Source organism: Streptomyces sp. NPDC058045 (assembly GCF_042885635.1).
Lineage (GTDB): Bacteria > Actinomycetota > Actinomycetes > Streptomycetales > Streptomycetaceae > Streptomyces.
The window spans coordinates 73,366-130,666 of the sequence record NZ_JBHVRR010000008.1 but is presented as its reverse complement, the minus strand read 5'-3'; the positions used below and the strand labels follow the sequence as shown (position 1 = coordinate 130,666).

Below are 57,301 nucleotides of genomic sequence, written 5' to 3'. Positions count from 1 at the left end.
GGTGGCCGCCCACACCGGGAAGGCGCCGGTGCCGGTGACATCGGTACCACCGCCGGATCACGCCCCGGCCACCGACTTCCTCAGCGTCACGATCGACCCGTCCCGATTCCGGTCCACGACCGGCTGGGCACCCAAGATTCCCCTGCGCCAGGCGGTGGACCGCACCGTCGGCGCTCTGACGGAGGCAACAAGCTGATGACGACACGCGTTTGGGACTACCTGCTGGAGTACGAGAAGGAGCGCGCCGACATCCTGGAGGCCGTAGAGAAGGTCTTCCAGTCGGGGCAGCTCGTCCTCGGGGAGAGCGTCCGCGGTTTCGAGGAAGAGTTCGCCGCGTACCACGGGGTGAGCCACTGCGTCGGCGTCGACAACGGCACCAACGCGATCAAGCTCGGCCTCCAGGCCCTGGGTGTGGGTCCCGGCGACGAGGTGATCACGGTGTCGAACACCGCGGCGCCCACCGTCGTCGCCATCGACGCCATCGGGGCCACCCCGGTCTTCGTCGACGTCCGCGATGAGGACTTCCTCATGGACACCACCAAGGTCGAGGCGGCGATCACCGACCGCACCAAGTGCCTGCTGCCGGTCCACCTGTACGGGCAGTGCGTGGAGATGGCGCCGCTGGAGGAGATCGCCGCCCGCCACGGCCTGAAGATCTTCGAGGACTGCGCGCAGGCGCACGGCGCGCGCCACCACGGACGGCTCGCCGGCACCATGGGGAACGCGGCGGCCTTCTCCTTCTACCCGACGAAGGTCCTCGGAGCCTACGGAGACGGCGGCGCCACCGTCACCTCCGAGGAGGCCGTCGACCGCAAGCTGCGGCGGCTGCGCTTCTACGGCATGGACGACGTCTACTACACGCTGGAGACGCCGGCGCACAACAGCCGCCTGGACGAGGTGCACGCGGAGATCCTGCGCCGCAAGCTCACCCGCCTGGACACCTATGTCGCCGACCGGCGGGCGGTCGCCGAGCGCTACGCCGACGGTCTGGGCGACACCGACCTGGTCCTCCCCCGGCTCGCCGAGGGCAACGACCACGTCTACTACGTGTACGTGGTGCGCCACCCCGAGCGGGACCGGATCCTGGAGGCCCTCAAGGCCCATGACATCCACCTGAACATCAGCTACCCCTGGCCGGTGCACACCATGACCGGCTTCTCCCACCTCGGCTACGAGACCGGCTCGCTGCCGGTGACCGAGTCGCTGGCCAAGGAGATCTTCTCCCTGCCGATGTACCCCTCGCTGCCCGTCGGCCTCCAGGACAAGGTGATCAGCGCGGTACGCGACGTGCTGTCCTCGCTCTGAGATCCGCCTACCAGGAAAGGAAGTTGGCCATGGAAGCTCGCAAACTCGCGGTGGACGGCGCGCTGGAGTTCACCCCGAAGGTCTTCCCCGACGACCGGGGCCTGTTCGTCTCCCCGTTCCAGGGGGCGGCGTTCACCGCTGCGCACGGCAAGCCGCTGTTCCCGGTGCGGCAGACCAACCACAGCAATTCCAGGAAGGGCGTGGTGCGCGGGGTCCACTTCACCGCGACCCCGCCCGGCACCGCCAAGTACGTGTACTGCGCGCGGGGTTCGGCCCTGGACATCGTGGTGGACCTGAGAGTCGGCTCGCCGACCTACGGTGCCACCGACGCGGTCCTGCTCGACCAGCTCGACTTCCGGAGCATGTACTTCCCCGTCGGGGTCGGCCATGCCTTCGTCGCCCTCGAAGAGGACACCGTGGTGTCCTACATGCTCTCCGAGCCGTATGTGGCGGAGAACGAACTCGCCCTGTCGGCGCTGGACCCGGCTCTCGACCTGCCGCTGCCCGAGGGCATCGAGCCGATCATGTCCGAGCGCGACGGCGTGGCGATGACCCTCGCCGAGGCGGAGACCGCCGGGATCCTTCCCGAGTACGAGGTCTGCCGGCAGATCGAGAACTCGTGGTGGGGATGAGACGCCGATGAAGGGGATACTCCTGGCCGGGGGGTCGGGAACCCGCCTCTACCCCGCCACCAGCGTGATCACCAAGCATCTGCTGCCGGTGGCGGCCAAGCCGATGATCTTCTACCCGCTCACGGTCCTCATGCTGGCCGGGATCCGGGACATCCTGATCATCAGCAGCCCGCACGATCTCCCCCGCTTCCGAGCCCTCTTCAAGGACGGCTCCCACCTCGGCCTGAACATCAGCTACGCCGAGCAGCGGGAGCCGAAGGGCATCGCGGAGGCGCTGCTGATCGGGGCCGACCACATCCGCGGCGAGTCCTCGGTGCTGGCCCTCGGCGACAACATCTTCCACGGCCACCACTTCTCCGACACCCTCCAGGGCGCGGCCCGCGAGGTGGAGGGCTGCGTGCTCTTCGGCTACCCGGTGCACGACCCGGAGCGGTACGGCGTGGGAGAGACCGACGGGGACGGCCGGCTGGTCTCCATCGAGGAGAAGCCGGAGAAGCCCCGCTCCAACCGGGCGATCACCGGCCTCTACATGTACGACCACCAGGTGCTGGACATCGCCAAGAACATCCGCCCGTCGGCCCGCGGCGAGCTGGAGATCACCGACGTCAACCGCGAGTATCTGGCGCGCGGCCAGGCCCGTCTGATCAACCTGGGGCGCGGCTTCGCCTGGCTGGACACCGGCACCCCGGAGGCGCTCATGCAGGCCGGCCTGTATGTACAGACGATGGAGGAGCGCCAGGGCGTGCGGATCGCATGCCCGGAGGAGGTCGCGCTGCGCATGGGGTTCATCGACCTGGAGCAGTGTCATCGCCTGGGCCGGCAGAACGCCGGTTCGGCGTACGGGCAGTACCTCCTCAGTCTGGTGCCGGCCTGAGCCATGACGATCACTGAACCGGCGCTGGTCGCCGACAGTCAGGAAGCGCTCGGCGGCCGGTTCGCCCTCTCGGCTCTGTCCGCGGGGCGCGAACCGGCCGCCCCGGAGACGATCGGGCGGTGGCTGGCCGATTTCGCGCAGCGTGCCTACACCACCGTCGAACGCGTGCCGCTGGACCGGTTGGAGGGGTGGGAACGCGCCCCGGACACGAGCTATCTGCGGCACCACAGCGGTAAGTTCTTCAGCATCGAGGGCCTGGAGGTCGAGGCTCCGGGGGCGGTGGTGCCCCGCTGGTGCCAGCCGATCATCAACCAGCCCGAGGTGGGGATTCTCGGCATCCTGGTCAAGGAGTTCGACGGGGTCCCGCATCTGCTGATGCAGGCCAAGGTCGAGCCCGGCAACCGGAACGGCCTCCAGCTCGCCCCCACCGTCCAGGCCACCCGCAGCAACTATCTGCGGGTGCACGGCGGGCGACCGGTTCCCTACCTGGAGTACTTCCGAGACCTGACCGGGCGCCAGGTCATCGCCGACGTACGGCAGTCCGAGCAGGGCTCGTGGTTCCTCGGCAAGCGCAACCGCAACATGGTCGTGGAGGCCGAGGGCGAGGTCGAGGTCCTGGACGGCTTCCGCTGGCTCTCCCTGGGCCAGGTCCACCGCCTGCTCGCGGAGGACGACGTGATCAACATGGATGCGCGCACGGTGCTCTCCTGCCTGCCGTACACCGGGGCGCAGTTGGGGGCCGCGCTGGGCTGCGACGGGGACGACTTCCGTTCCGCCCTGGTCCGCTCCTGCGTCACCGACCGGGCCCGGCAGACGCTCGGCGACCATCTCAGCTGGATCACCGACACCCGGACCATGACCGAGGTGCGGCGCCGGCCGGTCCCGCTGGACGGGCTCACCGGCTGGCGGCTGCACGACGGGGAGATCACGCACGAGGACGGCAGCTACTTCAGGGTCATCGGCGTGCGGGTCACGGCGGGCGGCCGCGAGGTGGCCCGCTGGTCGCAGCCGATGATCGAGCCCTGCGGGCCGGGTGTCATCGCCTTCGTGGTCCGGCAGTTCGCGGGCGTCCTGCATGTGCTGGTGCGGCTGGGGGCGGAGGCCGGGTCGGTGGACACGGCCGAGTTGGCGCCCACGGTCCAGTGCAATCCGGAGAACTACGCGCGGCTGCCGCGGCCGGAGTTGCTGGATGTGGTGCTGGGGGCCTCAGAGGAGCAGATCAGGTTCGACACGATGCTGTCCGAGGAGGGCGGGCGCTTCCACCACGCCCTCAACCGGTATCTCGTCGTCGAGGCCGAAGTGGAGGCGCCGTCACCGGCGTTCCGCTGGATGACGCTGCGTCAGCTCAGCGGTCTGCTGCGGCACAGCCACTATCTGAACGTGGAGGCACGCACGTTGGTAGCCTGCCTGCACAGCCTCGCCGGGCGGCAGGAGAGCTGAACCGGCATTCCCCTTCCTCAGAGCCGAGGGTCTACATGCATCTCGACACAGTGCTGCCCGACTGGCACTACCACGAGCGGCACCAGATCGCGGTGGCGGCGCCGACCGCCACCGTGATGAGCGCGGTGGACGAGCTGACCTGGCGTGAAGTGCCGGTCTTCCGCGGGCTGCTGGCGCTGCGGGGCCTGGCGGGCGGCACCCGGACCGACTCGCGTGTCATGGACCAGTTCACCGACATGGGGTACACCGAACTCGCCCGCAGCGAGGACGAGTTGGTCAGCGGACTGATCTGCAGCCCGTGGATGGGACCGCCGCTCGCGTTAGGTGAGACACCCACCGAGAAGTTCCGGTCCTTCGAGACTGCCAAGCACATCAAGATCGCGGTCAACTTCCGCTGTGCGGACGGTCTGCTGACCAGCGAGACCCGGGTGTACGCCACCGACGCGCCCAGCAGGAAGCGCTTCGGCCTCTACTGGTTCGCCATCCGCGTCGGCAGCGAGATCATCCGCCGCGTCTGGCTCGGCGCGGTACGCCGCCGCGCCGAGGCCGTGGTCAAGGCGCAGGCCGAGACCGAGGCCGAGGCCGCGAAGGGCTGACTGGGCGTAGGCGCCTCCGGTCCCTCACCGGGCCGCGTTCCACCGGAAGGGAAAGCCGCAACCTCCCCCGCATCAGGGGAGGTTGCGGCTTTCAGCTGTGCCGGACCGTACCGGCTGCGGGTCACCGCTCCACGGGGACGGCGGCGGGGGCGTCGTCCTCGGTGGTGAGTTCGGCGACCAGGGGGACGCGGCGCAGCAGCACCAGGGCGAGGAGCGCGGTGACGGCCACCAGGCCGGCTCCGGTGAGTGCGCTGGCCTGCATACCGGAGACGAAGGCCTCCTGCGCAGCGGTGGCGACCTGGGCGCCGAGGCGGGCCGGGAGTTCCTCGCTGACCGCCATCGCGGACGCCAGGGTGTCGCGGATGCCCTCGGCGGCTCCCGCGGGTGTGCTGTCGGGCAGGGACTCCAGCTCGCTCCGGTACACGGCGGTGCAGACGCTGCCGAGGGTGGCGAGGCCCAGGGCGACACCGAACTCGGAACCGGTCTCGGAGAGGGCGGAGGCGCTGCCGGCCTTCTGCGGCGGCGCGATGCCCACGATCATGTCCACCCCGAGGATCATGATCGGGGTGAGGCCCACCATCAGGACCAGGAACCCGGCGATCAGCAGCCAGCGGGAGGAGTCGGCGTCGACCTGGGCCAGGATGACCAGGCCGACGCTGGAGACGAGCAGCCCGCTGCCGATCAGGACGCCGGGGCGGATCTTCTGCGCGAGCTGCGGCACGGCTCCGGCACCCAGCATCATCACGGCGGCCGCGGGCAGCAGCCACAGGCCGGTGCGTAGCGCGGACAGCCCCTGCACCAGCTGCAGGTACTGGGTGAAGAGGTAGAAGGTGCTGCCCATCACGCACATGCTGAAGGTGAGCACGCACAGCGAGCTGCCGAAGGCCGGGTTGGTGAACAGCGCCAGGTCGATCAGCGGCTCGTCGGTCCTGCGCTGCCGGCGCAGGAAGAGGACACCGGAGACCAGTCCGGCCAGCAGGCACACCAGCGGCAGCCAGCCGAAGCCGTCGTTGACGATCTTCTTGAGGGCGTAGATGACGGGCAGGGTGGCCGCGAGCGAGAAGGCGACACTGGTCAGATCCAGGCGCCCGGCCTCGGGGTTGCGGTACTCGGGGAGCAGCAGCAGGCCGGCGGCCAGGAGCAGCACCATCACCGGTACGGCGATGATGAAGACCGAGCCCCACCAGTAGGACTCCAGGAGCACCCCGCCCAGCAGGGGGCCGAGCACGATCCCCAGGATGAAGCAGCCCATCCATACCGTGATGGCGGTGGTGCGCTCCTTGGCGTCGGTGAACATGTTGCGGATCAGGGAGAGGGTGGAGGGCATCAGTGCCGCTCCGGCCACACCCATCAACGCGCGGGTGACGATGAGCATCTCGGCGCTGGTGGAGTAGGCCGCCAGCGCCGAGACGGCGCCGAAGACGACCGTGCCGGCCAGCAGCAGCCGACGGCGTCCGATGCGGTCGCCCAGCGACCCCATGGGGATCAGGAAGCCGGCCAGCAGGAAGCTGTAGACGTCCATGATCCAGAGCATCTGGGTGCTGCTGGGGTCCAGGTCCACGGTGAGGTGGGGCAGTGCCAGGAACAGCACCGTGTTGTCCATTGCCAGGAGCAGAGTCGGCAGGGCGAGAACGGCGAGGCCCGCCCACTCCCGCAGCCCTGCCTTGCCCGAAGATGCCGTGCTCATCTGTTCACCCAATCTCTGCGTGTCTCGGCGTACGGGGCTTCCCGACGGTGGTGCACGCGGGGTCAGCGGGTCTCGCGCCGGGCGACCAGCCGCTCCAGGGCGGGGACGACCTCGTTCGGTGTGGGCATGGCCAGCAGATCACGGTGGGCCCGCTCGACGCCTTGCGTGAACCGCCCTTCCCGCAGGGCCTGTTGGAGCACCTGGGCGAAGCGCTCCGGGGTGGCCTCCTCGGGCTCCAGGGCCACTCCGGCGCCCAGCCGGTGCAGGTACCGGGCCACCTCGCTCTCGTCCCAGACTGCGGCCGGCACGATGATCTGCGGGACCTTGTGCGGCAGCGCGGCGAAGGCGGTGAGGATGCCGCCGTGGTGGATGACGGCGGCGCAGGTGGGCAGCAACTGGTCCAGCGGTACGAAGTCGACCAGGCGCACATTGCCGGGGACGGTGACGTCCGGCGGGAGCTGGGCGGCGGTGAGCGTCGCCACCACCTCGATGTCCAGACTCCCGGCGGCGGCAAGGAAGTTGAGGGCGGCGGAGTTCTCGCCGTAGGCCTCGCGTCCGGACAGTCCGAGGGTGAGGCAGACGCGGGGGCGCAGCGCCGGCTCCAGCAGCCACGCCGGGGGGACGTCGGGCCGGTTGACGGGGATCTGGCGCACCGGCACGGCGGGCAACCCGTCGGGCAGGCGCAGCGCCTGGGGCATGGGGTCCAGGGCCCACTCGCCGGTGAGGACCTCCTCGGTGTAGGTGCAGCCGAACTTCTGGAGGGTCTCCTCGACCATGCGGCGCAGGTCGTCCCCGGCACCGGCCGGCTGCTGCCGGAGGAACTCGGTGCGCATCCGCCCGATGTGGTCCAGGCCGGTGAGCATCCGGAAGTGCGCGGCGCCGCTCGCCCGGGCGACGACCCCACCGTGGAAGAAGCCGGAGATCACCAGGTCGGCCCGCCAGGAGCGGGCGAAGGCGACCAGGTCGTCGATCGAACCGCGCAGGCTGGCACCGGCGAGCCCGCTGCCGAAGTACAGCGCGGACAGCCAGGTGGTGCGGAAGCGGATCGTCTCGGCCCGTGGGGTTCCGTCGCTGTGCAGACCGGTGAGGGCGGCGATCTCGGCGGGGTCGGAGGTCCCCGCCGCCGCCATCAGATCGATGCTCTCGCCGACCGGGAGCGGGGTGAGGCCGAAGTCGGTGACCTGCCCGGTGAAGTTCGGCGGCACCGCCACCCGGACCTCGTGTCCCGCGGTCTGCAGGGCCCACGCGAGCGGTGCGACGAGTGTGATGTGGGCACTGATCGGCGCGGGGGTGAACAGAACGCGCATGACACTTCCCTCTGTTACGGGGAGAAGACGGCCTGAAGCCGCAGGCTACGGGCGGCCCCGTTGGTGGACCACGCGACTATGGGGGTTCACTTCTGACGACCCGTCGGTTTCCCGGCAGGGCCCCCGCTCCCCGCTTCAGCCGGCCTGCTCCGCCCCGGCCGCGGGGTCCACGGGCTGCGTCTGCGGGGCCCACCACCACTGGTTGTCGCGGTACCAGTCGATGACCTCGGCCAAGCCCTCGTCGAAGGACTTCTGCGGCTGGTAGCCCAGCTCTTCGGTGATCCTGGAGTAGTCCACCGAGTAGCGCAGGTCGTGGCCCTTGCGGTCGGTGACGTACTGGATGCGGCGCTCGTCGGCCCCGCACAGTTCCAGGATCCGCATGGTGAGGTCGAGGTTGCTCAGCTCCGGTCCGCCGGCGATGTTGTAGATCTCGCCGGGAGTGCCCTTCTCCAGGGCGAGTTCGATGGCCCGGCAGTGGTCGTCCACGTGCAGCCAGTGGCGGACGTTGCGCCCGTCCCCGTACACGGGCACCTGCTTGCCCGTCAGCAGGTTGGTGATGAACAGCGGGATGACCTTCTCCGGGTACTGGTACGGCCCGTAGTTGTTCGAGCAGCGCGTGATGACCACCGGCAGCCGGTGGGACTGGAAGTAGGAGCGGGCCAGCAGGTCGCCGCCGGCCTTGGAGGCCGCGTAGGGGGAGTTGGGCAGCAGGGGGTCGCCCTCCAGCGAGGAGCCCTCGGGCACCGAGCCGTAGACCTCGTCGGTGGAGACATGGACGACCCGCTCGACACGAGCTTTCAGGCAGGCGTCGAAGAGCACCTGGCTGCCCAGCACATTGGTCAGGACGAAGTCCGAGGCGCCGCTCAGCGACCGGTCCACGTGCGACTCGGCGGCGAAGTGGACCACCGCGTCGTGTCCGGGGAGCAACTCGGCCAGCAGGGCCCCGTCGTTGATGTCGCCCCGCACGAAGCGGAGTTGGGGGTCCTCCTTCGGAAGGTTGGCCCGGTTGCCCGCGTACGTCAGCTTGTCCAGGACGGTCACCTCGCTGCCGCCGGCCGCCAGCAGGCGCCGTACGAAATGAGAGCCGATGAACCCGGCACCACCAGTGACGAAGATTTTCATGGGAGCCCCCGCCGTTCTGCGCAATGGACGTGATGCGCCACTCCGCCGGTCTCAGCTCAGGGCTGACCGCGGTGCGGCGACGGGACGGAGTGGATCGCCGATGGATGTGTTCTGTGGAATTCCGTGAAACATGGTGCGATACCTCAGCGGCTGGGCCGAACTCGCCCTGGCCGCACGGCACTTGGAGTCGGCCGTGGTGGGACCGCCCCGGGGCCGGTCACGGCCGGAGGACCGCCGCCGTACCGCCGCGCGAGGATGGATGCCGAGTGCGGACCATTTCTCATACCCCCTTGAATTGCGTGGCACGTGGCCACACGTCGAAAGCGGCACGCCACCGGCGTGGACGCGCGGCGGCGGGCCTGGACGACAGGCGGAAAACGGATGACAGGCCGTAGGGTGTGAACTCGCCCCGGCTCGGTCCGTGCTGGATTCAACCTCACCCCTCAACGGGGCGCAACCCGTGCACCAACGGGGTGGATTCCAGGGGAAGTTGGGGTCAGCGCAGCGGGCAGGTGTTGGTTTCGTCGGTGTGGGGGGCGCGGGGGATGGTGTGGCCGGCGGGGGGTGGGGGGCCGGGGGTGGTCCAGGTGGTGAGGGCGTCGAAGGCGCTGCGGTAGCAGGGCAGTATCGGGCGCAGGCGGTCGGGGAAGGTGTCGTGGAGGCCGTCCACGTGGGTGCCGTCGGCGACGGCGTAGTAGCGGTGCAGGGCGCTGCGGCCGGCGTCTTCGATCATGCGCCGGTAGACGTCGGAGTCGGTGCGCTGGGGGAGGAGGGTGTCCAGGGTGCCGTGGAGGGTGATGAGGGGGCGGGTGAGCCTGCCGGTCAGGGCGATGCGGGAGACCGCGCGGTGGACGGCGGCGGGGCGGTCCCGGTAGTCGTAGCGGGCGTCGGACCGGCAGGGGGCGAGGATCTCCCCGGGGGTCGAACCGGCGCTGTTGCCGGGGCAGTCGGGGTCGTAGCCGGGGTCGACCGAGGCGCGGTAGGCCTTCTGCGTCAGGCCCCAGTAGGTGCTGCTGTGGTACGGCCAGAGGAACTCGGAGCCGGGGGCGAAGCCGGCGCGGTACATGTCGGCGGCGGTGGCGCGGCCCAGGGTCCAGGCGACGGCGGTGGGCAGCGGGGTCAGCAGGTTGGGGCCGTGGGCGGTCCACAGGGTGCCCTCCCAGTCGACGCCGCCGTCGTACAGCTCCGGGTGGTTCTCCAACTGCCAGCGGGTGAGGTAGCCGCCGTTGGAGATGCCGGTCATGACGGTGCGGTGGGCGGGGCGGCCGTAGTAGCGGTGGACGGTGGTGCGGGCGGCGCGGGCGAGTTGGGTGGTGCGCCGGTTCCATTCGGCGACGGCGTCGGCGGGGCGGCGGCCGTCGCGGTAGAAGTCGGGGCCGGTGTTGCCCTTGTCGGTGGCGGCGTAGGCGTACCCGGCGGCGAGGACGTAGTCGGAGATGAGGCCGTCGGTGCTGTACTGGCCGCGGTTGCCGGGGGCGCCGGTGATGACGAGGCCGCCGTTCCAGTGCTCGGGGAGGCGGATGACGAACTGCGCGTCGTGCTGCCAGCCGTGCCGGGCGTTGGTGTGCGAGCTGTCGGGGAAGTAGCCGTCGAGTTGGAGGCCGGGGACGCCGCTGGGGTTGCGGGTGCCGGCGGCGGCGAGGCCGGCCTGGTCGGCGGTGTCGGTGTAGCGGGTGCCGGCGAGGGCGGCGGTCGTCAGATCGGGCAGGCAGGCCCGCTCCTGGTGGGCGGCGCCCGGTACGGCGGCGCGGGCCGCGTGGGAGCAGGCGGACGCGGCGGCGGCCGGTGGTGCGGTGCCCAGGGTACCGCAGACGGTCAGCGCGGCGCCGAGCAGGGCGAGGCGGCGCAGGGGGAGGCGCATGGTGGCTCCGTAGGTCGTCGGTCGGCCCGTGTCGCGGCCCTCGGAAGGTCCCCCAGTAATAGGGGGCGAACGCCGGTGGCTCCTATGGGAGGTGGCGCCATCTCGCCGTCGCGGCTTGTGGTTTCCGGCGCTATAGGGCGGCGTTGCGGGCACTTCTAACGTGCCGCCCATGGATGAAGCGAACGACGCGGTACGGGCCGCGGGCGGCGGACCCGGTGTGCTGGCGGGCAGGACGGCGCTGGTCACCGGGGCCGGCAGCGGCATCGGCCGGGCCTGCGCCGAGGCGCTGGCACGCAGCGGGGCGCGGGTCGAGGTGGTGGACATCGACACCGCGGCCGCCCGGCGCACCGCGGCGGACGTCGGCGGCCGCGCCCATGTGGTGGACCTGGCGGACCCGGCCGCGGTGGCCACCCTGCCCGCCGAGGCGGACATCGTGGTCAACAACGCGGGCCTCCAACACGTCGCGCCCGTCACGGAGTTCGACCCCGAGGTGTTCGCCCGGATGCAGCGGATCATGGTCGAGGCACCGTTCCGGATCCTGCACCGCACCCTGCCGGGCATGTACGCCAGGGGCTGGGGCCGGGTGGTCAACATCTCCTCGGTGCACGGTCTGCGCGCCAGCCCGTTCAAGAGCGCGTATGTGACGGCGAAGCACGCGCTGGAGGGGCTCAGCAAGACCGTCGCCCTGGAGGCCGCGCCGCACGGGGTGACCAGCAACTGCGTCAATCCCGGCTATGTGCGCACGCCCCTGGTGCAGCGGCAGCTCGGGCAGCAGGCCGCGGCGCACGGCATCCCGGAGGAGGAGGTCCTGCACCGGGTCCTCCTCGAACGCAGCGCGGTCAAGCGGCTGATCGAACCGGAGGAGGTCGCGGCGGCCGTGGTGTGGCTGTGCGGTCCCGGCAGCGACTCGGTGACCGGCACCGACCTGGTCCTGGACGGAGGCTGGACCGCCCACTGACACGCACCGCACCCGTCGCGCACCGCACCCGTCGCGCACCTCCGCGCCACGCCCGCAAGACCAGAAGTCCACAACCCACACATCCGGAACATCCCGGAAAGGGGAGCGCCCGTGAACGGCACGTCCTCCCGGCCAGCCCGTCTCGGACGGGTCGTGGCCGCCAGCCTCGTCGGCACCACCGTCGAGTGGTACGACTACTTCCTCTACGGCTCCGCCGCGGCCCTCGTCTTCGGCAAGGTGTTCTTCCCCGGCACGGACCCGCTGACCGGCACCCTGCTGTCGTTCCTCACCTACGCCATCGGCTTCGCCGCGCGCCCCATCGGCGCCATGGTGTTCGGGCACTTCGGCGACCGCATCGGCCGCAAGAAACTCCTGGTGACCAGCCTGCTCATGATGGGCGGCGCCACCTTCCTGATCGGCTGCATCCCCGACTACGACACCATCGGCGTGGCCGCGCCGATCCTGCTGACGCTGCTGCGGCTGGTGCAGGGCTTCGCGCTGGGCGGTGAGTGGGGCGGCGCGGTGCTGCTGGTGTCCGAGCACGGCAGCGCCCGCCACCGCGGTTTCTGGGCGTCCTGGCCGCAGGGCGGCGCACCGGCCGGGAACCTCCTCGCCGTCGGCGTGCTGGACCTGCTGACCAGTACCACCAGCTCGCACGCCTTCGAGACCTGGGGCTGGCGGGTGGCGTTCCTCGCCTCCGGGGTGCTGGTCCTGGTCGGGCTGTGGGTGCGGCTGGCGGTGGACGAATCGCCGCTGTTCCAGGAGGCGTTGGCGAAGGCGGAGGCGCGCCGCGACAAGTCCGCGGAGAAGCCGCCGCTGGTGGAGGTGGTGCGCCGGCACTGGCGGGACATCCTGGCCGCGATGGGCGCCCGGATCGCGGAGAACGTCTCGTACTACATCCTCACGGCGTTCATCCTCGCCTACTGCGTCACCCATCTGAAGCTGTCCGGGCAGACCGCGCTGAACGCCGTACTGATCGGCTCGGCCGTGCAGTTCTGCCTGATCCCGCTGTTCGGCGCGCTGTCCGACCGGGTCGGGCGGCGGCCCGTGTACCTGGCCGGTGCCATCGGTATCGGGGTGTGGATCTGGCCGTTCTTCGCGCTCGCCGACACCAGGTCGTTCTGGGCGCTGACCCTCGCGGTGGTCGTCGGGCTCGTCTTCCACAGCGCCATGTACGCACCGCAGGCGGCGTTCTTCTCCGAGATGTTCGCGACCCGGCTGCGCTACTCCGGCGCCTCCATCGGCGCCCAGGTCTCCTCGGTCGTCGCGGGCGCCCCCGCCCCGCTGATCGCCACCGCCCTGCTCGGCGCCTACCACGCCCCGGGCCCGATCGCCCTGTACGTCACCGGGGCCGCCGTCATCACCGTGATCGCGGTGTTCCTGGCGGCCGAGACCCGTGGCCGGGACCTGGCCACCGTCGGGGAGGACGGGGACGCTGCCGACGGGTCCGCGGACGGGGTGCGGGACGCGGCCGGCACCGAGGCGCCGAGCCGCTGACCGCCGGGAGGGGTCCGGAGCGGGCCGGGCGCGTCTACAGTGGCCCGGCCCGCTCCGCCGCTCCCCCGCCCCCCGACCGGACCGCGAACGCAGGTGACCACGTGCCCGAGCCCTCCGCCGCCCCCTACCTCGGGGACCTGCTCGATCTGCTGGAACGGGGCGCCCCGCCGGAGGAGTTGAGCGCGCTGCTCGCCTCGGCCCGCGCCGCCGGGCTGCCCGCCGCGCACCTGCGGGAGGTGGAGCGGGCCACCGGGCGGACGCTGCGGATCAGCAGCGCCCTGCGCCAGCACCGCCGGCGCGAACTGGAACTCTCCGGCCTCTTCGACACGGCGGGCGACCTGGCCGCCGCCACCGACCTGGACACCGTGCTGCGGGCGATCGTGCGCCGGGCCCGCGGTCTGCTCGGCACCGACACCGCGTATCTGACGCTGCCGGACGAGGAGGCCGGCGACACCTATATGCGGATCACCGAGGGGTCCGTCTCGCCCGCCTTCCAGCGGCTGCGCCTCGGCCTCGGCGACGGGCTCGGCGGCCTGGTCGCCCAGACGGCCAGCCCCTACGCCTCGGCCGACTACCCCGCCGACACCCGCTTCCACCACACCGGCAGCATCGACTCCGCGGTACTGGACGAGGGTCTGGTCGCCATCCTGGGGGTGCCGCTGCTGCTCGGTTCGCGCGCCGACTCCTCGCGCAAGGTGATCGGGGTGCTGTTCGCCGCCGACCGGGCGCCGCGCTCCTACACCCCGGACGAGATCGCGCTGCTGCTGTCCCTGGCGACCCATGCGGCGGTGGCCATCGACACGGCCAGCAGCATCGCCGAGACCCGGCAGGCGCTGAAGGACCTGGCCGCCGCCAACGAGATCGTCCGCCGCCAGACCGAGGCCCTGCACCGGGCGGAGGAGGCCCACGACCGGCTCACCGACCTGGTGCTGCGCGGCGGCGACGTGCCCCAGATCGCCACGGCCCTGGCCCGCCTGCTGCACGCCCCGATCTCCCTGCACGACCAGAGCGGCGCCCCGATCGCCGCCACCGACGAGCACGGGGCGCACTTCCCGCCGGACGTCACGGAGGACACGGACGGCACAGAGGACACGGACGGCGGGGGTGACGGGGACAACTCGCCTGGTGGGGACGGTGGTTGGTTCGCGGAGGCGACGGAGGCCTCGCGGGCCGCGGGGCGGGCCGTGCACCGGGCGGGGCGCTGGGTGTGCGCCGTACTCGCCGGGCCCGAACTCCTCGCCTCCCTGGTACTGCACGACAGCCGGACGCTGGAGGACGCCGACCGCCGCCTGTTCGAGCGTGCCGCCGTCGTCACCGGACTGCTCCTGCTGCTGCGGCGCCGGGCCGCGGAGACGGAGAACCGGCTGCGCGGCAACCTCGTCGCGGACCTGCTCGACGCCGCGGGCCGCAGTACCGAACTCCCCTCGCCGCAGCGGGAGTTCGGGGGGCGGGGGACCTCCGCCGCCGGGCGGACACCGCCGGACGCCGCACTGGTCGAGCGGGGGCTGCGGCTCGGTGTCGATCTGCGCTGCCGCCATCTGGTGCTGGTGGCGCAGACCACCGAGGCGGCCCGGGAGCGGCTCAACCTCGTGGTGCCGTCCCGGCTCACCCGGTTCCCCGGTGTGGTCAGCGCCGAACACCATGGCACGCTCGTCCTGTTGCAGCCGCTGGACGGGCCGCGGCCGTCCCCGGGCGCACAGCGGCAGGCGGCGCCGGGGCGGCTCGCCCGTGACCTGGCCGGGGAGTTGGGCCGGGCCGTCGGCAGCCCGGTGACCGTGGCCGCCGCGGGCCCCGCGTCCGGCCCGGCCGCGCTGGTGGACGCGCACGGTGAGGCGGTGCGCTGCCTGCGGGCCCTGCACGCGCTCGGCCGCACCGGCGACGGCGCGTCCGTCGCCGAACTCGGCTTCCTGGGCGTCGTGTTGGGCGACCAGCGCGATGTGCACGGCTTCGTCACGGGCACCCTCGGCCCGCTGCTGGAGTACGACGCCCGGCGGGGCACCGCCCTGGTCCGCACCCTGGACGCCTACTTCACCAGCGGGCGGGCGCTGAACCGCACCCGGGAGCTGCTGCATGTGCATGTGAACACCGTGGTGCAGCGGCTGGACCGGATCGAGAGCCTGCTCGGCCCCGGCTGGAAGACCCCGGAGCACTCCCTCGAACTCCAGGTCGCGCTCCGCCTGCACACGGTGATGGGCGACCCGCCCGGCGTCACCGGCTGAGGCGGGCGCCTCAGCCGGTGGTGATGCCCCAGAAGGCGGCGGTGTAGTACGAGGAGCAGACGGCGTCGAGGAAGTAGGCGCCGGTGCTCCCGCAGGCGGTGTCGCCGGAGCCGGGGCCGACGGCCAGCCCGTGGCCCATGCCCTGGACGGAGAAGAGCGCCACCTCGGGGGCGGCGGGGTCGGGGCCGTAGGTCGTCTCGGTGGTGTTGCCGGGGAGCTGGGTGGTGGCCGCCGGTTCGTTGCTCACGCCGTGCACATCGGTCCACTGGTCGCGCAGTTCGGTGCCGTTGACGGGGCGCACGGTGTAGTCCGCGGTGCCCTGCCAGATGGCGACCCGCGGCCAGGGACCCTGGTAGCCGGGGTAGGAGGCGCGGACCTTGTCGCCCCACTGGGCCGGGGTCAGCCGCTGGTCGTTCATCTGGCACTGGGTGGCGGCGAGGAGGCTGGTGGCGCACTGGGCGGGCGGGCCGGCGTTGACGGCGCCGCCCGCGAAGACGTCCGGGTAGTCCGCCAGCAGATCGGCCGTCATACCGCCCCCGGCGGACAGCCCGGTGACGAACACCCGCCCGCTGCCGGTGCCGTAGGCCGCGGTGGCGGTGTCCACCATCTGCTTCACGGAGGCCGCCTCGCCCTGGTCCCGCCCGTCCTTCGCGGGGTCGAACCACTGGAAGCAGGACTGGATGTTGTTGCCGCTGTCGGTCTGTGGGAAGACGACCGCGAAGTGGTACCGGTCGGCCAGCTCGGCCCAGCCGGAGTGCGCGTAGTAGTCCTGGGCGCTCTGGGTGCAGCCGTGCAGGGCGACCACCAGGGGCGCGCCCACGGGCAGCGAGTCCGGGACGTAGGCGAACATCCGGAGGTGGCCGGGGTTGGACCCGAAGCCGGTGACCTCTTGCAGTGCGGCGGCGGGGTGCGCGGTGGGGCGGGCGGGGGCGGAGTGGGCGGTGGTGGTCAGGGCCAGCAGGGCGGTGGCGGTCAGCGCGGCGCCGGTGGCGAGACGCCGGGTGCGTGCGGCGAACATGTGGGGGCTCCCTCGTGTGCGACGTTTCTCGTGGCACGTTCCTCACCCGGGCGGGAACCGGCCAGGCCGGTCGGCGGCGTGACCGGGACGCGGACCCGGAGACTGCCGAATGTAGGAAGCCGGCGCCGCCCGTTCCATGGGGCGGCGGCCCACAGCGCGGCCCCGCCCTGTGGGCCGCGCGCCCGTTGCCGGAAACCGGACCCGGCCGGGATCAGGCCGTGTCCCCCGGGTCCGCCTCCCCGCGCGGCAGGCGGACGGTGAAGGTGGTGGCGCCCGGTTCCGAGGTGACCGCGGTGGTGCCGCCGTGGGCGGTGGTGACCGCGGTGACGATGGAGAGGCCGAGGCCGGAGCCGCCGCCGGGGGTGCGGGGGGTGTCGCCGTGGACGAAGCGTTCGAAGAGCTGGTCGCGGAGGGCGGGCGGGATGCCTGGGCCGTCGTCGGTGACGGTGAGGCGGGCCGTGCCGTCGTCCTCCGTCGCCACGCCCACGGTGACGGAGGTGCCGGGGGGTGTGTGCAGACGGGCGTTGGCGAGGAGGTTGGCGAGGAGCTGGTGGAGTCGGTGGGCGTCGCCGGTGACGGTGACGGGTTCGGCGGGGAGCCGTAGGGCCCACCGGTGGTCGGGGCCCGCGGCACGTGCGTCGGTGACCGCGTCGAGGACGAGCCGGGTGAGGTCGACCGGCTCGCGGGCCAGGGGGCGGCCCGCGTCGAGCCGGGCCAGCAGCAGCAGGTCGTCGACCATGGCGCCCATCCGGCCCGACTCGGCGGCGATCCGCTCCAGTGCCCGGGTCACCGCCGCGGGTACGGGCCCGGGGTGCAGCAGGGCGAGTTCGGCGTGGCCGCGGACCGAGGCGACGGGGGTGCGGAGTTCATGGCTGGCGTCGGCGGAGAAGGTGCGGAGGCGTTCCTCGCTGCGCTGGCGGTGGGTGAGGGCGTCCTCGACATGGCCGAGCATCCGGTTGAAGGCGAGGGTGACCTGGTCGACCTCGGCGCTGCGGGGGCGGGTGGCGGGGACCCGGGCCGGCAGCGCCACCTCCCCGCTGGCGAGGGGGAGTTCACTGACCCGGGTCGCGGTGCCGGCGATACGGCTGAGGGGACGCAGCGACCAGCGCACCCAGAGCGCGCCCGCGATCCCCGCCCCGGTCAGTGCCAGGCCGAAGACGCTGCCGGCGACGAGTTCCAGCCGGTGCACGGCGGACTGGACGGGCTCCAGCGGCAGGCCGGTGATCAGGGTGTCGCCGTCGTGGCCGCGCCAGGCCATCACCCGGTAGTCGTCCAGGTTCCTCGGGGAGAGTTCGACGCTGTGGCCGTGCCCGTCGGTGGGGACGGCGGCGAGGGTCCGGGCGTCGCCGGGGCCGAGGTGGACGGCGACCAGGTCGCTGGGGTCGTCGGTGTGCCGTACCAGGGCGGCGTTGGTGACCCGGCCGTCGACCAGGCGGACGCCCAGGGTGCCGGCGGACTGGCGGCGGGTGTCGCCGTGCTCGTCGCCGTCGTGGTCGTTGTGGCCGGTGCCCGGGTGTTCCAGGCTGGCCGCGAACACGCTGCCGGTGGCGGAGAGTTGCTGGTCCAGGCGGTCGGTGAGGAAGCCTTCGAGTTGCAGGATCGCGGCGCCGCCCACCGCGGCGCAGGCCACGGCGAGCAGTACCAGCAGTCCCGCGGTGAGCCGGGCGCGCAGGGTGCCCGGCCGCGGCCACCGCAGCGGGGGCCGCGGCCACCTCACCGGACCACCGGCCGCAGTACGTATCCGGCGCCCCGCACCGTGTGGATCATGGGTTCGCGGCCGGCGTCGATCTTCTTGCGGAGGTAGGACACATACAGCTCCACCACATGGGCCTGGCCGCCGAAGTCGTAGGACCAGACGAGGTCCAGGAGCTGGGTCTTGCTGAGGACGCGGCGGGCGTTGCGCATCAGGCAGCGCAGGAGCTGGAACTCGGTGGGCGAGAGGTCGATCGGGGTGCCGCCGCGGGTGACCTCGTGGGCGTCCTCGTCCAGCTCCAGATCGCCCACCACGAGGAGGGAGCCCGCGGTGCGCTCGCGGGTCATCCCGGCGCGGCGGAGCAGTCCGCGGACCCGGGCGACCAGCTCGCCCAGGCTGAACGGCTTGGTCACATAGTCGTCACCGCCCGCGGTGATCCCGGCGATCCGGTCCTCGACGGTGTCCCGGGCGGTGAGGAAGAGCACACACACATGGGGCTGCCCGGTGCGCAGCTCACGCAGCACGGCCAGGCCGTCGCGGTCCGGGAGCATGATGTCCAGGACGACGGCGTCCGGCCGGAAGGCGCGGGCCTCGTCCACGGCGGCCTGGGCCGTGCCCGCACAGCGCACCTCCCACCCCTCGTAGCGCAGGGCCCCGGTGACGACCTCGGCGAGATCGGGTTCGTCGTCGACGACGAGGACGCGCACGGGGGTGCCGTCGGGGCGGGTCAGGGCTGCGGAGCGTGCGTTCATGGCCCCACCAGCATCCATCGGATTCCTCTGAGTTTCCTCTGAGGATGCCTCCGTACGGCCCCCGGAACCCCCGGTGGGGGCGGGGCGGGGCGGCCGTTCAGAGCGGGTTCAGAAGTTGCGGCACCACAGTGGGCAGCCCGCCCCCTTGTGAGGAGACCGCCATGGCCACCGCGATCCAAGCCCCGCCGGCCCGGCACCGTGCGCCCGGCCCGCCGCGGCACCGGTGGCTGGCGGCGGGGCTGCTCGGCGGCGCCTGGGCGGGCGGCTTCGCGGTGCTCGCGCTGTGGTGGCAGGACACCGGGCCGGTGGTCGGCGCCGCGGGGTGGCTGACCGGGGCCGGGCGGATCACGGGGCTGCTGTGCGGGTACATGTGCGCGCTGCTGGTCGCGCTGATGGCGCGGGTGCCGTGGCTGGAGACGGGGGTGGGCAGCGACCGGGCCGCCCGCTGGCACGCCTCCGCGGGACGCTGGACCATCGGCCTGCTGCTCTGCCACATCGTCCTGATCACCCTCGGCTACGCCGCGCAGGCGCACACCGGTGTGCTGCGTCAGCTCGGCACCATCGTGTTCGACCTGCCCGACATGCTGATGGCCACCGCGGGCGCCCTGATCCTGCTCGCCGTCGGCTACACCTCGGCCCGCGCGGTACGCCGCCGGATGCGCTACGAGACCTGGTACCACCTGCATCTGCTCACCTACGCCGCGGTGTTCCTGGCGTTCTGGCACCAACTGGCCCTCGGCGCCGACTTCGTGGGCGGTACGGGCGCCCGCGCCGCCTGGTACGCCCTGTACCTCGGGGTGGCGGTGCTGGTGGTGTGGTTCCGGGTGCTCACCCCGCTGCGGCTCAATCTGCGGCACCGGATCCGGGTGCACTCCGTGGTCCGCGAGGCACCGGACGTGTACTCGGTGTGGCTCCAGGGGCACCGCCTCGACCAACTCGGCGCCCGGCCGGGGCAGTTCCTGCGCTGGCGGTTCCTGACCCGCGGCCGGTGGCTGGCCAGCCACCCGTACTCGCTGTCGGCGGTGCCGCGGGGGGATCTGATGCGGATCACCGTGAAGGCGCTCGGCGACCACAGCGCGGGCGTCGCCGGGCTGGCCCGCGGGACCCGGGTGTGGGCCGAGGGGCCGTACGGGGCGCTGACCGCGGGGCGGCGGCGCGGCGGGAAGGTGCTGCTGATCGCGGGCGGCACCGGCATCACCCCGCTGCGCACCCTCTTCGAGACGCTGCCCGCCCGGCCCGGCGCGCTGACTCTGCTCTACCGGGCGCGCACCGCCGAGGAGTTGGCGCTGCGCGGCGAGCTGGAGGCCATCGCCGCCGCCCGTGGCGCCCACCTGGTCTATGTCCTCAACGAACCCGACGGCAGCCGGGCCGAGGTCACCGCGGAGCGGCTGCGGGCGCTGCTGCCGGACGTCGACCGGCACGATGTGTTCCTCTGCGGGCCGCCCGGTCTGTCCCTGGCCGCCTATGACGCCCTGCGGGACGCCGGGGTGCCCGCGTCCCGTATCCACCACGAGTCCTTCGAACTGTGAGCCCCGCCATGCGCGCCCACTCCGTCCGACGCACCGTACTGACCTGTGTGGCGACCGCCACCGTGACCGTCCTGGCGCTGTCCCTCAAGCCGCACCACCTCCCGGTCGCCGCCGCCCCGCCCACCACCCCGCCCCCGGCGGCCGGCAGCGCGAGCCCCGGCACGGGCACCGGCAGCACCACGACCCGTACGGTCACCGGGCCGACCGTCCAGACCCGCTACGGCCCGGTGCAGGTCCAACTCACCGTCCACGGCTCGGAGATCACGGCGGCGCGGGCCCTGCGGCAACCGAACGGCGACGCCCGCAGTGTGCAGATCAACCGGACCGCGATACCCGCCCTGGTGGGCGAGACCCTGCACACGCAGAGCGCCCATGTCGACGCCGTCTCCGGTGCGACGTACACCAGCGAGGGCTATCTCAGCTCCCTGCAGAGCGCACTGGACCAGGCCCATGTCTGAGAGGCCCATCTCCGACCGGCCCATCTCCGAGCCGGACGCGCGACCGGAGTTGCACCGGGTGGTGCGCACCATGGGCACCGTCTTCTCCTGCACGGTACGGGCGGCCCCGACTCCCCTGCTCCACAAGGCACTTGACGAGGCGGAGGCCCTGCTGCACCACCTGGACCGGGTGTTCTCCCCCTACCGCGAGGACAGCGCCGTCAGCCTGGTCAATCGGGGTGAGCCGGTGCCCGCGCGGTGGCAGTCGGAGCTGTACCAGGTCACCCATCTGTGTGCCGAGGCGCATCAGCGCACCGGTGGCTGGTTCGCGGCCTGGCGCGGCGGCCGCTTCGACCCCAGCGGCCTGGTGAAGGGCTGGGCGGTGGAACGCGCCGCCGATCTGCTGCTCGACGCCGGGGCGGAACACATCTGCCTGAACGGCGGCGGCGACATCCAACTCCACGGCGGCCCCTGGCAGGTGGGCGTCAGCCACCCGCTGCGGCCGGGTGAACTCGCCGCCCTCGTCAGCCACACCGAGGGACCGCTCGCCCTCGCCACCTCCGGCCCCGCCGAACGCGGCTGCCATATCGTCGACCCGCACACCGGCGCCGCCCCCTCCCCCGCCCTGGCCTCGCTGACCGTGACCGCCGCCTCCCTCACCGAGGCCGACACGGTGGCCACCGCGGCCTACGCCATGGGCGAGCGGGCCAGGCCCTGGCTCACCGGGCACGCCGGACTCAGGGGGCTGGCCGCGTTCGCGGTGGCGGCGGACGGGTCGACCTGGACCACACCGCAGTCGGGGTGAGCCCGCGCCCCGGTCAGGTGGTGGCCTCCGAGGGTTCGGTACGGGCGGCGGCCTCCTCGCGGGCCGCGGCCTCCGCCTCGGTCAGCCCGAAGAAGGTGTTCAACCGGCCGGTGGCCATGGGTACTTCGGCGTACGGCAGGATGCGGCGCAGCAGCCCGTGCGGGTGCTTGTGGCGGCGCCACTCGCGGGGGTAGCCCACCGACACCTCCTCGAAACGGACCCCGTCGTACCAGGTCCTGCGGGGGATGTGCAGATGGCCGTAGACGACGGCGGCCACATTGAAGCGGGTGTGCCAGTCGGCGGTGAGTTCGGTGCCGCACCACTGGGCGAACTCGGGGTAGTGCAGGATCTCGGTGGGCCGGCGCACCAGCGGCCAGTGGTTGACGAGGACCAGGGGCACATCCGGGTCGGCGGCGGCGAGCCGCTCCTCGGTGGCGGCGACCCGGGCCCGGCACCAGTCGTCGGCCCCGTCGTAGGGCTCGGTGTGCAGCAGGAACTCGTCGGTGCAGACCACACCGGTGCCGCGGGCGTAGGCCAGGGACTCGGCCTTGGTGGTGGTGCCGGGGGCGCGGAACGTGTAGTCGTACAGCAGGAAGAGGGGGGCGACGGTGACCGGGCCTTCGGGGCCCTGCCACTGGGGGTAGGGGTCCTCAGGGGTGTCGATGCCGAGGCTGCGGCAGAGTTCGACCAGGTGCAGATAGCGTTCCTCGCCGCGGAGGGTGAGGGAGTCGGCGCGCGGGGTCCACAGCTCGTGGTTGCCGGGGGCCCACAGCACCCGGGCGAAGCGGTCGGCGAGCAGGCGCAGCGCCGACTCGATGTCCTCGCTGCGCTCGGCGACGTCACCGGCGACGATCAGCCAGTCGTCGGGATGCCCGGGGTGCAGGGACTCCAGCAGCGGCCGGTTGTCGGACATCGCTATGTGCAGATCGCTCACCGCGAGCAGCGACCCCCGCCCGGTGGCGGAGTCGGTAGGCCCGGGAGCGGTGGTGGTGTGCTCGTTGTACGTCCTCATCGGTCGGACGATACCTATCGGACGAGCCCGGCGAGGTCCGCGGTACCCGGCTGGTGCCGTTCCGCCACCGGACGGCAACACCCGTTCACCCAGAGTGAGTTGGGCGCCCGGCGCGGCGGACCCGGCGGCGGGGCGGAAGCGGCCGCGGCGCCGGTGCGGCATCGGGTCCAACCAGCGCACCCGTCCGGAGCCGCGACAAAATACGCATGACACCTTCACCCCGCGAACGCGCCCGGAGCTGCGATAGATTGCGCCCACGTGTTTGCGGAGCGTCACACCTCCGAGGCGGTACCTGTCGAGGACCGAGCCAACGACCGCCGGTCTTCACGTACTTGCCCGGCAGCGCTCCTCAACTAGGGGGCGACATATGGCACTTGCAGACCGTATGACCGAACTGGCGTGGATACGGGACTTGTTCGAGCGATCCGCACAGCACAAGGCGCAGACCGTGCTCGTCGAGGGTGCCGTCGCCACCGGGAAGACCGCACTGCTGCACACCTTCGGGGAGGAGGCGGCGGCCGACGGCGCGCTGGTCCTCACCGCGACCGGATCGCGGGCCGAACGCGGCCATCCGCTGGGCATCCTGGGGCAGTTGTGCCACCCCTTCCACACCGCCGAACTCCAGAGCTGGACCGAGCAGCAGCCCGGCCCTCAGCCGCCCCCCGCCGAGGCCCCGGACGCGGAGCCGGCCGCCATGGCGGAGACCACCGCCCGTATCGCCCGCGGACTGTGCACCGCGCTCCTGGAGTACGCGGCGGGGCGGCCCGTCGTCCTCTGCGTGGACGATGTGCAGTACGCCGACCGGCCGTCCCTGGAGATACTGCTCTATCTGCTGCGGCGGCTGAAGTCGGAGCGGCTGCTGACCGTACTGAGCGAGTGGACGGTGTCCCCGCTCGCCCACCCCGCCTTCCGCGCCGAACTGCTGCGCCACCCCGACTGCCGCCGGATCAGCCTGACTTCGCTCTCCGAGGAGCAGGTGGGCGAGGTCATCGCGGAGCACACCGACCCGGCCACCGCGGCCCGCCTCGCGCCGGGCTACCACCAGGTCTCCGGCGGCAACCCGCTGCTGCTGCGCGGCCTCCTGGAGGACGCCCCGCCCACCGGGGGCGGGGCACCGCCCGCGGTGCCACCCACCGAGGAGTCGTTCCGGCAGGCGGTGCTGGACTGCCTCTACCGGTGGGACCAGTCCACCGTGGACGTCGCCCGTGGGCTCGCCGTCCTTGAGGAGAGCGGAGGCCGCGGCGATCCGGCCCTCGTCGGCGCTCTCACCTGCACCAACGGCCCCCGGGTCGAAGCGGACGTCAGGGCTCTGACCGGGGCCCGGCTGGTGCACGACGGCCGGTTGCGCCACCCCGCCATCCGCGCCGCCGTCCTCGACACCCTCACCCCGGACGCCCGCCTCCGGCTGCATCTGCGGGCCGCCGGGCTCCTCTACGACCAGGGCCGCGAAGCCCTGGAGGTCGCCCGGCACCTGGTCGCCGCGGACAGCACTCCCGGCGGCTGGGCGGTACCCACGCTGCACGAGGCCGCCAGCCGGGCGCTCGCCGAGGACCGGGCGGAGGCCGCCCTGGACTGCCTCTCGCTCGCCTGCCGCAGCACCGAGGACCCGGCCCAACGCGCCGCCCTCACCATGGAGTTGGCCCGGATCTCCTGGCGCCGCGACCCGTCCGCCGTCCTCCGCCACCTCACCCCTCTGAAGGAGGCGGTGACGGCGGGCCTGCTGGAGCCGCCGAACGCGATCCCCATCGCCCTCCACCTCTTCTGGCACGGCCGCGGGCAGGAGGCGCAGGAACTCCTCGACTGGTTCACGGCCACGGCGGACACCGGCGACCCGCGGACCGCGTCCGGGCTGTCCTGCCTGGGGAACGTCCGGAAATGGCTCCACCTGAGCCCCCAACTCCCGTACGCCACCGGCATATCCGGCGACCTCCCCGCCCCCACCGGGCTCGCCGCACTCCACGACGGCACCACCACCGCAGGACCGGCCGAAGCCGCCGGCCCCGTCCTGCTGACCGCCTCCGACGCACTCGGCTCCGCCCTCGCCGAGGGACTGCACGCCCGCGCCGCCGACTGGGCCGAGCAGACCCTCGCCAGTACCGGCCTGTCCAGCGCCGGGATCGGGGACGCGCAGTTCGCCCTGTCCGCGCTGATCCACACCGGCCGCACCGAGCGGGCCGCCGCCCACTGCGACACCCTCCTCGCCGAGGCCCGTGCCCGCCGCGCCCCCACCTGGGAAGCCCTCTTCACCTCCTACCAAGCCGAAGTCGCCCTGCACCAGGGCGCGTTGGAGCGGGCCGCGGAACTGGCGCAGGACGCGCTGCGGCTGATCTCCGCCCGGGGCTGGGGTGTGGTCGTCGGCCACCCGCTGTCCGTGCGGATCCTCGCCCTCACCTCCCTCGGCCGCCCCGCGGAAGCGGCCGGACTGCTGCGGCAGGCGGTGCCCGACGGGATGTTCCACAGCCCCTTCGGACTGTGCTATCTGCGCGCCCGCGGGCACCACCACCTCGCCGCCGGGCGGCCCCGGGACGCCTTCATCGACTTCCACCGCTGCGGTGAACTGATGCGGTCCTGGTCGCTCGACCTGCCCGAACTGGTGCCCTGGCGCAGCGACTTGGCGCAGGCCCACCTCAGCCTCGGCCGGCCCGAAGCCGCCCGGGACCTCGTCACCGCACAGCTCGCCATGCCCGGCGCCCACGCGCCCCGCACCCGCGGCCTCTCCCTGCGCGTACTGGCCGCCACCGAGGCGGGGAATCGGCGCACCGCCCGGCTCCGGGAGGCGGCCGACCTGCTGCTCGGCGCCGGGGACCAGTGCGAACTCGCCGGTGTGCTCGCCGACTTGAGCCGCGCCCACCACGAGCTGGGCGAGCTGAGCCGGGCCCGGGCGGTGGCCCACCAGGCCCTCCAGGCGGCCGCCGAGGCAGGCATCGAGGACCTCTGCCGGCAGTCCCTGTCGCTGCGGGACGCCGCCGAGGGGCTGACGGAGGACACCGCGGACGGGGTCGCCTCGCTCAGCGAAGCGGAACGCCGGGTGACCGCCCTCGCCGCGATCGGGCACACCAACCGGGAGATCGCCCGCGAGCTGTTCATCACCATCAGCACCGTCGAGCAGCATCTGACCCGGGTCTACCGGAAGTTGAACGTGAAGCAGCGGGCCGACCTCCCGCTGCGGCTCACGGGCAGCGGCCGCTATCCGCCCCGACTGGTACCGGCCGCGGGCAAGAGCTGCACGGGCTGACCGCACCCCCGCCCGGCGACCCCACACACCCCGACCCCACCTACGGCAGGAACACCGCATGACGACTCCGGCGACAGGCCGAAGCAACTGGCTGCGCAGTTTCCACCCCGCCCCGCAGGCACCGGTGCGCCTGGTGTGCTTCCCGCACGCGGGAGGCTCGGCCAGTTACTACTTCCCCTTCTCCGCGGCGCTCTCCCCCCGCGTCGACACCGTGTCCGTGCAGTACCCGGGCCGGCAGGACCGGCGGAACGAGCCGCTGGTGGGCGACCTCGGGCAGCTCGCCGACCTGATCGAGGCCGAGCTGCGCGCCTCGGGCGACTCCCGCCCGGTCGCCTTCTTCGGGCACAGCATGGGGGCGACGGTCGCCTTCGAGGTGGCCCGGCGGATGGCGGAGCGCGGCACCCCGGGGCCGGTGCACCTCTTCGCCTCCGGCCGCCGCGCACCGAGCAGGATCCGCGCGGACGACGTCCACCTGCGCGGCGACACCGGGCTGAAGGAGGAGCTGCACCTCCTCGGCGGCACGGCGGGCGGCTGGCTGGAGGACGAGGACCTGCTGGCGATGGTGCTGCCCGTCATCCGCAACGACTACCGGGCCGCTGAGCTGTACCGGGCCGAGGCCGGTGCCACCGTGAGCGCCCCGCTCACCGTCCTCACCGGCGACAGCGACCCGCGGACCACCGCGCAGGAGGCGGCGGCCTGGCGGGAGCACACCACCGGCGCCTTCGCCCTGCACACCTTCCCCGGCGGGCACTTCTTCCTGGAGCGGCACCAGGCCGAGATCACCGCCCTCGTCGCCGGGACCCTGGCCGAGGACGGGTGACAACCGCGGACCGGCGGGCGGCCGCGCAGCCGGTCCTCCAGTACGGCGGGTGAGACGCGCTTTCGAGGGCCTCGCCGCCGTCCGCGATCCGTACCGCCGTGCCGGGCACCGGTGGGCGGCTTTCGTCGCCGGAACGCGCACTCCGAAGTCGGCTCACCGACAGCGCCCCACTCCGGTGGCCGTACGCCAGACGCCGCACTGAGCTGGTCGATGTCCGGTTCGTGGGTTCAAGTGGCTGCTGACGGTCCCGCCGAGGGGCCGCACCGACGAGGTGACGCAGTACGTACCGGAGGAACCTGGCATGAGCAAGAAAATCGCACGGCCCGCCGCGGCGGCAGCGCTGCTCGCCCTGGTCGCCGCCACGGCGGGCGGATGTGCGGGCAACGACACGGAGAAGACCACCTCCCACGCACGCGCGGCGGACGAGGCCGTCAAGAGCTCCCCGAGCCCGACCGGGGCATCCCCGACCTCCACCGCCGGCGGCATGATGATGCCGGAGAAGATCATGACGGCCCAGGCGGACGGCCTGGGCAAGATCCTGGTCGACGGCAACGGCCGCACGCTGTACCTGTTCCAGAAGGACACCAGCGACAAGTCGACCTGCGAGGGCACCTGTGCCGCGCAGTGGCCGCCGGCCATCATCGGCAAGGGCGGCGCCACCGGCTCCCCCACGGGATCTCCCACCGGCTCCCCGACGGACACGGCGACCAAGTCCGCCTCGCCGAAGACGTCCCCGACCGGCTCCCCCTCCAAGGGCGCCTCCCCGTCCGCGGGCACCGGGGTCGACCAGTCCAAGCTGGGCACCACCACCCGCCCCGACGGGACCAAGCAGGTCACGTACAACAAGCACCCGCTGTACTTCTTCTTCAAGGACGCCGCGCCCGGCGACGTCAACGGGCAGGGCCTGACCGCCTTCGGCGCCAAGTGGTACGTGCTGGACGCCAAGGGCAACGCCGTCACCAAGTCGGCGAGCGGCAGCCCCAGCGGCAGCCCGAGCAAGACCGGCGGCGGTGGCTACTAGAGCCCGCCCCCCGTCCCGTCCCGCCGCCGGCCACCGCCTCTCCCCGGAGAGTGCGGTGGCCGGCGGCGTGGGCGCTCAGTGGTTGCGCGGGAAGCCCAGGTCGACTCCGGCGGGGGCGTCCGCCGGGTCGGGCCAGCGGGTCGTGACGACCTTGCCCCGGGTGTAGAAGTGGGTGCCGTCGTTGCCGTAGATGTGGTGGTCGCCGAAGAGGGAGTCCTTCCAGCCGCCGAAGGAGTGGTAGCCCACGGGCACCGGGATCGGCACGTTCACGCCCACCATCCCGGCCTGCACCTCCAGTTGGAAGCGGCGGGCGGCGCCGCCGTCCCGGGTGAAGATCGCGGTGCCGTTGCCGAACGGCGAGGCGTTCATCAGCGCCACGCCCTCCTCGTAGGTGTCGACCCGCAGCACGCACAGCACCGGGCCGAAGATCTCGTCCCGGTAGGCCTTCGCCGTGGTCGGCACCCGGTCCAGCAGGGACAGGCCGATCCAGTGGCCGTTCTCATGGCCCTCGACGGTGTACCCGGTACCGTCCAGGACGACCTCGCAGCCGTCCTCCGCCGCGCCCCGCACATACGAGGCCACCTTGTCCCGGTGGGCGGCGGTGATCAGCGGGCCCATCTCCGACTCCGGGTCGGTGCCGGGGCCGATCCTGACCTTCCCGGCCCGCTCCTTGATCCTGGCGACCAGATCGTCGCCGACCGACCCCACCGCGACCACCGCGGAGATCGCCATGCACCGCTCGCCCGCCGAACCGTAGGCCGCGGACACCGCGGCGTCCGCGGCCGCGTCCAGATCGGCGTCCGGCAGCACCAGCATGTGGTTCTTGGCGCCGCCGAGGGCCTGCACCCGCTTGCCGTGGGCGGAGGCCGTGGTGTGGATATGGCGGGCGATGGGGGTGGAGCCCACGAAGGACACCGCGGCCACATCCGGGTGCTCCAGCAGCCGGTCCACCGCGGTCCGGTCACCGTTGACGACGTTGAACACCCCGTCCGGCAGGCCCGCTTCGGAGAGCAGCTCCGCGACCCGCATCGCGGCCGAGGGGTCCTTCTCGCTGGGCTTGAGCACGAAGGTGTTGCCGCAGGCGATGGCGATGGGGAACATCCACATCGGCACCATCGCCGGGAAGTTGAACGGGGTGATGCCCGCGACGACGCCCAGCGGCTGCCGGATGGAGGCCACGTCCACCCGGGTGGAGACCTCGGTGGACAGCTCGCCCTTCAACTGGCCCGGGATCGAGCACGCCAGCTCCACCACCTCAAGGCCGCGGGCCACCTCGCCCAGCGCGTCCGAGTGGACCTTGCCGTGCTCGGCGGTGATCAGCGCCGCGATCTCGTCCCGGTGCGCGTCCAGCAGGGTGCGGAAGCGGAACAGGACCGCGGTGCGCTGCGCGAGGGAGGTGGTGCCCCAGGTCGCGGACGCCTCCCGGGCGGCGGCGACCGCCGCGTCCACCTCGTCCCGGTCCGCGAACGCGACCTGTGTGGTGACCTCCCCGGTCGCCGGATCGGTGACCGGGCCGAACGTGCCCGAGGCCCCCTCGGCGGGCTTCCCGCCGATCCAGTGGTTGACGGTCCTGGTCATAACAGCGACTCCCGAATCTCGACAGGTCCCTACAGATGGCGGCGGATCCTCGCAGCGTGCCGGTCGTACTCCTCGCGTGCCCTGACCGCGGCAGGACGGGTCGCCGCGGCGGCCACCGGCACATCCCACCACGCCCCCGCGGTGGGCGCTCCCGACACTGTGTCACCCGTTTCGGTCTCCGTGTAGACACAAGTGGGACGCCGCTCCGCTCTCGCCTCCGCCAGTGCTTCCCGCAGGTCACGCACGGTACGGGCGCGCAGTACCCGCATCCCGAGGCTGGCCGCGTTGGCCGCCAGGTCCACCGGCAGCGGCGCCCCCGTGTAGGTGCCGTCGGCCGCCGGGAAGCGGTAGCCGGTGCCGAAGCCCTCGGCGCCCACCGTGCGGGACAGGCCGCCGATGGAGGCGTAGCCGTGGTTCTGCACGATCAACACCTTGAGCGGCAGGCCGAGTTGGACGGCGGTGACGATCTCGGTGGGCATCATCAGATAGGTGCCGTCGCCGACCAGCGCCCACACCGGCCGCTCCGGCGCCGCCAGCAGCACCCCGATCGCGGCCGGGATCTCGTAGCCCATACAGGAGTAGCCGTACTCGACGTGGTACTGGTCGCGGGAGCGGGGGCGCCAGAGGCGGTGCAGGTCGCCGGGGAGGGAGCCGGCCGCGTTGACCACGATGTCGGTGCCGTCGACGACGGAGTCCAGCGCGCCCAGGACCAGCGGCTGGGTGGGGCGCGCCGAGTCGTCGGCGGCGGTGAACGCGGCGTCCACCCGGCGCTCCCAGTCGGCCATGGCGCCGCGGTACTCGGCGGTGTAGGCGGCCGGGACGCGGTGGCCGCGCAGGCCCTCGGTGAGCGCTTCGAGACCGGCGCGGGCATCGGCGACCAGGGGCAGCCCGCCCATCCGGTGGCTCTCGGCGGGCGCCAGATTCAGATTGACGAAGCGGACCGAGGGCTCCTGGAAGAGGGTGCCGGAGGCGGTGGTGAAGTCGGTCCAGCGGGTGCCGGCGCCGATCACCAGGTCGGCGGTGCGGGCGAGTTGCGCGGCGGCGGCGGTGCCGGTGTGGCCGACGGCGCCCACCTGGGACGGGTGGTCGTGGCGCAGGGTGCCCTTGCCGGCCTGGGTGGCGGCGACCGGGATGCCGGTGGCGTCGGCGAACCGCTCCAGCGCGTCCTCGGCTGCGCTGTGCCGCACCCCGCCGCCGGCCACGATCAGCGGGCGGCGCGATTCCCTCACCGCCCTTACGGCGGCGTCCAGTTCGAGCGGGTCCGGTCCCGGCCGGCGCACCGTCCACACCCGCTCCGCGAAGAACTCCGCCGGCCAGTCGTACGCCTCGGCCTGCACATCCTGCGGCAGGGCGAGGGTGACGGCGCCGGTCGCCGCCGGGTCGGCCAGGACCCGCATCGCGGCCAGTGCGGCGGGGATCAGCGCCTCGGGCCGGGTGACGCGGTCGAAGTAGCGGGAGACGGGGCGCAGGCAGTCGTTGACGGAGAGGTCGCCCGCGGCCTCCAAGTCCAGTTGCTGGAGCACCGGTTCGGCGGGGCGGGTGGCGAAGGTGTCACCGGGCAGCAGCAGGACCGGCAGCCGGTTGACGGTGGCGAGGGCGGCGCCGGTGACGAGGTTGGTGGCGCCGGGTCCGATGGAGGTGGTGACGGCCTGCGCCGAGAGCCGGCCGCACTGCCGGGCGTAGCCCACCGCGGCGTGCACCATGGCCTGCTCGTTGCGGCCCTGCCGGAACGGCATCTGGTCCGCGTACTCGACCAGGGCCTGCCCGATCCCGGCGACATTGCCGTGGCCGAAGATGCCCCAGGTGGCGGCGACCAGGCGGTGCCGCTCGCCGTCGCGTTCGGTGAACTGCCGGGCCAGGAAGGCGATCAGGGCCTGGGCGGTGGTGAGCCTGCGGCTGGTCATGGGCGCCCTCCCGGGGGTCATCGGTAGCCGTCCGCGGTGTGGTCGGGGTGGAAGGTGATCCGCCACTCGCGCTCGGGGCCCGGCCCGGCCATCACATTCAGGTAGTACAGGTCGTGGCCGGGCGCCGCGATCGACGGGCCGTGCCAGCCGTCCGGCACCAACACCACGTCCCCGTCCCGGACTTCGGCCAGCAGATCCGCGCCGCCCGGCCGGGACGGGAAGACCCGCTGGTAGCCGAAGCCCCGCGGCCCGTCCGTCTCGTAGTAGTAGATCTCCTCCAACTCGCTCTCCTCGCCCGGCCGTTGGGTGTCGTGCTTGTGCGGCGGATACGAGGACCAGTGCCCGCCGGGGGTGACCACCTCGACGGCGATCAGGGAGTCGCACTCGAAGGCGCCGGCGGCGGCGAAGTTGCGTACCCGGCGGGCGCATTGGCCGCTGCCGCGCTCCTCCACCGGTACCTCCGGCGCGGGGCCGTAGCGGGCGGGGAGTCGACGCTCGCACTTCGCTCCTGCCAGGGCGAAGCGGCCTCCCGCACCGGAGGCGATCTGTGCGTGGGCGTCGCGCGGCAGATAGGCGAAGTCGGTGACTCCGCCGAACACCCCGTCCCTGCCCTGCAGTTCGATGATGCGGCCTTCGGCGTGCACCGTACAACCGCCGTCGAGCGGGAGCACGATCCACTCCTCGTGGCCGGTGCCGAAGGAGTGCAGGCCGCCCGGCGCCAGCTCCAGCACGCGGAGCCGGGGGTGGCGCACGGCGGACTGCCGGGTGTCCACCGCGTAGGGGCCGTCGGAGGCGCTGCCCCGCGGAAGGTGAAGCCTGGGTGCGCTCATACCGGTACTCCTACCCCGTGTGCCGCTTCTGTCACAAACGCCACCTTCTCGTCACACTTGTCCGGGCTCCGCGGGTTCCGTGTCACATGGCGTCGACAGGAGGCAACGGAGATCGTCCGGCCTCGTTTCCCGGGCACAGGCCACATGATCGTCAGCGCCGTGCCCCGGCCCCCGACGGCTCCTGCCGGCCGGCGCCGCGGCACGTCACGGAGAGGTGCCACGTATGAGCGACCGCAGCCTCTGGTCGTACCAGGACATCGCCGCGCACATCAAGGTCCGCCCGGACACGGTGCGTTCGTACCGCAAACACGGTCTGCTGCCACCGCCCGACCATGTGGAGAGCGGCAAGCCGTACTGGTACGCGGACACGGTACGGGCCTGGGTGGCGTCCCGTCCCGGCAACCGCCGCGGCAGATAAGGCAGTTACCCGACACCGAGGGAGCACCACAGGCCGGGCGGCGGAAATCGCGTTGCCCGGCCTGTGGTGCCCCGGCAGGATGCGGGGATGACCGCCGAGCCCCAACCCGCCCCGGGCCGCGCCGACTTCGCCCTGAAGCCCACCTTGACCGGCGAGCGCGCGGTACTGCGGCCGTTCACCGCCGAGGACGCCCCCACCATGGCGCGCATCCTCGCCTACCCGGAGGTCACCCACTTCACCGGCGCCCCCACTCGCCCCCTCACCACCGAGGTCCTGCACTCCTGGTACGCCTCCCGCAGCGAGCAGACCGACCGGCTCGACCTGGCGGTGACGGACCGCACCACCGGCCAACTCCTCGGCGAGAGCGTCCTGTTCGACTGGGACGAGCCCAACCGCTCCTGCACCTTCCGCATCCTCCTCGGCCCGGCCGGACGCGGCCGGGGCGTGGGCACCGAAACCGTCCGCCTCACCCTCGCCCACGCCTTCGGCCACCTCCGGCTCCACCGCGTCCGGCTGGGCGCCTTCGCCTTCAACGAGCGCGCACTGCACGTCTACCGCACAGCCGGTTTCGTCACCGAGCGCGTCCACCGCGAGGCCACCCTGCGCGACGGCACCCCCCACGACGAGGTGACCATGGCCGTGCTGGCCCGGGACTGGGCCGGGCACCAGGGCTACCCCGCCGGGTTCAGCGCCAGGGCTCGATGACGGTGGCCCCGGCTGCGGTCGTCCCGGTGCCCATGCCGGCGAGCGCGGCCGGGGCGGCATCCAGTGCCACCGTGGCGGTGACCAGCCGGTCGGGCCTGAGCACTCCGGAGGCCACCAGTTCCAGCAGTTCCGGGTAGGCGTGGGCGGGCATTCCGTGGCTGCCGAGGAGTTCCAGCTCGTAGGCGACGGCGCGGCCGAGCGGGACCGCCGGGTCCTCGGGCAGCAGGCCGACCTGGATGTGCCGGCCGCGACGGCGCAGGGAGCGGACCGAGGCGGCGCAGGTGGCCGCCGAGCCGAGGGCGTCTAGTGACACATGGGCGCCGCCCCCGGTCGCCTCGGTCACCGCCGCCGCGGTGTCGTGCACGGCGGAGGCGTCGACGCAGACCGCGGCGCCGAACTCGCGGGCCAGGGCGAGCGCCCCCGGTGCGATGTCGACCGCGACCACCCGGGCCCCGGCCGCCGCCGCGATCATCACCGCGGAGAGGCCGACCCCGCCGCACCCGTGCACCGCCACCCACTGCCCCGGCTCCGGCCTGCCCTGCGCGACGACGGCACGGAACGCGGTGGCGAAGCGGCAGCCGAGACCGGCGGCCGTGGTGTACGCCAACTCCTCTGGTACGGCTACCAAGTTGGTGTCGGCGTGGTCCAGCGCCACGTACTGGGCGTAGGAGCCCCAGTGGGTGAAGCCGGGCTGGGTCTGGCGCTCGCAGACCTGCTGCTGTCCGGCGGCGCAGGCCGGGCAGGTGCCGCAGGCGCAGACGAACGGCACGGTGACCCGGGCGCCGGGCCGCCAGCGGGTGACCCGCTCGCCCACCGCCTCGACCACTCCGGCCAGTTCATGCCCGGGGACGTGCGGGAGGGTCACGTCGGGATCGTGGCCCATCCAGGCGTGCCAGTCGCTGCGGCAGAGACCGGTGGCCTCCACGCGGACCACCACGCCGTGCGGTGCGGGCGCCGGGTCGGGCACCTCCCGTACCTCGGCCGGCTCCCCGTACCGCTCGAAGACCACTGCGCGCATCTGTCCCGCCTCTCTCGTTCCGGGTGCCACCCGGCCATCCTTTGATTTATACCCCCTAGGGGTATAGGCTCGATTCTGTCGGAGGCCCCGACTCCGCCATCCCGAGCCGCCTACAACTTACGGAGCAGCCATGACCGCACAGCGCGCCGCCGAGAGCGAACTCCCCCAGGCCCAGTCCACCACCGGCTCCTGCTGCGGTGGCTCCTGCCACTCCGAGGATGCCGCGGCCACGCCGGCCGGGGACGCGGTCACCACGGTGTACCGGGTGTCGGGCATGACCTGCGGGCACTGCGAAGGCGCGGTCCGCAGCGAGCTGTCCGATCTGCCGGGCGTCCAGTCCGTCGAGGCCACCGCCGCCACCGGCGAGGTCACCGTGGTCTCCAAGGCCCCCCTCGACGAGGAGGCGGTACGCGCCGCGGTGGACGAGGCGGGCTACGAGCTCACCGGCCGCGCCTGACACCCTCCCCCGCACTTCCCGACCGGGCCGTACCGCCGCGCGACCGCCGGCCGTACGGCCCGGACCCGTTCTCCCGGAGCACCTGGAGCCGGACATGACGAGCAGCGCCACACAGCACACCCGGACCGGGCCGCCCACTCCGGACGGTGCCGACCCGGCCGCCTCCCGGGTGGAGCTGACCATCGGCGGGATGACCTGCGCCTCCTGTGCCGCCCGGGTGGAGAAGAAGCTCAACCGCATGGACGGGGTGAGCGCCACGGTCAACTACGCCACCGAGAAGGCCCGCATCAGCTACCCCGCAGGGGTAGCGGTCGGGGATCTGATCGCCACCGTGGTCAAGACCGGCTACACCGCCGAGGAACCGGTCACCGGGGAACCGGCCACCGACGAACGGGCGGCGAGCGCGGAGCCGGACGCCGAGTCGGCCTCGCTGCGGCAGCGGCTGCTGGTCTCGGTGGTGCTGGCCGTGCCCGTGGTGCTGCTCGCCATGGTCCCGGCGCTGCAATTCGACAACTGGCAGTGGCTCTCGCTGACGCTGGCCGCGCCCGTCGTCGTCTGGGGCGGCTACCCCTTCCACCGGGCCGCCGCCGCCAGCGCCCGGCACGGTACGGCCACCATGGACACCCTGGTCTCGATCGGCACCCTGGCCGCCTTCGGCTGGTCGCTGTGGGCGCTCTTCCTCGGCGACGCCGGGATGCCGGGGATGCGGCACGGCTTCGATCTGGTCGCCTCCCGCGGGGACGCCTCCTCCACCATCTACCTCGAAGTGGCCGCGGGCGTCGTCGCGTTCATCCTGCTCGGCCGCTATCTGGAGGCCCGCGCCAAGCGCCGCGCGGGCGCCGCCCTGCACGCGCTGCTGGAGCTGGGCGCCAAGGACGTGGCGGTACTGCGGGACGGGCACGAGGTGCGGATCCCGGTGGACCGGCTCGCCGTCGGCGACCACTTCGTGGTGCGGCCCGGGGAGAAGATCGCCACCGACGGCACCGTGGTGTCCGGTACGTCCGCGGTGGACGCCTCGATGCTGACCGGTGAGTCGGTGCCGGTGGATGTGGCGGTGGGCGACGCGGTCACCGGGGCCACCGTGAACGCGGGCGGGCGGCTGGTGGTGGCGGCCACCCGGGTCGGCGCGGACACGCAACTGGCGCGGATGGCACGGCTGGTGGAGGACGCGCAGAGCGGCAAGGCCGAGGTGCAGCGGCTGGCCGACCGCGTCTCGGGGGTCTTCGTACCGGTGGTGCTGCTGCTCGCCGCCGCCACCCTGGTGACGTGGCTGGCGGTCACCGGGGCGACCGCGGCCGCCTTCACCGCGGCCGTCGCGGTACTGATCATCGCCTGCCCGTGCGCGCTGGGGCTGGCCACCCCGACCGCGCTGATGGTGGGCACCGGCCGCGGCGCCCAGCTCGGCATCCTGATCAAGGGCCCCGAGGTGCTGGAGTCGACCCGCCGGGTGGACACCGTCGTCCTCGACAAGACCGGCACCGTGACCACCGGCCGGATGTCCCTCCACGACGTGCTGCCGGTGGAGGCCGAAAACCCTGGCGCGGAACGGGAGTTGCTGCGGCTGGCCGGTGCGCTGGAGCACGCCTCGGAGCACCCGGTGGCGCAGGCGATCGCGGCCGGTGCCGCCGAGCGGGCGGGGGAACTGCCGCAGCCGGAGCACTTCGAGAACGTGCCGGGCCTCGGCGTCCGCGGCACCGTCGAGGGCCATGCCGTACTGGTGGGCCGCGAGCGGCTGCTGACCGAGGCCGGGGTCGCCGTACCGGAGACGCTGGCGGAGGCGAAGCGGGCCGCGGAGGGCGAGGGGCGTACCGCGGTGGCGGTGGCCTGGGACGGGGTGGCGCGCGGGGTGCTGACGGTGGCCGACGCGGTCAAGGAGTCCAGCGCGGAGGCGGTGCGCGAGTTGCGCGCCCTGGGTCTGACGCCGGTCCTGCTCACCGGGGACAACCGCGCGGCCGCCGAGTCGGTGGCGCGGGCCGTGGGCATCGGCGAGGTGATCGCGGAGGTGCTGCCCGAGGAGAAGGTGGCGCAGGTGCGGCGGCTCCGGTCCGAGGGCCGCACGGTGGCGATGGTCGGCGACGGGGTCAACGACGCGGCGGCGCTGGCCACCGCCGATCTGGGCCTGGCGCTGGGCACCGGCACCGACGCCGCCATCGAGGCCGGGGATCTGACCCTGGTACACGGGGATCTGCGGGTCGCGGCGGACGCGATCCGGCTGTCCCGGCGCACCCTCGCCACGATCAGGGGCAATCTCTTCTGGGCCTTCGGCTACAACGTGGCGGCGCTGCCGCTGGCCGCGCTGGGGCTGCTGAATCCGATGATCGCGGGCGCCGCGATGGCGTTCTCCTCGGTCTTCGTGGTCACCAACAGCCTGCGGTTGCGGCGCTTCGAGTGAGTTGCCCGATTACTCCCCCGACCTGCGGCTCCGCCGGGCCCGACCGCAGAAAGAACCTTCGGATGGATATCGTCCACCCCTTCACAAGAAGGGCACAATCTCCTTACTCTGGGTCCGCGATCGCATAGCAGCTCTCGCACCCCTGGGAAGCACCCTCGCAGGAGACGTAGATCACACGAGAGGGTGGGTAACCATCCAAGGGGGTCGTGAGTCTAATAGGCGGTGCCAGGAGCGTCTTGGGGGGCGTTTCTGGATCCAAGGAGAGGTCTTGGGGGGCCTCTCCGCGGTTGTGAGAGCCGGGGCACGTACCAGGGGAGCTTTGAGCGGCCCTCTCAGGTACGGGCCCCGGCCGACCGCAGGACGCAGCGGATGCTGCACCATGGACGCCCGGCCGGATCCCGTGGGGGGAATCCGAACCGGGAAAGGAAAGCGCCCCGTACTGTCGGCCCGTGGGGGGACCGGCAACGGGGCGCTTTCCGCTCTCCAGTGGCCGCTCGCGCAAGCAGAAGTTCCCCGCACTCCGGTGCGGGGTGCGGGGAACTCGGGCCGGGACGGCGGTACTTCTCGGGGTGCCGGCCTAGCGCTGCTCGACCGGGACGAAGTCCCGCTCGACCACGCCGGTGTAGATCTGCCGCGGGCGGCCGATCCGGGAGCCCGGCTCCTTGATCATCTCGTGCCACTGGGCGATCCAGCCCGGGAGCCGGCCCAGCGCGAAGAGCACCGTGAACATCTCGGTCGGGAAGCCCATGGCCCGGTAGATCAGGCCGGTGTAGAAGTCGACGTTGGGGTAGAGCTTCCGCTCCACGAAGTACTCGTCGGCGAGCGCGTGCTCCTCCAGCTTCAGGGCGATGTCCAGCAGCTCGTCGGACTTGCCGAGGGCCGAGAGGACATCGTGCGCCGCCGCCTTGATGATCTTCGCCCGGGGGTCGAAGTTCTTGTAGACGCGGTGCCCGAAGCCCATGAGCTTCACGCCGTCTTCCTTGTTCTTCACCTTGCGGATGAAGGTGTCGACATCGCCGCCGGAGGCCTGGATGCCCTCCAGCATCTCCAGCACCGACTGGTTGGCGCCGCCGTGCAGCGGACCCCAGAGGGCCGAGATGCCGGCGGAGATCGAGGCGAACATATTGGCCTGCGAGGAGCCGACCAGGCGCACCGTGGAGGTGGAGCAGTTCTGCTCGTGGTCCGCGTGCAGGATCAGCAGCTTGTCCAGCGCGGACACCACGACCGGGTCCAGGTCGTACTCGGCGGCCGGCACCGAGAAGGTCATCCGCAGGAAGTTCTCGACGTAGCCGAGGTCGTTGCGCGGGTAGACCACCGGGTGGCCCACGGACTTCTTGTAGGCGTAGGCGGCGATGGTGGGGAGCTTGGCGAGGAGCCGGATCGTCGAGAGGTTGCGCTGCTTCTCGTCGAACGGGTTGTGGCTGTCCTGGTAGAACGTGGACAGCGCGCTGACCACGGAGGACAGCATCGCCATCGGGTGGGCGTCGCGCGGGAAGCCGTCGTAGAAGCGCTTGACGTCCTCGTGCAGCAGCGTGTGCTGGGTGATCTCGTTCTTGAACGCGGCGAGCTCGTCGACGGTCGGCAGCTCCCCGTTGATCAGCAGGTACGCGACCTCCAGGAAGGTGGAGCGCTCGGCCAACTGCTCGATCGGGTAACCGCGGTAGCGCAGGATGCCCTGCTCACCGTCGAGGTAGGTGATGGCGGATTTATAGGCGGCGGTGTTGCCGTAGCCGCTGTCCAGTGTCACCAGACCGGTCTGAGCGCGGAGCTTCCCGATGTCGAAGCCCTTGTCACCGACGGTGCTGTCGATCACCGGGTAGGTGAACTCGCCGTCGCCGTACCGCAGAACTACCGCGTTGTCGCGTTCTTCGCTCACGTCTTCCCTCACCGACGTAGTGCCTCATCTTCGAGGTGCCCTGACTGTCTCTACCATCCCCCATTTGGCTGAGGAGAGTGCACTCGGGGTCGACCATTGGGCCTATCGGCGGCACTCAGTGCCGCCAGTCTGCTCATCCTGCCCCCGTTACCCCGGTTCCGAACAGCCCGTGTGAGGTTTCCGACTCATTTGATCGATCAAAAATCCGGCATGGCCACTGAAGACCGGGCAAGACGGAAATCCAGCCCAGTACATCGCCTTCCGGCCGATACCGTGCGTACCGCTTGTCCGAGTGCCCTGCGGGAGCCGACCAGCACCACCAGTTTTCTGGCCCGGGTCACCGCCGTGTACAGCAGATTGCGCTGGAGCATCATCCAGGCACCCATGGTGACCGGGATCACCACCGCCGGGTACTCGCTGCCCTGGGAGCGGTGGATCGTCATCGCGTACGCGTGGGCCAGCTCGTCCAACTCATCGAAGTCGTACGGCACTTCCTCGTCCTCGTCGGTGCGGACGGTGAGGGTCTGCTCCTCCGGGTCGAGGGCGGTGACGACGCCGACAGTGCCGTTGAAGACGCCGCCCGCGCCCTTCTCGTAGTTGTTGCGGATCTGGGTGACCTTGTCGCCGACGCGGAAGACGCGGCCGCCGAAGCGCTTCTCCGGCAGCTCGGGGCGGCCCGGCGTGATCGCCTGCTGGAGCAGGCCGTTGAGGGTGCCGGCACCCGCCGGGCCGCGGTGCATCGGCGCCAGCACCTGCACATCCCGCCGGGCGTCCAGACCGAACTTCGCCGGGATGCGCCGCGTCGCCACATCGACGGTGAGCCGGCCCGCCTCCTCGGTGTCCTCCTCCACGAAGAGGAAGAAGTCGTCCAGGCCCCGAGTGAGCGGCGGCGTACCGGAGTTGATGCGGTGGGCGTTGGTGACCACGCCGGACTGCTGGGCCTGCCGGAAGATCCGCGTCAGCCGCACCGCGGGCACCGGACTGTCCTCCGCCAGCAGATCGCGCAGCACCTCCCCCGCGCCCACACTGGGCAGTTGGTCCACATCGCCTACGAAAAGCAGATGCGCGCCCTCCGGGACCGCCTTCACCAGCTTGTTGGCCAGCAGCAGATCCAGCATGGACGCCTCGTCCACCACCACCAGGTCGGCGTCCAGGGGCCGTTCACGGTCGTACGAGGCGTCGCCGCCCGGCTTCAGCTCCAGCAGCCGGTGCACCGTGGACGCCTCGGCGCCGGTCAGCTCCGCGAGACGTTTCGCGGCCCGGCCGGTCGGCGCCGCCAGCAGCACCTTCGCCTGCCGGGCCCGCGCCAGCTCCACCACCGAGCGCACCGTGAACGACTTGCCGCAGCCCGGCCCGCCCGTCAGCACCGCCACCTTCTCGGTCAGCGCCAGCCGTACCGCCGCCTCCTGCTCCGGCGCCAACTCGGCCCCGGTACGCCGCGACAGCCAGCCCAGCGCCCGCCCCCAGTCCACCTCCCGGAAGGCGGGCATCCGGTCCTCCCCGGTCCGCAGCAGCGCCCGCACCCGCCCCGACAGCGACAACTCGGCCCGGTGGAACGGCACCAGATACACCGCCGTCACCGGCTCCCCGCCGTCCGGCCCCGGCACCGTCTCCCGCACCACACCCGGCTCCGTCTCACCGCCGTCGCCGTCGACGCCGGGCGCGGCCAGTTCGCCGAGGCACTCGATGACCAGCCCCGTGTCCACTGCCAGCAGCTTCACCGCGTCCGAGATCAGACGCTCCTCCGGCAGAAAGCAGTGGCCCTGGTCGGTGGACTGCGAAAGGGCGTACTGGAGACCGGCCTTGACGCGCTCCGGGCTGTCGTGCGGGATGCCGACGGACTGGGCGATCTTGTCGGCGGTGAGGAAGCCGATGCCCCAGACGTCGGCGGCGAGACGGTACGGCTGGTTCCGCACCACGGAGATGGAGGCGTCGCCGTACTTCTTGTAGATGCGGACGGCGATGGAGGTGGACACCTCCACGGTCTGGAGGAAGAGCATGACCTCCTTGATCGCCTTCTGCTCCTCCCAGGCCTCGGCGATCTTCCCCGTCCGCTTCGGCCCCAGCCCCGGCACCTCGATCAGGCGCTTCGGCTCCTCCTCGATGATCCGCAGGGTGTCCAGACCGAAGTGCCGGGTGATCCGGTCCGCGAACACCGGCCCGATGCCCTTCACCAGCCCCGAACCGAGATAGCGGCGGATGCCCTGCACGGTCGCCGGCAGCACCGTCGTGTAGTTCTCCACCGTGAACTGCTTGCCGTACTGCGGGTGCGAGCCCCAACGCCCCTCCATCCGCAGCGACTCCCCGACCTGCGCCCCCAGCAGCGCCCCCACGACCGTCAGCAGATCACCCGCACCACGGCCGGTGTCCACCCGCGCCACCGTCCAGCCGTTCTCCTCATTGGCATACGTGATCCGTTCGAGCACACCCTCCACCACGGCAAGCCGGGGCGCCTGCGCTTCCGCTTGCGCTTGCTGATGCCGGTGCTGGTGCTGGTGCTGGTGCTGGGACGGGGACATACGCCGACGGTACCGCCGGGGACCGACAGGGGTGGGGGGTGGCTGACGGGGTGGGCCGGGGGGTGCTTCGGGCTGCGGTCAACTCGCCTCGTCCGCCGGTAAGTTGGGGGATGATTCTCGCGAATCGCGCCCGGAGGTGACGCAGGATGACAGTCACGACGTTCGAGGCCCCCACCGGCAGAACCAGGAGTGCGCTGTGAAACGTCGACGCCTCTTGGCCGTGCCGGCCGTGCTCGCCGCCCTGGTTGTCGCATCCGGCTGCTCGTCCCCTGACGACAAGGACGACAAGGCCGCGCCCTCACGTTCGGCGTCCCCCGACGGGGCCCGCGACGCCGTCCGGGCCTACGTGGACGCACTGAACTCCCGCAGTGCCACCGACCTGATCAACGTGGGTGGTGTGAAGGACGCGGAGTGGTCCCGGCGGGAAGCCGCGCGGATCCTCACGGACCGGGGCGGGCGCGGATGGAAGATCAAGGACGTGCAGATCGAGCACGACATGGGCCCCGACACCGGCTCGGCCCGCCTCGTCGCCGAGGACAAGACGGGCAAGCCGATGCGGGACACCTTCACCGTGACGCGGCAGAAGGGCACGTGGCACATCGTGGTCTTCACCCACCAGCCGACAGAGCCGGGCAAGGAACCGGCCTCCACCGACAAGCCTGGTTCCTGACACGGCAGTTGGGCGGCGTGCGCCGGACACTCGGTGCCGCGCCGCCCACTGCCGTAGGGGCTGGCTTACACGTGGTCGGTGGCGAAGCCTACGAAGGCGGACCAGGTGGCTGAGTCGAGGGTCAGCTCGCCCTTGGCGGGGTCCTTGGAGTCGCGGAGGTGGACGGAGGCGGGGGAACTGGCGGCCACCTCAACGCAGTTGTCGCCGCCACTGCCGCTGTAGCTGCTCTTCTGCCAACCGACACCCACTTCGAGGCATTCGCCGCCGCCACCGCCGCTGTAGCTGCTCTTGAACCATGCCAGTTGGCCGGTGCTCATAGGGCTCCTCGCATCGGTGGCCGTATGCCTCGGGCTTCCAGCGTCCCATCAGAAAACCCCCTCGGCCATGGCGCCTCCGTTCAGGCGGAGTGGTCAAGGGGGTGATTCGACCTACGACTTACGCCTGGTCGGCGGCGAACCCTATGAAGGCGGACCAGGTGGTTGGGCCGAGGGCCAGCTCGCCCTTGGCGGGATCCTTCGAGTCGCGGAGGTGGACGGAAGTGGGTGAATTCGTTGCCACCTCAATGCAGTTGTCGCCCTCAGTCCCGCTGTAGCTGCTCTTGAACCATTCCAAGGCGACCTGGACGCAGTTGTCGCCCTGCGTGCCGCTGTACGTGCTGGTGAACCAGGCCAGCCTGGTGCCGGTCATAGCGCTCCTCGCATCTCCCTCAGCAGGCTCACCGTCGCATCCTCTGCGAGAGCCTGCGAACGCATCATTCCATAGCGTTGTTGAAGAGCGCTGATGTCCTTCGAGCTACGGATCAGGGCACTACTCTGCTGGCCTTCGAAGTAACCGAACCACTCGTTGTCAGACGTCTCCGCCAGGTACAACGGGCCGTCGAGACCGGCATGGTTGGGCTGACGCAGCGGCATGATCTGAAGGTGCACATGGCGCAAGTGCGCCCGGTCAAGCAGATGGTCGATCAAGTCCCGCGTCACTTCGTCGCCACCGGTCCGCCTCTCGATCACTGCCTGCTCGATGATGAAACCGAAGTCGACTCCTTGCTGTTCCACCAAGATTCGCTGCCGGTCGAGACGTGCCTCAACCAGCCCCTCCAGTTGCTCATCTGGCAATGGTGGCAGGCTACTTGCGAACGCGGCCCGGATATACGGCTCCGGCTGCAACAGCCCTGGAATCACCCGGCATTCGTAGGCGTACAGCGATACCGCGTCCTCCTCCACCCCCGCCCACTGCTGGAACCAGGACGCCAGCCCCCGCCGCCGCGTCAAGTGCCGTGCCGCCGCCCGCAGTACGTGTGGCGCGTCCAAAATCACGCCCGCCTGGTCGATGAACCGTTGGGGCGGATACCGCTTGCCCTGTTCGAACTTGGCGACGTAGTGCGTGGAGTAGCCGGTCTGGGTGGCCAACTCCTCCTGGGTCAAGCCCGCTTGTTCTCTTAACGCCTTGAGTACCGCGCCGAAGCACTTCAGGCTCTCCGACTCTCCGGGCTCGCCACCGTCGTCCGCCACGCCCGTAACCTTCCGTTTGTGCACCGGCGTCACAGAACGCCGCAACCGCTTCCAGGGTCACCGGCCTTGACCCGCCCTGTCCAGCGATTCCACCCGCACAGGCGGATCTGTACCAGTGGCGCCCCTGCTGCCCCCGCCGCCGCTCACCGAAGCTCAAAGACATGACCACTCCCCCTGCGGCGCCCCAACTCGCCGCCCCCCTAGGCACGTTCAGGCAGCAACTGTCCGCGACCTCGCGCGGTGCCCGATTGGCCCGGTTGCTGACCGTGCGGCAGCTCGAACTCTGGGGTCTGCCCTACGACGGTGAGACCTCCGAAGCCGCGGCCCTGGTGGTCGCCGAACTCGCGGCCAACGCGGTGTGCCACGGGCGCGTGGCGGGACGGGACTTCGCGCTCTGTCTCACGCTCGGTGAGGGCACTCTGCGGATCGAGGTCGAGGACGCGCGCGGTGAGTGTGTGCCCGTGCCCCGTACCGATCCGGCGGCCGACTCGGAGACGGGACGCGGGCTGCTCCTGGTCGAAGCCCTCAGTACGGCCTGGGGCACCGGGTCGCGGAACGGTCCCGGCAAGACGGTCTGGGCCGAACTCCCCGCCGCCGTAGGCTGATGGGGGCGGGGAGGGCCGTGGAGCGCCGCGTCAGAGGACGTGCTTGAAGGTGCCGAAGCCGTGGCCGAGCTTCACGGGTGTGCTGAGGCCGTTGCCGTTGTGCGGGTAGTACCAGAGGTCGCCGTTGGCATCGACGCCCAGTACGTCAGCGTGGCCGTCACCGCTGAAGTCGGCGGCCATGACGTGCTTGAAGCTGCCCCAGCCGTTGCCGAGCTTCACGGGTGTGCTGAGGCCGTTGCCGTTGTGGGCGTAGTACCAGAGGTCGCCGTTGGCATCGACACCGAGTACGTCGGCCTGGCCGTCGCCGCTCCAGTCGGCGGCCATGACGTGCTTGAAGGTGCCCCAGCCGTTGCCGATCTTCGCCGGTGTGCTCAGGCCGTTGCCGTTGTGGGGGTAGTACCAGAGGTCGCCCTTGGCGTCGACGCCGAGTACGTCGGCCTGGCCGTCGCCGCTCCAGTCGGCGGCCATCACATGCTTGAACGTGCCCCAGCCGTGGCCGAGTTGGGAGCGGGCCGACAGGCGCATCCCGTTGTTGGGGTAGTACCAGAGGTCGCCGTTTGCGTCGACGCCGAGTACGTCGGCGGCGCCGTCGCCGCTCCAGTCGGCGGCCGTCACCTGCTTGAAGGTGCCCCAGCCGTGGCCGATCTCCACGTTCCCGTTCAACGCGTTGCCGTTGTTGGGGTAGTAGAGCAGCTTGCCGTCTGCGGTGACGCCGAGGACGTCCGCGTGGCCGTCACCGCTGAAGTCGGAGACCGTGTCGGGCCGCACCCGGGCGCGTTCGATCAGTGCGCGGGCGTCCCGTTCCGCCTGGTCGTAGCGGTCGGGGAAGGCCGAGACCTGCACGGCCTGCGCCACCTGGCCCGCCGACCAAGAGGGGTTGGCCGCGGCGACGCGGATGGCGCGGCTGAAGAAGGACTGCGAGGCGTACGCCGCGTTCATGATCTGCTCGGGTGTGCCCCAGCCCTGCGAGGGGCGCTGCTGGAAGACGCCGAGCGAATCGCGGTCACCGCAGTTCAGGTTGTTCATGTTGGACTCGACCAGGCCGGTTTCGAACCCGGCGAGCATGACCCGGGCGTCGGCGCCCAACTGACGGCCGACCCGGTACACGATCTTGGCGACCTCCAGGTCGGGGTTCGCGGGGATCGAGCCGCAGTCCATGGGGACGATGACGTAACTGGGCAGAACGGGGGTCGGCGACGGCGACTGGGGGGCCGCCACCGCGGTCGACGACACGGCGAGAAGAGCCGCCGTGACCAGGACTGTCGCGCCACCGCGACGCAGGCCCGTCCGTCTTGTCCGGGACTTGCTGCTGGGCATCGTTCGCTCCTCTGGCACACCGGCAGATGACGCCGGAACCGTAGACAACAAGCGGCCCGGCTGCATCGGTTGTTCGGCCGATACCCCGGCACGGGCCGCCGCCTCCGGCTGGGGATGTCAACTGCCGTCTGTCCAACGGGAGTTGATAGGAGTCCTCAGATGCCCTTGCGCCGAGGCCCGTGGTGGTCCCGTATGCCGACAAAGGGCACGGTGACCGGGAACTCGCCGCTTTCCAGGCCTACTTGCGCGGGTAAGGCCAAGCCGGGCACGGAGTGTCCCAAAGCGGCAACGTTCCGCGTACGGGCAGGCCACGGGCTGTAGGGCGAACCTATGATCGATCGACTCGACTGCCGACGGGGCGTCGAAGGGTGCTTCGTAGAGGTACGGGAAGAGGTACGGGGGCGCGATGCGCGGTCAAGTGATGTCACGGAGAGTGCAGTTGACGCTGCCCTGGGTGCTGGCGCCCGTGCTGCTCGCGGGCTGCTCGGGTGCCTCGGACGGTGCCGCGGCAAGGAAGTCGGAGCAGGCGGGGAAGCAGGGGACACCGTCGGCCACGGCCACCGAGCCCGGGGCGGCCAAGACGGTGGACGTGATCAAGCCCGACCCGGCCCGTGTCCCCAAGACGCGGGCGGCGGCGCTCGACCTCATCCACCGGGTCATCGCCGACCCCGACAACTTCGGCCCCGGAGTGGTGAAGCGGACCCCCTACGAGAGCGATCCGGCGACCTGGCCGGTGCTCGGGGAGGACTGCGTCTGGCAGCAGAAGAAACCCGGCGCGGACGTACTGGCCACCCTCACCCGGTCGTTCGAGGTGCCCGCGTCCGGGAGCAAGGGGCCGATCCGGCTGGCCGCCGTCATCACCGTCCACCGCACCCGGGCGGACGCGAGGTGGGAGATGGCCGAGTCGATCGAGGAGACGATGCGCTGCCCCACGCAGCAGTTGCGGGACGGCGAGCAGATCGGCTCGATGATGGCCGGTGCGCTCTTCGGCGGGGAGGGGAACCAGACCAACTCCGAGGACACCCTGGACGAGATGGGCAAGTACCAGAGCACCGAGCTGGGCGGGCCGTACCACTATGTGTGGTTGCAGGCGCAGGCTCTCCAGTTCACCGTCGCCGTGACGGGCAAGGGGGCGAAGGGCCGCACCCAGCAGGAGATCGACGGTCCGGTCGCCAGAGCGCAGGCCATGATGCTGGTCAATCTGGCATCCGCCGTAGAGAAGCGGAGCTGAACCCGGCCATGTTGGAAGAACTGCGACCCACCGACCCCGCCCGGATCGGCGGACACCGGCTCCTCGGCCGCCTCGGCGCGGGCGGTATGGGGGTCGTCTACCTCGGACGCACCGACGCCGGAGCACTCGCCGCGATCAAGGTGATCCTGCCCGAGTACGCCGACGAGGAGGACTTCCGGGCCCGTTTCCGGCGCGAGGCCGAGGCCGCCCGCCAGGTGGACAGCCCGTGGGCGGTGCCCGTCACCGGGGCCGACACCGAGGCCGAACGGCCTTGGCTGGCAACGGAGTTCGTGCCGGGGCCGACCCTCTCGGACGTGGTCGCCCGGCGCGGTGCGCTGCCGGTGGACACCGTCACCGTCCTCGGCCGGCTGCTCTCCCGCGCCCTGGCCGCGGTGCACACCGCCGGGCTCGTCCACCGCGACGTCAAACCGGGCAATGTCCTGCTCACCGCGGACGGGCCCCGGCTGATCGACTTCGGGATCGCCCGTTCCGCCGACGGCACCGCGCTCACCGCCACCGGGATCGTCGTCGGCACCCCCGGCTTCCTCGCGCCCGAGCAGGCGTCCGGGGACAGCTCGGGCGCCGGCCCCGCCGGGGACGTGTTCTCCCTCGGCTGCCTCCTGGCGTACGCGGCCACCGGGCGGCCGCCGTTCGGCAGCGGCGCCGTCGACGCCGTGCTCTACCGCACCGTGCACGACGCACCCGACCTCGACGGCATCGAGGACGCCGGGCTGCGCGCGCTGCTGGAACGCTGCCTCACCAAGGACCCGGAGGAGCGTCCGGCCGCCGCGGACCTCTACCCGTCGGACACGGATGAACCGGACGGACCCGGCGCCGGCTGGCTGCCCGAGGACGTCGTGCGGATCATCGCGGACCGGTCCGCGGCGCTGCTGGCACTGCCCGGTATCGACGCCACCGTCAGCGGTCAGACCGTCGCCGACGCGCCCGCGCCGCCCGCGCCGGGGCGCCGCCGGTTCCTGCTGTTCGCGGCGGGCGGCGCGGTGGCCCTCGGCGCGGGCGGCTACGCGGCCGTGCGGTGGGCCGGTGGCGCGAAGAACGACGACCACCGCGGCGGTGGGCCACGCTGGACCATCGGTGTGCACGCCGGGCTGACCGGCCCGCACAGCGCGGTCGGACGGGCCCAGGAGCGTGGGGTGCGGCTCGCCGTCGACCGCTTCAACTCCCATGGCAGGCACCCCTTCACGCTCGCCGTGAAGGTCCTGGACGACCGGGGCGACCGCACCCGCGCCGCCCGGGTCGCCGAGGAGTTCGCCCGCGACCGGGACGTACTCGCCGTCATCGGCCCCAGCGGTGACACCGAGGCGGAGGCGGCACTCTCGGCGTACGACGAGGCGGGACTGCCCGTACTGACGGTGTCGGCGCTCCAGATCGCCTTCGTGCCCCGGTCCAACGGCGCGTTCTTCCAGGCCGCGCCCTCCTACTCGGCGCTCGCCGTCCCCGCCGCCACCCGGCTGGTGCTCCGCCTCGGTGTGGAGAAGCTGGGCGTCCTGATGGACCGGGGCGGCGGCCAGGCCGCGTACCAGGCGGGCTACACCACCAACCTGCTGGCGCCGACGATCAACAAGGACACCACCACCTATCCGCGCGTGGTGCCCGAGGGGACGACCGACCTCACACCCGTCATCCGCGATGTGCTGGACCACGACATCGACGCCTTCTTCTACTCCGGGCCCCCGGCCGGTGCGGCCCGTGCCGCGCGCGCTCTGGCCGACGCCCGGTTCAAGGGGCGGCGGGTGGCCCAACACACCGCCATGGGACCGGAGTTCCTGAAGAAGGCGGGGGCGGCGGCCGAGGGCTGGGAGTTCATCGCACCGTTCACCGACGCGAGCGCCCCGGCGGCCGCCGGGTTCGCCGCCGCCCACCGCGAGCGGTACGGTTCCGCGCCCGCCGCCTGGTCGGCCGAGGCGTACGACGTGGCGGGGCTCGTCACCGCCCAACTGGCCACCCTGGTCGAGAAGTCGGCCAAGACCGCGACCAAGGGAACCAAGGACACCGAGGCGAGCCCCAGCCCCTCCGGACCCGCCCGGCCCACCCGCTCCGCGCTGGCCGCCGCCATCGCCGCCGGCCGCCACAAGGGTGTCTCCCGCACCTACGTCTTCGACGACACCCAGCGACTCGTGGGCCGGGACGCCTACCTGTACCGGGTGAAGGGCGGACGCCTGAAGTACGCGGGTCCCGCGCCGAAGCTGCCGGAACCCGAGAGCTGACGTGCGGCCCCTCACCTCCGAGGACCCCCGCGCCGTCGGCCCGTACCGCACCCTGGTACGGCTCGGCGCGGGCGGTATGGGCGTGGTGTACCTGGCGCGTTCGACGGGGGGCGCGCTCGCCGCGGTGAAGGTGATCCGCGCCGAGCACGCCGCCGACCCCGGCTTCCGGGCCCGTTTCCGCCGCGAGGCGGAGGCCGCCGCCCGGATCAGCGGGCCGTGGGTGGTGCCGGTGCTCGGCGCGGACACCGAGGCCCAAGAGCCCTGGCTGGCAACGGAGTTCGTCCCCGGCCCGTCACTCGGCGAGGTGGTCGCGGCACAAGGCGGCCCGCTGCCCGCCGACACCGTACGGGCCCTCGGCGGCAGGCTCGCCGAGGCGCTCGCCGCGGTGCACGGCGCCGGGCTGGTCCACCGGGACGTCAAACCGGGCAATGTGCTCCTCGCCCTCGACGGCCCCCGCCTGATCGACTTCGGCATCGCCCGCCACACCGGCGCCACCGCGCTCACCGCCACCGGAGCGGTGATCGGCACCCCCGGCTATCTCGCCCCCGAGCAGGCCGCGGCCGGGCAACCGGGGCCGCCCGCCGATGTGTTCTCCCTGGGCTGCGTCCTGGCGTACACGGCGACCGGGCGGGGCCCCTTCGGTGACGGCGGCGGGGCGGCCGCGCTCTTCCGGACGATCCACGAGGAGGCGGACCTGACGGGCGTACCGCCCGCACTGCTGCCCCTGATCACCGACTGTCTCGCCAAGGACCCTGCCACCAGGCCGACTTCGGCGCAGATCCGCGACGCGCTGGGCGGTTCGGTGGGCGGTACCGGTCCCGAGCCGCGTCGGCCGAGGGACCCACGGGAGTCGTACGGCGGTGCCGCGCCCGCATCCGTTCCCTGGCAGGTGCCCGCGGGGCTGCCCGCGCTGATCGCCGAACGCTCCGCCGCCGCGCTCGCCCTGCCCGACCCGGAACCGGCACCACTGCCCGACACCCGCACCCCGGCCGACGACCCGGCTGCGTCCGGACCCTCCCGCCGGCGGCTGCTGACCGCCGGGGCGGCCGGGGCCGTGGTCCTCACCGGCGGCACGGCCACCTGGCTCGCCACCCGGGGACGCGGCACCGGGGCATCGGCGGACTCCGGGCCGCTGCCCACCCACACCATCGGGCTGCACGCCGACCTCACCGGCCCCGGCCGCGCCACCGGACTGGCCCACCAGCGTGGCGTCCGCCTCGCCATCGACCACCACAACTCCCGTCAGGACAAGGCGTTCCGGCTCGCCCTGCGCACCGAGGACGACGCCGGGGACCGGGCGAAGGCACGGCGGGTGGCCGACCGGCTGGCGGCGGACCCGGGACTGGTCGCGGTCATCGGGCCGACCGGCGACGTGCTGCACGAGGACATCGTCGAGCGGTACGGCAAGGCACGGCTCACCGCCGTCGTCGTCTCGGCCGGCTCCTCCACCGCCCCGTCCGGGACCAGCCTCCACCTCTGTGTGACCCGGGCACTGGACGACGACCTCGGCACCGGCCTGCTCAGCTACCTGGTCCGGACCCGCCCGGCCCAGCGCATCCTGCTGGTCGACGACGCGGCCGACCCGAGGCTCGGCGGGCAGATCGGCAGCCCGTTCCGCACCTCGCCCCCGGCCGACGCCACACTGATCGAGCACCCGTTGAGCCGGGGCGACGCGGGCTTCCGCGCGGTGGCCCGGAAAGCCATCAGCAGCAAGGCGGACGCGGTGGTGTACTCGGGCGGCCTCCCGTCCAGAGCCGCCCGCCTGGCCGAAGCGCTCACCGCCGAACACTTCACCGGGACCAAGGTCGCCGCCGGACCCGCCCTCGGCCCCGCCTTCCTCGACGGCGCCGGCCAGGCCGCCGAGGGCTGGGTCTTCTCGGAGGCCTACGCCGACCCCACCGCCCTCAAGCCGGCCCGCGCCTTCACCGCCGCACACCAGAAGCGCTACGGCACCCCGCCGGCCACCTGGACCGCCGAGGCCTATGACGCGGTGGGCCTGATCGCCCAGGCCGCCGGAACCACCAGCGCCTCGGGAGAGGTACGCAGCGGAATGGGCCAACGCCTCGTCAGAACCGAACACCGCGGCATCGTCCGCACCCTCTCCTTCTACCCCTCGACCCGCCAAGTCCACTTCGAGAACGGCATCTTCCTCTACCGGATCGAGAAAGCCCGCGCCCAATTCCTGGGCCCTTACGGTGAGTTGTAGGGGCGCCGGGGGTGGGCGGCCGAGGGGTTCCGGTCAGCCACCGTCCCTCAAGCCACCGTCCCCGTTCCTCGTCGCCGTGATCCGGGCCGACACCGGGAGGTGGTCGCTGCCCGTACGGATGCGGCCCACCACCGCATCAGCCCCGCCGTCCGAAGCTCCGCCTTGATTCCGCCCCCTCCTTCCCGCCTCGGTCCCGACCACCGACCACCGACCACCGGTACGCATCCCGAAGGCCCTGTATCACCATGTACTACATGGAAGCCACCGCACGGGAGCTGAACCAGAAGTCCTCGGCCCTGCTCGACCGCGTCGAGCACGGCGAGGAGATCACCGTGACCCGGAACGGCCGCGCCGTCGCCCGTATCGTCCCGGTCGACCACATCGAGTTCCCGCCGCACCCGACCACACCCATCGGCGACATCGATCTTCCCGAGTTCGACCTCGGCGAGCCGATGACGAATGAGGACATGGACGAGATCCTGCGGGGCATGGGGCAGTGACACTCCCCGTCGCCATCGCCGACACCAACGCCCTCATCCGCCTTCTCACCCCGCGCGAACAAGGCCACGCCAACCACAAGAAAGCCTTCGCGCGAATGAGTCACCTGGTCGTATCGCCGCTTGTGCTGGCCGAGTTGGACTACATCGCCACGGCACGCTCCGGCCCGAAGACGGCAAACGGAATCACCGCTTTCATCGCGAAGCAGGCCGACCTGAACCGCTTCACGATCGCCGACATCGCACCGCACCTGACCACCGCGCTCGCTGTCGCGGAGGGCTACACGGACGCACGCGGCGGCAGCGGCATCGGTCTTACTGGCGCCATGAACGTCGCCCTCGCCAAGGCCTACCGGACCGATGCGCTGTTCACGACCGACCGGGACTTCCGGATCGTCCAGCCGCTCACCGGTCACGCCGCGTTCCGACTGCTGCCCGAGGACCTGTAGGCGGACCTTCACGCTCACCCCACCACCCCCGTCACGATCTGATATCGAGTGGTCGGGGTGGGGTTGCCCCGGCTGGTGATCGGCGGGGCCACCTCGGGCTCCTCCGGCACCACCACCAAGGTCGGCCTGTCGGTGTCCACCCTCAACAACCCCTTCTTCGTCCAGCTCCGGGCCGGCGCCCAGGCCGAGGCGAAGAGGGAGGGCGTCGAGCTGACCGTCACCGACGCCCAGGACGACGCCTCCCCGGTGGTCGCCGCCGACCGCGGGGTGACCGGGGCGGACATCGCGGCGCTGGTCGCCTCCGACAACGTGGCCGGCGGCCGTCTCGCCGCCCGCACCCTCGGGGAGAAGCTCGGCGGCAAGGGCCGGATCGCGGTATTCCAGGGCGAGGCGGGCACCTCCGCCAGCCGGGAGCGCGGCGCGGGCTTCGCCGAGGGCCTGAAGGCGTACCCGGGGATCAAGGTGGTGGCCCGGCAGCCCGCGGACTTCGACCGCACCAAGGGCCTCGATGTGATGACCAACATGCTCCAGGCACACCGCGGCCTCGACGGCGTGTTCGCGGAGAACGACGAGATGGCGCTGGGCGCCGCCAAGGCGCTCGGCTCCCGCGCCGGGAAGGTGCCGGTGGTCGGTTTCGACGGCACACCGGACGGCTTCAAGGCGGTCAAGGCGGGCACTCTCTACGCTTCGGTGGCGCAACAACCCAAGCTGCTGGGCGAGTTGGCCGTGAAGAACGCGGTACGCGCGGCCCGCGGCAAGAGCGTGCGCCAGCAGGTGAAGGTGCCGGTGAAGGTGGTCATGGCGAAGAACGTGGCCGGCTTCTCCTGACAGACATCCGACGGACATCTGACGGACGCCGGAAACGAGAGGTTGTACAGGTGGTGGATGCGGTGACGGTGGGACCCGGTCGGGGCTGCGAGTTGCTGGTCGTCGGATCGGCCAACGCCGATCTGGTGGTGGGCGTGGAGCGCCGGCCCGGACCCGGGGAGACGGTCCTCGGATCCGACCTGGTGGTCCACCCCGGCGGCAAGGGCGGCAACCAGGCGGTGGCGGCGGCCCGGCTCGGTGCCCGTACGGCGCTGCTGGCGCGGGTCGGCGACGACGCGCACGGCCGGCTGCTGCTGGAGGCGCAACGGGCGGCCGGGGTGGACACCTCGGGCGTCCTGGTCGGCGGTGCGCCCACCGGCGTCGCCCTGATCACCGTGGACCCCTCCGGCGACAACAGCATCGTGGTCTCCCCCGGCGCCAACGCCCACCTCACCCCCGCCGACGTACGGGCCGCGGGCGCCCTGCTCGCCCAAGCACCCGTGATCTCAACCCAGTTGGAGATCCCACTGGACACCGTGGCCGAGGTGGTACGCCGACTACCCCCCGGCAGCCGGTTCGTACTGAACCCCTCACCACCCGCGGCCCTCCCCGCCGAGGTACTGGCGGCCTGCGACCCACTCGTCCTCAACGAACACGAGGCCCGCGCACTGCTCGGCCCCGACGCCGGACCCCGGCCGGAGGACTGGGCCCGGGGCCTGCTGGCACTGGGCCCCCGCTCGGTGGTGGTGACCCTCGGCCCCGAAGGCGCCCTCACCGCCGCCACCGGCACCGCCCCGCTACGGGTGCCCTCGCTACCGGTCAAGGCCGTCGACACCACCGGCGCCGGCGACGCCTTCACCGCCGCTCTCTCCTGGCACCTCAGCACCGGCGCCCCCCTCCCCACCGCCACCACCTTCGCCACCCGCGTGGGCGCGGCAGCCGTGACCCGCCGGGGGGCACAGGAGTCGTACCCGACGCTTGGGGAGGTGCCGGAGGGGTAGGGCCACCTGCCCCCCTAAGCTCCCCCCATGAATTTCGCGTTCTCCACGTTGGGTGTGCCGGGGCTGGCGGTCGGGGAGGTGGTGCGGCTGGCTGTGGGGAGTGGGTTTCGGGGGGTGGAGTTGCGGGCGCATTCGGAGGAGGGGCTGCATCCGGGGAGTGGGGCGGGTGAACGGGCGGCCGCGGTACGGGAGTTCGCGGATGCCGGGGTGGAGGTGCTGGCGGTGGCCGGGTATGAGCGGGTGGCGGCGCCCGGGGCGGATCGGCCGGTGGTGGACGGGATCGGTCAACTGGTGGAGTTGGCCCATGACTTGGGGGCGTCCTTTGTGCGGGTGTTTCCCGGGGGTGGGGAGCGGCCGGTGGCGGAGGCGGATGCGGCGGTGGCGCGTCGGATGGCCGCCGCGGCGGGGCGGGCGGAGGATCTCGGGGTGCGGATTCTGCTGGAGACCCATGACTCACACCGCACCGGTGCGGCCACCGCCCGGGCGCTGGCCCCGGTGCGGCACCCCGGTGCGGGGGCGCTCTGGGATGTGCTGCACACCTGGCTCGGCGGCGAGCGGCCCGCGGAGAGTTTCGCGGCGCTCGCCCCGTATCTCGGCTATGTCCAGGTGAAGGATGTCGCCTCGGCCGAGGACACCACGCCGCTGCCGCTCGGTGCGGGGGCGCTGCCGCTGGCCGAGGTCGCCGGGGTCCTGGGGCGTGCGGGGTGGGACGGCTGGCTCTGCTGGGAGTACGAGCGGCGGTGGTACGAGGACGCGGCGCCGCTACCGCCGCTGCTGGCCGCGGGCCGGGCGTATCTGGAACGGTTGACCGCCGGGGCGGCGGGCTGAGGCGGCAGCGGTCGCGGGCGAGGTGCCCTCAGCCGTCGCAGGCGTCGGGCGAGACGGCGTCGGGGGTGCGACGTGGTGCCGTCGAGGCATCAGGCAAGACCCCACGAAGGCGCCACCAGCGCGTCAGACGACGTACCGACAGCGCGCAAACCAAGACCCCGCCAGCACGTCGGACGAGCCGCCGCCAGCCCGCCCCGGCAAGATGCCGGGGCCGCCTCAACTGCCCTGTGCCGTAAGCCCGTTGGACCAACTCCCCCACGTCGCCGCCCCGTTGCCCATCGCCCCCGACTGCCCAGTCCCGCAGGCCAGTTGCGCGACGTGCTCGCTGCTCAGGCTCTTGACCGTAAGAAATTTTCGGGCTATCCCTTGGCGCGCGGAAATTTCTTTCAGTGCACCGCTTCCCGGCCGCACCGCGGCCACCCCGGAAGGAGCGCCAGTGCAGTACCGAGACACCCCCGTTCCGAGACCCGGCCGCCGCGCGGTGATCGCCGCCGGCGCGGGCGCGGCAGCGTTCGCCGCCACCGCGGGACCGTCGTCCGCCGCCACCGGCGCGGCAGCGCCCGCCGCCACCACCGGCCGCACCCCGGACGACCGTCAACTACGCAAGCTCATCGCGGAGATGACGCTGGAGGAGAAGGTCGGCCAGCTCTTCGTGATGCGGGTCTACGGCGCCTCCGCCACCGATCCCGACCAGGCCGACATCGACGCCAACCTGAAGGAGATCGGTGTCCGCACGGCCGCCGAACTCATCGCCAAGTACCACGTCGGCGGCATCATCTACTTCGCCTGGGCGCACAACACGGCGAACCCGTCGCAGATCGCGAGTCTGTCCAACGGCATCCAGAAGGCGGGACTCACCGGGCCGCGCGGGCTGCCGGTGCTGATCTCCACCGACCAGGAGCACGGCATCGTGACCCGGGTCGGCTATCCGGCCACCCTGGTGCCGGGGGCGATGGCGCTCGGTGCGGGCGGCTCCGCCTCCGACACCCGCCAGGCCGCCCGTATCGCCGGTGTCGAACTGCGCGCCATGGGCATCCGGCAGGACTACGCCCCCGACGCCGATGTGAACGTGAACCCGGCGAACCCGGTCATCGGGGTGCGGTCGTTCGGGGCGGACCCGCAGGCGGTGGCCACCATGGTCGCCGCCCAGGTGAAGGGCTATCAGGGCGCGGGCATCGCCACCGCCGCGAAGCACTTCCCCGGGCACGGTGACACCGCCACTGACAGCCACTACGGCTTCCCCGTGATCGAGCACACCCGGGCGCAGTGGGAGGAGTTGGACGCACCGCCGTTCAAGGCCGCCATCGCCGCCGGTATCGACTCGATCATGACGGCGCACATCATGGTCCCGGCGCTCGACTCGTCCGGCGACCCGGCCACCCTCTCCCACCCCATCCTCACCGGCATCCTGCGCGAGCAGCTCGGTTACGACGGTGTCGTGGTCACCGACTCCCTCGGGATGGCCGGGGTGCGGGAGAAGTACGGCGACGACAAGGTGCCGGTGCTGGCGCTCAAGGCGGGCGTGGACCAGCTCCTCAACCCGCCGGACCTGGACCTGGCGTGGAACGCGGTGGTGGCCGCGGTGAAGGGCGGTGAGCTGACGGAGGACCGCCTCGACGAGTCGATCCTGCGCATCCTGCGGCTCAAGGCCCGCCGCGGGCTGTTCACCGAGCCGTATGTCACCGCGGACGGGGTGAGCCGCACGGTGGGCACCAAGGCGCATCTGGCGGCGGCCGACCGGATCGCGGAGGGCACCACCACGCTGCTGGCCGACGCGGGGAAGCTGCTGCCGCTGTCCCGCCGCAGCCACCGCCGGATCCTGGTGGTCAGCGCCGACCCGGCGTCCCCGTCGGGCACCACCGGGCCCCCGTCGAAGGTGCTGGCCGCCGCCCTGAACGAGTTGGGCTTCACCGCCACCGCGATCTCCTCCGGTTCCAACGGCAACGCCAGCCAGGCGGTCATCGACCAGGCGGTGGCGGCCGCCGGGGAGGCGGACGCGGTCCTGGTCGGCACGTACAACGTGAGCGCCACGGGCAGCCAACGGGCCCTGGTGGCCGCGCTGGTGGCCACCGGTAAGCCGGTGGTGCAGCTCGCCATCCGCAACCCGTATGACATCGCCCGGCTGCCCGGGGTGGGCGCGGCGCTGGCCGCGTACTCGTGGACGGATGTCGAACTGCGGGCCGCGGTACGGGTGATCGCGGGTCAGGCCCGGCCGAAGGGCCACCTTCCGGTGCCGGTGCCGGACGCCGCCGATCCGACGAAGGTGCTGTACCCGATCGGCCACGGCCTGGGGTACTGAGCGGCACCGACTGGAACTGATCGGTACTGACGGCCGGTCAACGAAGGGGCGCGGGCGGGGGGTTTTGGGCCCAGCCCCGCCGCATACAAGCGGGCGGCCGCCGGGGGGAAGGGGGCGGGGGGGGGTGGCCGGGGGCGG

General features: G+C 72.2%; 47 protein-coding genes and 1 pseudogene (1 of these 48 cut by a window edge). 30 read left to right on the top strand and 18 right to left on the bottom strand.

The features are described from left to right. The 6 genes in view from ACFVST_RS07880 to ACFVST_RS07855 are tightly spaced (at most 35 nt apart) and all read left to right on the top strand, a layout consistent with a single transcriptional unit that may run on beyond the window. Positions 1–196 carry the end of an NAD-dependent epimerase/dehydratase family protein gene (locus ACFVST_RS07880; protein ID WP_390147946.1) on the top strand. It extends 773 nt beyond the left edge of the window, so the window shows 196 of its 969 coding nt (coding positions 774–969); its start codon lies off the left edge, out of view; the stop codon is at positions 194–196. Beyond that, positions 196–1,305, top strand: coding sequence for a DegT/DnrJ/EryC1/StrS family aminotransferase (locus ACFVST_RS07875; protein ID WP_390147945.1), 1,110 nt, complete (start codon positions 196–198; stop codon positions 1,303–1,305). Before ACFVST_RS07880 ends, ACFVST_RS07875 begins: the two co-directional genes overlap by 1 nt. Positions 1,306–1,334: 29 nt before the next feature. Continuing rightward, positions 1,335–1,937 carry a dTDP-4-dehydrorhamnose 3,5-epimerase family protein gene (locus ACFVST_RS07870; RefSeq protein WP_390147943.1) on the top strand — a complete coding sequence of 201 codons (603 nt, stop codon included), beginning with the start codon at positions 1,335–1,337 and terminating at the stop codon, positions 1,935–1,937. Positions 1,938–1,944: 7 nt separating this feature from the next. Beyond that, positions 1,945–2,811, top strand: coding sequence for a glucose-1-phosphate thymidylyltransferase RfbA (gene rfbA / locus ACFVST_RS07865; RefSeq protein ID WP_390147941.1), 867 nt, complete (start codon positions 1,945–1,947; stop codon positions 2,809–2,811). Positions 2,812–2,814: 3 nt separating this feature from the next. Further along, positions 2,815–4,251 (top strand): NDP-hexose 2,3-dehydratase family protein, encoded by a 1,437-nt coding sequence (locus tag ACFVST_RS07860; protein WP_390147939.1) that lies wholly within the window; start codon positions 2,815–2,817, stop codon positions 4,249–4,251. 35 nt (positions 4,252–4,286) lie between these two features. Next, positions 4,287–4,847, top strand: coding sequence for a hypothetical protein (locus tag ACFVST_RS07855; RefSeq protein ID WP_390147937.1), 561 nt, complete (start codon positions 4,287–4,289; stop codon positions 4,845–4,847). 121 nt (positions 4,848–4,968) lie between these two features. Here the strand turns inward: ACFVST_RS07855 and ACFVST_RS07850 are convergent, their stop codons facing one another. The 4 genes from ACFVST_RS07850 to ACFVST_RS07835 form a co-directional block, all read right to left on the bottom strand. After that, positions 4,969–6,534, bottom strand: coding sequence for an MFS transporter (locus tag ACFVST_RS07850; protein WP_390147935.1), 1,566 nt, complete (start codon positions 6,532–6,534; stop codon positions 4,969–4,971). Positions 6,535–6,596: 62 nt separating this feature from the next. Next, a complete protein-coding gene (locus tag ACFVST_RS07845) occupies positions 6,597–7,841 on the bottom strand; it encodes a nucleotide disphospho-sugar-binding domain-containing protein (protein WP_390147933.1) in 1,245 nt (414 codons plus the stop codon). 135 nt (positions 7,842–7,976) lie between these two features. Then, positions 7,977–8,963 (bottom strand): dTDP-glucose 4,6-dehydratase, encoded by a 987-nt coding sequence (gene rfbB / locus ACFVST_RS07840; RefSeq protein WP_390147931.1) that lies wholly within the window; start codon positions 8,961–8,963, stop codon positions 7,977–7,979. Between the two features lie 496 nt (positions 8,964–9,459). Further along, the gene (locus ACFVST_RS07835; RefSeq protein ID WP_390147929.1) at positions 9,460–10,824 is read right to left on the bottom strand and encodes a tannase/feruloyl esterase family alpha/beta hydrolase; all 1,365 of its coding nucleotides are present in this window, start codon (positions 10,822–10,824) and stop codon (positions 9,460–9,462) included. Positions 10,825–10,993: 169 nt separating this feature from the next. Here ACFVST_RS07835 and ACFVST_RS07830 point away from each other — a divergent pair, with 169 nt between their 5' ends. The 3 genes from ACFVST_RS07830 (at position 10,994) to ACFVST_RS07820 (ending at position 15,498) form a co-directional block, all read left to right on the top strand. Further along, the gene (locus ACFVST_RS07830) at positions 10,994–11,782 is read left to right on the top strand and encodes a 3-hydroxybutyrate dehydrogenase (protein ID WP_390147927.1); all 789 of its coding nucleotides are present in this window, start codon (positions 10,994–10,996) and stop codon (positions 11,780–11,782) included. A 111-nt stretch (positions 11,783–11,893) separates the two neighbouring features. Then, positions 11,894–13,279, top strand: coding sequence for an MFS transporter (locus tag ACFVST_RS07825; RefSeq protein ID WP_390147925.1), 1,386 nt, complete (start codon positions 11,894–11,896; stop codon positions 13,277–13,279). Between the two features lie 101 nt (positions 13,280–13,380). Beyond that, the gene (locus ACFVST_RS07820) at positions 13,381–15,498 is read left to right on the top strand and encodes a helix-turn-helix domain-containing protein (protein ID WP_390147923.1); all 2,118 of its coding nucleotides are present in this window, start codon (positions 13,381–13,383) and stop codon (positions 15,496–15,498) included. Between the two features lie 10 nt (positions 15,499–15,508). On the opposite strand, the gene ACFVST_RS07815 is transcribed toward ACFVST_RS07820, so the two are convergent. From ACFVST_RS07815 to ACFVST_RS07805, 3 genes are all read right to left on the bottom strand, one after another. Then, complete coding sequence (locus tag ACFVST_RS07815; RefSeq protein ID WP_390147922.1) at positions 15,509–16,516, bottom strand: alpha/beta hydrolase family esterase; 1,008 nt, start codon at positions 16,514–16,516, stop codon at positions 15,509–15,511. 211 nt (positions 16,517–16,727) lie between these two features. Next, positions 16,728–18,212 (bottom strand): sensor histidine kinase, encoded by a 1,485-nt coding sequence (locus ACFVST_RS07810; RefSeq protein WP_390147996.1) that lies wholly within the window; start codon positions 18,210–18,212, stop codon positions 16,728–16,730. Between the two features lie 17 nt (positions 18,213–18,229). Then, positions 18,230–18,961, bottom strand: a complete 732-nt coding sequence (locus ACFVST_RS07805; RefSeq protein ID WP_390147920.1) for a response regulator transcription factor — start codon at positions 18,959–18,961, stop codon at positions 18,230–18,232. A gap of 161 nt (positions 18,962–19,122) precedes the next feature. On the opposite strand from ACFVST_RS07805, the gene ACFVST_RS07800 reads away from it, so the two are divergent. Genes ACFVST_RS07800 through ACFVST_RS07790 form a run of 3 tightly spaced genes read left to right on the top strand, consistent with a single transcriptional unit; the run spans position 19,123 to position 21,732 of the window. Then, positions 19,123–20,490 (top strand): ferric reductase-like transmembrane domain-containing protein, encoded by a 1,368-nt coding sequence (locus ACFVST_RS07800; RefSeq protein WP_390147918.1) that lies wholly within the window; start codon positions 19,123–19,125, stop codon positions 20,488–20,490. Positions 20,491–20,498: 8 nt separating this feature from the next. Continuing rightward, positions 20,499–20,948, top strand: coding sequence for an FMN-binding protein (locus tag ACFVST_RS07795; protein WP_390147916.1), 450 nt, complete (start codon positions 20,499–20,501; stop codon positions 20,946–20,948). Continuing rightward, positions 20,941–21,732, top strand: coding sequence for an FAD:protein FMN transferase (locus tag ACFVST_RS07790; protein WP_390147914.1), 792 nt, complete (start codon positions 20,941–20,943; stop codon positions 21,730–21,732). The genes ACFVST_RS07795 and ACFVST_RS07790 overlap by 8 nt, the downstream gene beginning before the upstream one ends. Before the next feature lie 13 nt (positions 21,733–21,745). Here ACFVST_RS07790 and ACFVST_RS07785 read toward each other — a convergent pair whose 3' ends face one another. Further along, entirely contained in the window at positions 21,746–22,744 is a 999-nt protein-coding gene (locus ACFVST_RS07785; RefSeq protein ID WP_390147913.1) for a metallophosphoesterase family protein, read from the bottom strand. Between the two features lie 367 nt (positions 22,745–23,111). On the opposite strand from ACFVST_RS07785, the gene ACFVST_RS07780 reads away from it, so the two are divergent. The 3 genes from ACFVST_RS07780 to ACFVST_RS07770 all read left to right on the top strand — a co-directional run bounded on the left by ACFVST_RS07780 (position 23,112) and on the right by ACFVST_RS07770 (position 27,820). Further along, positions 23,112–25,979, top strand: a complete 2,868-nt coding sequence (locus ACFVST_RS07780; RefSeq protein ID WP_390147911.1) for an AAA family ATPase — start codon at positions 23,112–23,114, stop codon at positions 25,977–25,979. 58 nt (positions 25,980–26,037) lie between these two features. Next, a complete protein-coding gene (locus tag ACFVST_RS07775) occupies positions 26,038–26,799 on the top strand; it encodes a thioesterase II family protein (RefSeq protein WP_390147910.1) in 762 nt (253 codons plus the stop codon). A gap of 301 nt (positions 26,800–27,100) precedes the next feature. Next, a complete protein-coding gene (locus ACFVST_RS07770; RefSeq protein ID WP_390147909.1) occupies positions 27,101–27,820 on the top strand; it encodes a hypothetical protein in 720 nt (239 codons plus the stop codon). Positions 27,821–27,895: 75 nt separating this feature from the next. Here ACFVST_RS07770 and mmsA read toward each other — a convergent pair whose 3' ends face one another. The 3 genes from mmsA to iolB are packed head-to-tail and all read right to left on the bottom strand — an operon-like array spanning position 27,896 to position 32,132. Beyond that, complete coding sequence (mmsA, locus tag ACFVST_RS07765; protein ID WP_390147908.1) at positions 27,896–29,398, bottom strand: CoA-acylating methylmalonate-semialdehyde dehydrogenase; 1,503 nt, start codon at positions 29,396–29,398, stop codon at positions 27,896–27,898. A gap of 29 nt (positions 29,399–29,427) precedes the next feature. After that, the gene (gene iolD / locus ACFVST_RS07760) at positions 29,428–31,302 is read right to left on the bottom strand and encodes a 3D-(3,5/4)-trihydroxycyclohexane-1,2-dione acylhydrolase (decyclizing) (RefSeq protein ID WP_390147907.1); all 1,875 of its coding nucleotides are present in this window, start codon (positions 31,300–31,302) and stop codon (positions 29,428–29,430) included. A 17-nt stretch (positions 31,303–31,319) separates the two neighbouring features. Then, a complete protein-coding gene (gene iolB, locus ACFVST_RS07755; protein WP_390147906.1) occupies positions 31,320–32,132 on the bottom strand; it encodes a 5-deoxy-glucuronate isomerase in 813 nt (270 codons plus the stop codon). Positions 32,133–32,355: 223 nt separating this feature from the next. Between iolB and ACFVST_RS07750 the strand changes: the two genes are divergently transcribed. Continuing rightward, a complete protein-coding gene (locus ACFVST_RS07750; RefSeq protein WP_390147905.1) occupies positions 32,356–32,550 on the top strand; it encodes a helix-turn-helix transcriptional regulator in 195 nt (64 codons plus the stop codon). Between the two features lie 87 nt (positions 32,551–32,637). After that, a complete protein-coding gene (locus ACFVST_RS07745) occupies positions 32,638–33,255 on the top strand; it encodes a GNAT family N-acetyltransferase (protein WP_390147904.1) in 618 nt (205 codons plus the stop codon). On the opposite strand, the gene ACFVST_RS07740 is transcribed toward ACFVST_RS07745, so the two are convergent. Further along, positions 33,236–34,273 carry a zinc-dependent alcohol dehydrogenase family protein gene (locus ACFVST_RS07740; RefSeq protein ID WP_390147903.1) on the bottom strand — a complete coding sequence of 346 codons (1,038 nt, stop codon included), beginning with the start codon at positions 34,271–34,273 and terminating at the stop codon, positions 33,236–33,238. The genes ACFVST_RS07745 and ACFVST_RS07740 overlap by 20 nt on opposite strands. 130 nt (positions 34,274–34,403) lie before the next feature. Here ACFVST_RS07740 and ACFVST_RS07735 point away from each other — a divergent pair, with 130 nt between their 5' ends. Both ACFVST_RS07735 and ACFVST_RS07730 read left to right on the top strand, forming a co-directional pair. Then, the gene (locus ACFVST_RS07735) at positions 34,404–34,730 is read left to right on the top strand and encodes a heavy-metal-associated domain-containing protein (RefSeq protein ID WP_390147901.1); all 327 of its coding nucleotides are present in this window, start codon (positions 34,404–34,406) and stop codon (positions 34,728–34,730) included. Between the two features lie 94 nt (positions 34,731–34,824). After that, positions 34,825–37,122 carry a heavy metal translocating P-type ATPase gene (locus ACFVST_RS07730; protein WP_390147899.1) on the top strand — a complete coding sequence of 766 codons (2,298 nt, stop codon included), beginning with the start codon at positions 34,825–34,827 and terminating at the stop codon, positions 37,120–37,122. A gap of 577 nt (positions 37,123–37,699) precedes the next feature. Here the strand turns inward: ACFVST_RS07730 and ACFVST_RS07725 are convergent. Both ACFVST_RS07725 and ACFVST_RS07720 read right to left on the bottom strand, forming a co-directional pair. Continuing rightward, entirely contained in the window at positions 37,700–39,010 is a 1,311-nt protein-coding gene (locus ACFVST_RS07725; RefSeq protein ID WP_390147897.1) for a citrate synthase, read from the bottom strand. Between the two features lie 185 nt (positions 39,011–39,195). Then, positions 39,196–41,517, bottom strand: coding sequence for an ATP-dependent RecD-like DNA helicase (locus tag ACFVST_RS07720; protein ID WP_390147895.1), 2,322 nt, complete (start codon positions 41,515–41,517; stop codon positions 39,196–39,198). Between the two features lie 196 nt (positions 41,518–41,713). Between ACFVST_RS07720 and ACFVST_RS07715 the strand changes: the two genes are divergently transcribed. Then, positions 41,714–42,187, top strand: coding sequence for a hypothetical protein (locus ACFVST_RS07715; protein WP_390147894.1), 474 nt, complete (start codon positions 41,714–41,716; stop codon positions 42,185–42,187). Between the two features lie 65 nt (positions 42,188–42,252). Here ACFVST_RS07715 and ACFVST_RS07710 read toward each other — a convergent pair whose 3' ends face one another. The 3 genes from ACFVST_RS07710 to ACFVST_RS07700 form a co-directional block, all read right to left on the bottom strand. Further along, positions 42,253–42,504 carry a DUF397 domain-containing protein gene (locus ACFVST_RS07710; protein WP_390147892.1) on the bottom strand — a complete coding sequence of 84 codons (252 nt, stop codon included), beginning with the start codon at positions 42,502–42,504 and terminating at the stop codon, positions 42,253–42,255. Between the two features lie 118 nt (positions 42,505–42,622). Further along, entirely contained in the window at positions 42,623–42,874 is a 252-nt protein-coding gene (locus ACFVST_RS07705) for a DUF397 domain-containing protein (RefSeq protein WP_390147890.1), read from the bottom strand. Beyond that, positions 42,871–43,695, bottom strand: coding sequence for a helix-turn-helix domain-containing protein (locus tag ACFVST_RS07700; RefSeq protein ID WP_390147889.1), 825 nt, complete (start codon positions 43,693–43,695; stop codon positions 42,871–42,873). The genes ACFVST_RS07705 and ACFVST_RS07700 overlap by 4 nt, the downstream gene beginning before the upstream one ends. A gap of 161 nt (positions 43,696–43,856) precedes the next feature. On the opposite strand from ACFVST_RS07700, the gene ACFVST_RS07695 reads away from it, so the two are divergent. Continuing rightward, on the top strand, positions 43,857–44,300 hold the full coding sequence (locus ACFVST_RS07695; RefSeq protein ID WP_390147887.1) for an ATP-binding protein: 444 nt from the start codon (positions 43,857–43,859) through the stop codon (positions 44,298–44,300). 30 nt (positions 44,301–44,330) lie between these two features. Here ACFVST_RS07695 and ACFVST_RS07690 read toward each other — a convergent pair whose 3' ends face one another. Beyond that, complete coding sequence (locus ACFVST_RS07690) at positions 44,331–45,617, bottom strand: FG-GAP-like repeat-containing protein (protein ID WP_390147885.1); 1,287 nt, start codon at positions 45,615–45,617, stop codon at positions 44,331–44,333. A gap of 421 nt (positions 45,618–46,038) precedes the next feature. On the opposite strand from ACFVST_RS07690, the gene ACFVST_RS07685 reads away from it, so the two are divergent. From ACFVST_RS07685 to ACFVST_RS07645, 9 genes and pseudogenes are all read left to right on the top strand, one after another. After that, positions 46,039–46,848: a hypothetical protein gene (locus tag ACFVST_RS07685; protein ID WP_390147883.1), complete on the top strand. Its 810-nt coding sequence runs from the start codon at positions 46,039–46,041 to the stop codon at positions 46,846–46,848. 11 nt (positions 46,849–46,859) lie between these two features. Further along, positions 46,860–49,076: a bifunctional serine/threonine-protein kinase/ABC transporter substrate-binding protein gene (locus ACFVST_RS07680; RefSeq protein WP_390147995.1), complete on the top strand. Its 2,217-nt coding sequence runs from the start codon at positions 46,860–46,862 to the stop codon at positions 49,074–49,076. A gap of 1 nt (position 49,077) precedes the next feature. Next, positions 49,078–51,282, top strand: coding sequence for an ABC transporter substrate-binding protein (locus ACFVST_RS07675; protein ID WP_390147881.1), 2,205 nt, complete (start codon positions 49,078–49,080; stop codon positions 51,280–51,282). 254 nt (positions 51,283–51,536) lie between these two features. Then, positions 51,537–51,782, top strand: coding sequence for a type II toxin-antitoxin system Phd/YefM family antitoxin (locus ACFVST_RS07670; RefSeq protein WP_390147879.1), 246 nt, complete (start codon positions 51,537–51,539; stop codon positions 51,780–51,782). Next, the gene (locus tag ACFVST_RS07665) at positions 51,779–52,228 is read left to right on the top strand and encodes a PIN domain-containing protein (RefSeq protein ID WP_390147877.1); all 450 of its coding nucleotides are present in this window, start codon (positions 51,779–51,781) and stop codon (positions 52,226–52,228) included. The genes ACFVST_RS07670 and ACFVST_RS07665 overlap by 4 nt, the downstream gene beginning before the upstream one ends. A gap of 72 nt (positions 52,229–52,300) precedes the next feature. Further along, positions 52,301–53,056: pseudogene (locus tag ACFVST_RS07660) on the top strand (substrate-binding domain-containing protein); the annotation flags it as partial. Between the two features lie 62 nt (positions 53,057–53,118). Then, positions 53,119–54,036 (top strand): ribokinase, encoded by a 918-nt coding sequence (locus ACFVST_RS07655; protein ID WP_390147875.1) that lies wholly within the window; start codon positions 53,119–53,121, stop codon positions 54,034–54,036. Between the two features lie 27 nt (positions 54,037–54,063). Continuing rightward, complete coding sequence (locus ACFVST_RS07650; protein WP_390147873.1) at positions 54,064–54,864, top strand: sugar phosphate isomerase/epimerase family protein; 801 nt, start codon at positions 54,064–54,066, stop codon at positions 54,862–54,864. A 436-nt stretch (positions 54,865–55,300) separates the two neighbouring features. Then, entirely contained in the window at positions 55,301–57,163 is a 1,863-nt protein-coding gene (locus tag ACFVST_RS07645) for a glycoside hydrolase family 3 protein (RefSeq protein WP_390147871.1), read from the top strand. Positions 57,164–57,301 lie beyond the last annotated feature (138 nt).

What these genes read in the sequence shown, in the direction of transcription:
- ACFVST_RS07875 (WP_390147945.1), top strand. Translation starts at nt 196, where the DNA reads ATGACGACACGCGTTTGGGACTACCTGCTGGAGTACGAGAAGGAGCGC.
- ACFVST_RS07870 (WP_390147943.1), top strand. Translation starts at nt 1,335, where the DNA reads ATGGAAGCTCGCAAACTCGCGGTGGACGGCGCGCTGGAGTTCACCCCG.
- rfbA (WP_390147941.1), top strand. Translation starts at nt 1,945, where the DNA reads ATGAAGGGGATACTCCTGGCCGGGGGGTCGGGAACCCGCCTCTACCCC.
- ACFVST_RS07860 (WP_390147939.1), top strand. Translation starts at nt 2,815, where the DNA reads ATGACGATCACTGAACCGGCGCTGGTCGCCGACAGTCAGGAAGCGCTC.
- ACFVST_RS07855 (WP_390147937.1), top strand. Translation starts at nt 4,287, where the DNA reads ATGCATCTCGACACAGTGCTGCCCGACTGGCACTACCACGAGCGGCAC.
- ACFVST_RS07850 (WP_390147935.1), bottom strand. Translation starts at nt 6,534, where the DNA reads ATGAGCACGGCATCTTCGGGCAAGGCAGGGCTGCGGGAGTGGGCGGGC.
- ACFVST_RS07845 (WP_390147933.1), bottom strand. Translation starts at nt 7,841, where the DNA reads ATGCGCGTTCTGTTCACCCCCGCGCCGATCAGTGCCCACATCACACTC.
- rfbB (WP_390147931.1), bottom strand. Translation starts at nt 8,963, where the DNA reads ATGAAAATCTTCGTCACTGGTGGTGCCGGGTTCATCGGCTCTCATTTC.
- ACFVST_RS07835 (WP_390147929.1), bottom strand. Translation starts at nt 10,824, where the DNA reads ATGCGCCTCCCCCTGCGCCGCCTCGCCCTGCTCGGCGCCGCGCTGACC.
- ACFVST_RS07830 (WP_390147927.1), top strand. Translation starts at nt 10,994, where the DNA reads ATGGATGAAGCGAACGACGCGGTACGGGCCGCGGGCGGCGGACCCGGT.
- ACFVST_RS07815 (WP_390147922.1), bottom strand. Translation starts at nt 16,516, where the DNA reads ATGTTCGCCGCACGCACCCGGCGTCTCGCCACCGGCGCCGCGCTGACC.
- ACFVST_RS07805 (WP_390147920.1), bottom strand. Translation starts at nt 18,961, where the DNA reads ATGAACGCACGCTCCGCAGCCCTGACCCGCCCCGACGGCACCCCCGTG.
- ACFVST_RS07800 (WP_390147918.1), top strand. Translation starts at nt 19,123, where the DNA reads ATGGCCACCGCGATCCAAGCCCCGCCGGCCCGGCACCGTGCGCCCGGC.
- ACFVST_RS07795 (WP_390147916.1), top strand. Translation starts at nt 20,499, where the DNA reads ATGCGCGCCCACTCCGTCCGACGCACCGTACTGACCTGTGTGGCGACC.
- ACFVST_RS07790 (WP_390147914.1), top strand. Translation starts at nt 20,941, where the DNA reads ATGTCTGAGAGGCCCATCTCCGACCGGCCCATCTCCGAGCCGGACGCG.
- ACFVST_RS07785 (WP_390147913.1), bottom strand. Translation starts at nt 22,744, where the DNA reads ATGAGGACGTACAACGAGCACACCACCACCGCTCCCGGGCCTACCGAC.
- ACFVST_RS07780 (WP_390147911.1), top strand. Translation starts at nt 23,112, where the DNA reads ATGGCACTTGCAGACCGTATGACCGAACTGGCGTGGATACGGGACTTG.
- ACFVST_RS07775 (WP_390147910.1), top strand. Translation starts at nt 26,038, where the DNA reads ATGACGACTCCGGCGACAGGCCGAAGCAACTGGCTGCGCAGTTTCCAC.
- ACFVST_RS07770 (WP_390147909.1), top strand. Translation starts at nt 27,101, where the DNA reads ATGAGCAAGAAAATCGCACGGCCCGCCGCGGCGGCAGCGCTGCTCGCC.
- mmsA (WP_390147908.1), bottom strand. Translation starts at nt 29,398, where the DNA reads ATGACCAGGACCGTCAACCACTGGATCGGCGGGAAGCCCGCCGAGGGG.
- iolD (WP_390147907.1), bottom strand. Translation starts at nt 31,302, where the DNA reads ATGACCAGCCGCAGGCTCACCACCGCCCAGGCCCTGATCGCCTTCCTG.
- iolB (WP_390147906.1), bottom strand. Translation starts at nt 32,132, where the DNA reads ATGAGCGCACCCAGGCTTCACCTTCCGCGGGGCAGCGCCTCCGACGGC.
- ACFVST_RS07750 (WP_390147905.1), top strand. Translation starts at nt 32,356, where the DNA reads ATGAGCGACCGCAGCCTCTGGTCGTACCAGGACATCGCCGCGCACATC.
- ACFVST_RS07745 (WP_390147904.1), top strand. Translation starts at nt 32,638, where the DNA reads ATGACCGCCGAGCCCCAACCCGCCCCGGGCCGCGCCGACTTCGCCCTG.
- ACFVST_RS07740 (WP_390147903.1), bottom strand. Translation starts at nt 34,273, where the DNA reads ATGCGCGCAGTGGTCTTCGAGCGGTACGGGGAGCCGGCCGAGGTACGG.
- ACFVST_RS07735 (WP_390147901.1), top strand. Translation starts at nt 34,404, where the DNA reads ATGACCGCACAGCGCGCCGCCGAGAGCGAACTCCCCCAGGCCCAGTCC.
- ACFVST_RS07730 (WP_390147899.1), top strand. Translation starts at nt 34,825, where the DNA reads ATGACGAGCAGCGCCACACAGCACACCCGGACCGGGCCGCCCACTCCG.
- ACFVST_RS07720 (WP_390147895.1), bottom strand. Translation starts at nt 41,517, where the DNA reads ATGTCCCCGTCCCAGCACCAGCACCAGCACCAGCACCGGCATCAGCAA.
- ACFVST_RS07710 (WP_390147892.1), bottom strand. Translation starts at nt 42,504, where the DNA reads ATGAGCACCGGCCAACTGGCATGGTTCAAGAGCAGCTACAGCGGCGGT.
- ACFVST_RS07705 (WP_390147890.1), bottom strand. Translation starts at nt 42,874, where the DNA reads ATGACCGGCACCAGGCTGGCCTGGTTCACCAGCACGTACAGCGGCACG.
- ACFVST_RS07695 (WP_390147887.1), top strand. Translation starts at nt 43,857, where the DNA reads ATGACCACTCCCCCTGCGGCGCCCCAACTCGCCGCCCCCCTAGGCACG.
- ACFVST_RS07690 (WP_390147885.1), bottom strand. Translation starts at nt 45,617, where the DNA reads ATGCCCAGCAGCAAGTCCCGGACAAGACGGACGGGCCTGCGTCGCGGT.
- ACFVST_RS07685 (WP_390147883.1), top strand. Translation starts at nt 46,039, where the DNA reads ATGTCACGGAGAGTGCAGTTGACGCTGCCCTGGGTGCTGGCGCCCGTG.
- ACFVST_RS07670 (WP_390147879.1), top strand. Translation starts at nt 51,537, where the DNA reads ATGGAAGCCACCGCACGGGAGCTGAACCAGAAGTCCTCGGCCCTGCTC.
- ACFVST_RS07650 (WP_390147873.1), top strand. Translation starts at nt 54,064, where the DNA reads ATGAATTTCGCGTTCTCCACGTTGGGTGTGCCGGGGCTGGCGGTCGGG.